The sequence below is a fragment of the Streptomyces sp. NPDC002787 genome, assembly GCF_053592095.1.
Window position 1 is genome coordinate 1 of the sequence record NZ_JBSFVC010000037.1, and the last position, 56431, is coordinate 56431.

Sequence of the window (56431 nt, forward strand, 5' to 3'; positions counted from 1 at the left end):
TTCCCCGCGCCCCTTGAGGGCCTGCGGCCACCCAGGGGCGAAAAGCACGGGGCGCAGCCCCTGCTTTTCAGGGGCGCGGGGAACTGCGCGACCAGCCCCCACCGGACCCGCACCCGGCAACGCACCCCCCTCAGGTCGACGGGGCGCAGTCCCTCACCCCGCCATAGGCTCCACCAGCACTGTTCCCGAGGTTCGGGCCACGATGAACGATTCTCCCTTCGCGGCCTTGGGGTCCAGCCCGATGCGGTGCCGGCCCGCGGGGAGGATCCCGTCGAAGAATCTGTAGGTGTGCGTGCGGTACAGCCGGTCGAGGCGGTACGCGGTCAGCTCCACCCGACAGGTGGAGGTGATCTCGATGCCGGCCTGGCCGTCGGCGGCGACGAGGCGGGTGAGGCGGCGCTGTTGCGCCGGGCTGCGGTCGAGGGCGTGTTCGATCTGGGCGACGAGGAGCGGGATGATCGGGGCGAGCCCGTCGACGTACGCGACCTGGACTCCCGCGCGGTCGAAGGCCAGCCGTACGGCAGCGCGGTCCGCCTCGCCGACGGCTCGCCCGAAGGCCACGGCACCGTACGTGCGCAGCTCCTCCGGGGGCACGCCGGTGGCGTCCTGCACTATGTCGGCGCCGATGCCGATGGCGCGCAGGGCCGCGGCGAGTTTGGCCAGGACGGCCACGCGGGCACCGATGAGGAGGACCCGACGGCGGGCGGACGGCTCGGCGGCGGACTTGCGCAGCAGGGACTGCAGCGCGCTGCGGTACTCGGCGCCGTGGAACCGGAAAGGACCGATGCCCGTGTAGCCGTTGAGCTTGAGGTCGGCCTCCTCCTCGGTCTGCCAGGCGAAGTCCCGCCATACGTAGTCGTCGCCGTCCCGCTCTATCACCGCGGTCACGGCTCCGCAGGCGAGGTCGGCGCATTCGGGGCAGCCGTAGATGACGTAACGGCCGCGGGTCAGGGGCGCTTCGGCTTCCAGGAGCAGGCTGCGCACCTGGGCGGTGAAGATCGAGGGAGGGACGTCGGAGGCGAGGGGGGAGACGGCATCGAGGTCGGACAGCTGGAACAGCAGCGGGCGTCCGTCGACGATGAAGTCCACGAAGTCCCGGTGCACTTGGTAGTCACCGTTGGCGAGGACGCCACCGGCTCGCATCGCCGGTGCCAGGCCGAAGGTCGCGTACTCGGCAGACATGTTGTGAGTATCCCCACAAAGGCAGACTTGTGAGCACGGCATGACATATTCCGTTAACGTCCCTACGTGACCAATGAATCGAACAGCGATGTGATCGTGGTCGGTGGCGGAGTCGTCGGTCTCACGACGGCCGTGGTTCTGGCGGAGAGCGGCAGACAGGTCCGGGTCTGGGCGCGGGAGCCCGGGGAGCGGACCACGTCCGCCGTAGCGGGCGGACTGTGGTGGCCGTACCGGATCGAACCGGAGGAACTCGTCGGCGAGTGGGCGCTCGAGTCCCTGGCCGTGTACGAGGAGTTGGCGGCCCGGCCGGACGAGACGGGCGTACGCATGGTCGAGGGCGTACAGGGCGGGACCGCGCTGGACGGGCTCGGGGCGTGGGCCACGCGGGTGGCGGAGCTGCGGGCGGCGACGGCCGAGGAGTTCCCGGGCGTCGGGGTGTGGGCACGGCTGCCGCTGATCGACATGCCGGTCCATCTGCGGTGGCTGCGCGAGCGGTTCGTCGCGGCGGGCGGGACGGTCGAGGAGCGTACGGTCACGGACCTCGCGGCGGTCGACGCGCGGGTCGTCGTCAACTGCACGGGGCTCGGTGCGCGGGAGCTGGTCCCGGACCCCTCCGTACGGCCGGTGCGGGGGCAGTTGGTCGTCGTGGAGAACCCCGGGGTCACCACCTGGCTGGGGTTGGTGGATCACGCCGGCTCGGAGAGCACGTACTTCCTCCCGCAGCCGGGCGGGTTGCTCCTCGGCGGTACGGCGGAGGAGGACGCGTGGTCCTTGACGCCGGACCCGGTGATCGCCGAGAGGATCGTGAAGCGGTGCGCGGCGGTCCGGCCGGAGATCGCCGGGGCGCGGATCATCGAGCACCGGGTGGGGTTGCGGCCGTCACGCCCGGCGGTTCGTCTGGAGCGGCAACCCCTGCCGGGCGGACGGGTGTTGGTGCACAACTACGGGCACGGCGGGGCGGGAGTCACGGTGGCGTGGGGCTGCGCACGGATCGCTGCGCGGCTGACGACCGAATAGCCGGTACGGGGCAGTCGGTCGGCTGCGCCGGTACGGGGCAGTCGGTCGGCTGCGGGCCGGTGGGGGCTGGTCGCGCGGTCCCCCGCGCGCCTTGAGGGACGCTGCACGCCAGCCTCCACCGCGTCCTCACTCGGCGCGATGGCCGATCGGATCCCCTTCGATCTCCGTTCCCTGGCCCGGTCCGACCCTGATCTCGAACTCGCCGTCGTAACGCTTGTGGCCCTCGATGACGGCGAGTTCGACCGCTTCGGAGGCCATCTCCTCGCGGACGATCACATGGTCCCGGCGCAGATCGCGCATGAGCGCCACGCACATGCCGATCATGACCAGGACGAACGGTGCGGCGGCCAGGATCGTGAGGTTCTGCAGGCCGGTCAGGGCGTCGCCCTGACCGCTGCCGACGAGGAGCATGATCGCGGCGACGGCCCCGGTGACGACGCCCCAGAAGACGACGACGAAGCGGCCGGGTTCGAGCGCGCCGCGCTGGGAGAGCGTGCCCATGACGATGGACGCGGCGTCGGCGCCCGAGACGAAGAAGATGCCGACGAGGATCATCACCAGCAGGCTGGACACCGTGGCGATGGGGAACTCGTGGAGGACGGCGAAGAGTTGCCCCTCCGGCGTCGCCTCCTCACCGAGCCGGCCCTGCTCCTGGAGCTTCATCGCCGTGCCGCCGAAGACCGCGAACCAGACGAGGCTGACGGAGCTGGGGACGAGGATGACGCCGCCGACGAACTGGCGGATGGTGCGTCCGCGGCTGATGCGGGCGATGAACATGCCGACGAAGGGCGTCCAGGAGATCCACCACGCCCAGTAGAAGACGGTCCAGCTGCCGAGCCAGTCGGCGACGCCCTCGCCGCCGGACGCCTCGGTGCGGCCCGCAAGCTGGGTCAGGTCGCCGAGGTAGGAGAAGGCCGAGGTGGGCAGCAGGTCGAGGACCAGGATGGTCGGGCCGGCGACGAAGACGAAGACCGCGAGCACCAGGGCCAGCACCATGTTGGTGTTGGAAAGCCACTGGATGCCCTTCTCCACACCGGAGACGGCGGAGGCGACGAAGGCCAGGGTCAGGACGGCGATGATGCCGACGAGAAGGCCGGTGCTCACCTTGTTCATCCAGTCCAGCTCCTGGAAGCCGGAGCCGATCTGGAGGGCGCCGAGGCCGAGGGAGGCCGCCGAGCCGAAGATCGTGGCGATGATCGCCAGGATGTCGATGGCCCGGCCCGCGGTGCCGTTCGCGTGTTTCTCGCCGATCAGCGGGGTGAAGACGGCGCTGATGGTCTGGCGGCGCTGCTTGCGGAACGTGCTGTAGGCGATGGCCAGGCCGACCACCGCGTAGATCGCCCAGGGGTGCAGCGTCCAGTGGAACAGGGTGGTCGCCATCGCCGTTTCCATGCGCTCGCCGGAACCCCCGGGGTTCGTGCCCGGCGGCGGCGAGGTGTAGTGGGCGAGGGGCTCGCTGACTCCGTAGAACATCAGGCCGATGCCCATGCCGGCGCTGAACATCATGGCGACCCAGGACACCGTGCGGAACTCGGGCTTCTCGCCCTCGACGCCGAGGTGGATACGGCCGTAGCGGCTGACCGCGAGCCAGAGGGCGAAGACGACGAAACAGGAGGCGGCCAGCATGAAGGCCCAGCCACCGTTGTGGATCAGGCCGTTCAGCATCTTGCCGGAGGCGGATTCGAGCGAGTCGGTCCAGATGGCGCCCCAGAGCACGAAGGCCAGGGTCAGCGCCGCCGTCACACCGAACACGACACGGTCCGTCCGGGGCCGCCCGCCGCCGGGGAGACCCGCCTCCGAGCCTGGAAGCGCGCCTCCCCCGTGGTGGGTGGTGCGATGATCGTGCGTCACAGGTGGAACCTTTCCGCGAGTGGCTGGAACTGACCTACTCCTGCCCAGGAACCCCTACCACATGTGACCTCGATCCTTTCTTGTTCAACAGGTGATGTCGGGCTCCCCGGCCGTCAGGCGGTAGGGCGCCCGCTCGTCGAGCAGCAGCGGGACGAGTGCGCGCATCCGCTGGCGCAGCGGTACGAGCACGCCGTCGCCGTCGCTCCCGTGCCGTACGCGGACACCGTGCAGGGTCAGCTCGTCCGCGAACTCCTCGTACTGCCGCATGGTGAGCCGGTAGCCGCAGGGCGGGTCCTGGATCACCTCGGCGGGTTCGGCGGGGTCGTTGTCGGCGCCGCCGACGTAGACCGGGCCGGTGTCGCGGAGTCCGGCGAGCCGGGCGGCGCCGGTCGCCCGGTCGACCTGTCGGCCGCGTTCGACGGCGAAGGCGAACAGGCCTTTCAGGGCGGCGAGCTGGGAGTTCACCCGTCGCAGGTTGTTGGCCGGTTCGGCGGTGCCGGGTGTCAGCGGTTCCACCCGGCTCTCGATCAGCAACCCAACAGAGTGCTTGATTCCGGACATGTTGCGCAGGATGCGTTCCTGGCCGAATCGCCCGCGACCTGGCGGATCGGATCGCCGGTGACCGGGTCGGTCCAGATCCCGTAGGTGCCGGTCGAGTAGCCGGCGGCCCCCGCGGTGGGCCGTACGTGGTTGAGGGACAGGTTCCGCGCCTCGGTGTGGACGGCCGCGTCGGTGTTGAGATTGCGCGGCCAGAGGTCGAACAGGTCCTTGTCGTAGTACTGGGGGGTGGCGCCGTACTCGTGCAGGTCGTAGACGACGTCGGGCTCGCGGTCGCGCAGGACGGCGGCGAGCGACCGCGCCTCGGCCGTCCGGAGCGCGAGGTGATCACGGTTGATGTCGATGCCGTCGCTGTTGCCCCGGGTGTCGGCGGCCCGGCCGTCGGGGTTGGCCGTGGGTACGACGAGCACGGTGGTGGATCTCAGCAGCCGTTTCGTCCGCTCGTCCTTGGCATGGGCGAGATCGCGGATCGTGGTGAGGCAGGCCTCGCGGCCGGAGGGCTCGTTGCCGTGCTGGCTGCAGATGAGCAGGACCGTGCGTGTGGTGGGGCGGGTGCCGATGCGGACGAGTTGGAGCGGGCGGTCCTGCTGGGTGGTTCCGATACGGGTCATCGACACTCGGTCGCTCGCCCGGTCGACGGCGGCGAGGAACTTCTGCTCCTCGGGCAGGGTGGTCCAGCGTGCGCCGCCCGACTGCTCGAATCCGGTGCGCGGCGGTGTGGTGTCCGTCGCGTACGCGGGCGTCGACAGCAGCGGCGCGGCGAGCGCGGTGGCGATCAGCGTCGCGATACGGGCCCTCATGCACCACCGTCCGGGATGCGGGCGGCGCGGCTCGGGTCGCGTACGCCGTCGAGGACGGACGTCTCCGGGGTGACGGTCACGCCCGAGGTGGCGTTCCGGAAGGCCGCGGCACCGCCGACCAGCGGGACCTTCGCGGAGGTGCGCTTGAGGTCGATGGTCAGCGTGGGTGTGCTCGACGGCGGGTCGATGAGATCCTCGTCGGTGCCCGCGATGATCAGCGCGAGCCGGTGGCCCGCCGGGACGACGTGGTCGCTCGCGTGCAGATCGAGCGTGATCGTGTACGGGGTGCCGGGCGTGAGCGGGGCTCCGGTGCCGGAGGAGTGGTTGCCGAGGTCGGCCCAGCCGCGGCTGAAGATCGTGTAGTCGACGTCGGCCGTCTTCGTCGCGGTCTCCCGGAAGCAGGAGCTGTCGCCGGTGGTGCTCGGGCCCCAGCAGGTGCGCTCGGTGAGGGTGGTGATGCCCTCGCCCGCGGTGGAGTAGTCGCGGATAATGTCCGGGCCGAGGTCCACGAGGACCGCCGAGAGGTGGGCGGTGGAGGTGGTGGACGTGGCGGTGACGGTCACCTGGGAGGAGCCGGACAGACGCAGGTCCTCGGTGAGCGGCCCGGTGACGAAGCCCGCCTTGTCGGGGGTGGACCGGTCGACGTACGCGGCCCAGTCGGTCTCGTTCAGCGACGGGTTGTCGGTGAAGGTCTCGGTGCCCGACCGCTTGCGCAGACCGAGGGTGCCGACGCCGGCCTGGGTGCCCTCGGCGGGGCGGAGGGTGGTGGCCTTCGTGGCGCGCGGCGGCCAGACCTTCGACGTCTGCCACTGGTCGGGGTGGCGTTCGATGTCGGCCATGGGCTCGTCGTCGATGCCGTTGTCGTAGCCGAGGAGTTCATGGTCGAACCAGCGGTGCAGGGTGTCGACCCACTCCGCGCGGCGGAAGTCGAACGGGTCGACGTGGCCGACCTGGGAGAGCCAGATCTTCCGCTCGACGCCGTGCTCGGCGAGGGCGTCCCACCACTGGCCGAAGTGCTTGGGGCGGACGTTCAGGTCCTGTTGGCCGTGGATGACGAAGACGCTGGCGTCGATCTTCCGGACGTCCTTGACGTAGTCGCGCTCGGTCCAGAGCGGGGTCCAGTCGCCGGTGCGCGGGGCGCCGTCGACGAGTTGTCGCTGGACGTGGCCGCACTTGGCGCGGGCGTCGGGGCTCTCGACGTAGTCGGAGAGCCATTCCGGGCCGGAGTTGTAGAGGGGGGCGCCCTTGGCGAAGTAGTAGTCGTACCAGGAGGAGATCGCGCCGATCGGGACGATGGTCTCCAGGCCCTCGACCCCGGTGGCGGCCACACCGTTGGCGATGGTGCCGTCGTAGCTCTTGCCGATCATGCCGGTCCTGCCGTTGGTCCAGTCGGCTTCGGCCTTCGTACGGCCCGTGCGGGTGGTGTATGCCTTGCCGCGTCCGTTGAGCCAGTCGACGACCGCCTTGGCGGACTGGATGTCGGAGCGGCCGCCGACGTCCACGCACCCGTCGGAGCGGTTGGTGCCGGCGAGGTCGACGGCGACGAAGGCGTAGCCGCGGGGCACGAAGTAGTTGTCGTAGAACAGCGGCATCTGGACGACGTTCCCGTTCGCGTCGTACGTCTTGCGCTGTCCCTCGTTGCCGCGTCCACAGCAGGAGTAGTACGGGCTGGCGTCCATGATCACGGGTATCTCGCGGCCCCGCCGGTCGGGTTCACTCGGGCGGACGATGTCGACGGCGACCCGGTCCGTCTTCCCGTCGCGGTCGCCGTCGAGCCCGGTGTCCACCCAGACGGCCTCACGGATGGCGTTGTCGTACGAGTAGACCGGCTCACTCTTGCGGGGGCTCGGGGTCGCGGCGACCGCCGGGGTGAGGAACGTGGCCGTGAGGGCGGCGGCCGTGGCCGCCGTCGCGAGCGATCTCCAGGTGGCGAAGGGCGTACGTCGCGCAGGTATCGGCATGCGCGGACGGTACTGCTGTCAACTCCCGTGCAAAAGAGGGCCTGTTGGGGTGTGCGAGGGTTCGGCCACGGTGTGGCTTGAAAGGGGCGTCGAAAGGGGTGCCGCAGGCCGGTCGGCGGCCTTGGCTTCGCCGGGCTGCACGAGCATGAGCATGGCCTGCGGCCCTTCAGGGGCGCGGGTTCTCAGCGGCAGTGGTGGTGGCCTTGGCCTCGATCGGTTCGCCGATGACCTTGCTCGCCAGGTTCGAGGCCAGTTCCGAGACATGGAGGCGGAGTTCGGCCTCGGCCGTGGCGCGGTCGGAGGCCAGGCGGGCGTGGCCCTCGGTGAGCACGGCGGTGTACTGGCGTTGGCCGTCGGCGCGGGCCTCGGCGATCAGGGCGGCGCCCTCCTCGAAGGCGTGCTGGCGGATGCGAGCGGCCTCGTGACGGGCGGCGGCCAAGGCCGCGGCCACCTCGGCCCGCTTGGCCTCCGCCTCCTCCCGCAGGGCTGCGGCCCGTGCCTCGGCTCCCTTGGTCGCGGCCTCACGTTCGTCCAGGACGCGCTGGAGCCGGGGCAGCAGCCGGACGAAGAAGAGGAACACGGACGCGAACAGCACCGACGCCACGACTAGTTCCCCGACGACGGGGTTCAACGGGCCGATGTCCATCGGGAGAAGATCCATACGGGTGCCTTACCCGCTCACACAGGCCAGGTACCGCACTTCGGTGCCGGATCAGTCGCCGTGGTCGTACACCGTCACCGCGATCCCGCGCTGGACCAGTCGGTCGGTTATCAGGGGCTCCACGCGGGACCACCTCCCGCCCGCGAGTCCGCAGCCGATGCGGGGCATGTGGACCGAGGCCCCCAGCTCCAGGGCCTTGTCGGCGAGCAGGGCGAGTGCCGTGTCGATGGCCTCGTAGCGGACGGGGACGCCCTTGCTGCCGGTGCGGGTGCCGCGCTGGCCTATCAGGTTGGCGACCCAGGTGTAGGGGCCGACCTGGACGAACTGGGCGGCGCCGAGTGCGAAGTCGTTGTGCGCGCGGTCGCGGTGCCAGGCACGGTAGGCGGCTTCCGGCTCCGGCCAGCGGCGCGACAGGGCGAGGACGAAGCCCTTGCCCCAGCCGCCGCTGTCGTTGCTGACATGGGCGATGACCTTGACGCCCTTGCCCAGCGGCACGGTGGCGTCACCCCGAACGTATGTGATCCCCGACATGACGCCACCGTACGGGGCGGCAGTGACAATCGCCCTCGCCCCAGGTGTCACGGCACTGGCGGGGCAGCGATACTGCTGTGCATGACGACCGACACCGGAGAGAGCACCGGCACGGGGTCCGGGCAGGGCGGCGGCACCGGCACGGGGTCCAGGCAGGGCGGCGGCACCGGCTTCGGGGAAGGCGCAGGCTCGGGGGAAGGTCGCGGCTCGGGGGAAGGCGGCGGAGAGATCGTCCTCACCGTCGACGAGCTGGCCGCGCGGGCGGGTGTCACGGTGCGTACGGTCCGCTTCTACGGCACCCGGGGTCTGCTGCCGCCGCCGGTGATCGGTCCGCGCCGGGTCGGGCACTACGGGCGCGACCACCTCGCGCGGCTGGCGCTGATCGAGGAACTACAGCGGCAGGGCATGACTCTCGCGGCCATCGAACGGTATCTGCGGCAGCTGCCGCCGGACCTCACCCCGCGCGATCTCGCACTCCAGCGCGCGGTCGTGGCCTCCTGGGCCCCGGACGCCGTGGAGACGGTGACACGGGACGAGCTCGACCGGCGGGCGGGGCGGGCCCTGGGCGAGGGGGAGCTGGAGCGGCTGGTGGCCATGGGTGTGGTCGAGCGGGACGGCGGCGGGTTCCGCCTGGATCCGGGTCTGCTCCGGCTCGGGGTGGAGCTGATCGACGTACCCCTGTCCGAGGAGTCGATCCTCGCCGCGCGGAACGTGTTGATCGAGCACTCTCGCGCGGCCGCCCACGAGTTGTCGCGGCTCTTCCGCGACGCGGTGGCCGAACGCGAGCCGCAGGCCGTGAAGGCCCTGTCCGCGCACATGCAACCGCTGGTCGTGCAGGCGTTGTTGACGACCTTTCAGCGGTCGCTGACGGGTGAGCTGCGGGAGTGGCTGGCGGAGTCCTGAGGGGCGGTCCCGGTACGCCTGTAGTCCGGCCGCGTTGAGGGTCTCGCCCCCGCCGCCCCTACCCGTCCCCTCCCAGGGGCTGCGCCCCTTCGACCCCCAGCCGCGGCCCGGTGGGGCTTCTCGCGCAGTTCCCCGCGCCCCTGAAAAGCAGGGGCTGCGCCCCTTGCTTTTCGGCCCGCAGGGCTGAGGTCTTTCAGGGCGCGGGGAACTGCGCGAACAACCCCCGCGCGCCCGGGCAGGGTCACGTGTCCGTGAAGCGTTCGCCCTTCTCCGCCTTCTCCACCAGGAGGGCCGGCGGTGTGAAGCGGTCGCCGTAGCGGGCGGCGAGTTCTCGGGCACGGGCCACGAAGCCGGGGAGGCCGCCCTCGTAGCCGTTGATGTACTGCAGGACGCCGCCGGTCCAGCCGGGGAAGCCGATGCCGAAGACAGAGCCGATGTTGGCGTCGGCGACCGAGGTCAGGACGCCCTCTTCCAGGAGGCGTACGGTGTCCAGGGCCTCCGAGAAGAGCATGCGTTCCCGCATGTCTTCGAAGGGGATCCGGTACCCGGGCTTGGTGAAGTGCTCGCGGAGCCCGGGCCAGAGTTTGCCGCGGCGGCCGTCGGGGCCGTAGTCGTAGAAGCCGGCGCCACCGCTGCGGCCCGGGCGGCCGAACTCGTCGACCATCCGGTCGATGACGGCCTCGGCGGGGTGGACCGTCCACGTGCCGCCCGCCTCCTCCACGGCCCGCCGGGACTCGGCGCGGATCTTGCGCGGCAGGGTGAGGGTCAGCTCGTCCATGAGGGAGAGGACCTTGGCGGGGTAGCCCGCCTGGGCCGCCGCCTGTTCGACGGACGCCGGCTCGATGCCCTCGCCGACCATCGCGACGCCCTCGTTGAGGAAGTGGCCGATGACACGGGAGGTGAAGAAGCCGCGTGAGTCGTTGACGACGATCGGGGTCTTCTTGATCTGCCGGACCAGGTCGAAGGCACGGGCGAGGGCCTCGTCGCCCGTCTGCTCGCCCTTGATGATCTCGACGAGCGGCATCTTGTCGACGGGCGAGAAGAAGTGCAGGCCGATGAAGTCGGACTGGCGGGCGACGCCCTTGGCGAGTTCGGTGATGGGGAGCGTGGAGGTGTTGCTGCACAGCAACGCGTCCGGTGCCACCACGTCCTCGATCTGCCGGAACACCTCGTGCTTGAGTTCGGTGTTCTCGAACACCGCTTCGATGACGGCGTCACAGCCCGCGAGGTCGGCCGCGTCGGCGGTGGGGGTGATGCGGGCGAGGAGGGCGTCGGCCTTCTCCCGGGTGGTACGGCCCTTGGACACCGCCTTGGCGCAGAGCTTCTCCGAGTAGCCCTTGCCCTTCGCGGCCGCTTCGAGGGACACGTCCTTCAGGACCACGTCGATGCCCGCGCGGGCGCAGGAGTACGCGATGCCGGCGCCCATCATCCCGGCGCCGAGGACGGCGACCCTGCGGACCTGGCGGGACTCGATGCCCTTGGGGCGGTTCGCGCCGGAGTTGACGGCCTGGAGGTCGAAGAAGAAGGCCTGGATCATGTTCTTCGAGGTCTGGCCGGCGGCCAGCTCCACGAAGTAGCGGGCCTCGATGACCTGGGCGGTCTCGAAGTCCACCTGGGCGCCCTCGACGGCGGCGGCGAGGATGCTGCGCGGGGCCGGGTAGGGCGCGCCGTTCGTCTGCTTGCGCAGGGTGGCGGGGAAGGCGGGCAGGTTCGCCGCGAACTTCGGGTGGGCGGGGGTGCCGCCGGGGATGCGGTAGCCGGGCTTGTCCCAGGGCTGCTGCGACTCGGGGTTGGCGTCGATGAAGGCGCGGGCCTTGGCCATCAACTCGTCCTGGGTGGCGGCCACTTCGTGGACGAGGCCGTTCTGCAGGGCGCGCTGCGGGGTGTACTGGGTGCCCTGAAGCAGCACCTTCAGGAGGGCGTCGGCGATGCCCATCAGCCGTACGGTGCGGGTGACGCCGCCCCCTCCGGGGAGCAGGCCGAGGGTGACCTCGGGGCAGCCGATCTTGGAGCCGGGGGCGTCGAGGGCGATCCGGTGGTGGCAGGCGAGGGCCAGCTCGTAACCGCCGCCGAGGGCCGCGCCGTTGATCGCCGCGACGACCGGCTTGCCGAGGGTCTCGATGCGGCGCAGATGGTGCTTGATCTCCAGGCCGCCGTCGAACAGCTCCCGCGCGGTCTCGGGGGTGACCCGGATGAGGTCGCGGAGGTCGCCGCCGGCGAAGAAGGTCTTCTTGGCGGAGGTGACGATGATGCCCCGGATGGTGTCCTTCTCGGCCTCCAGGCGGTCGGTGATCACCGCGAGGGAGTCGCGGAACGCCTGGTTCATGGTGTTCGCGGACTGGTCGGGGTCGTCGAGGACGAGGGTGACGAGGCCCGTGCGGTCCTGTTCCCAGCGGATGGTGGTGCTCTGTGTCATGACAGGGTCTCCGTAGAAGTCTCTTGGTCCGCCGGTCCTCAGACGCGTTCGACGATCGTCGCGATGCCCATGCCGCCGCCCACACACAGCGTGGCCAGCCCGTACCGCTTGTCCTGGCGCTCCAGTTCGTCGACCAGCGTGCCGAGGATCATCGCCCCCGTCGCGCCCAGCGGGTGGCCGAGTGCGATCGCGCCGCCGTTGACGTTGACCTTGTCGAGCGAGAGGCCCATGTCCTTCACGAAGCGCAGGACGACGGCCGCGAACGCCTCGTTGATCTCGACGAGGTCGATGTCGTCGATGGTCAGCCCGGCCCGGGCGAGTGCCTTGCGGGTGGCGGGCGCGGGGCCGGTGAGCATGATGGTGGGCTCGGAGCCGGAGACGGCGGCGGAGACGATCCGGGCCCGCGGGCGCAGGCCGTACCGCTCGCCGATCTCCTTGGTGCCGATGGCGACGAGCGACGCGCCGTCCACGATGCCGGAGGAGTTGCCCGCGTGGTGGACGTGGTCGATCTCCTCGACCCAGTGGTACTCCTGCAGCGCGACCGCGTCGAAGCCGCCGAGCTCGCCGATGTCCGCGAAGGACGGCTTGAGGCCCGCGAGTGATGCGGCGGTCGTGCCGGGCCGCATGTGCTCGTCGTGGTCGAGGATCACGAGGCCGGAGCGGTCCTTGACGGGGACGACGGACCTGTCGAACCGGCCGTCCTTCCAGGCGGCGGCCGCCCGCTCCTGGGACAGCGCCGCGTACTCGTCGACGTCACGCCGCGAGAACCCCTCGATCGTGGCGATGAGGTCGGCGCCGATGCCCTGCGGTACGAAGTTGACCGCCAGGTTGGTCATCGGGTCGTTGAACCAGGCGCCGCCGTCCGAGGCCATCGGCACCCGGGACATCGACTCGACGCCGCCCGCGAGCACCAGGTCCTCCCAGCCGGAACGGATCTTCGCGGCGGCCAGGTTGACGGCCTCCAGGCCCGAGGCACAGAAGCGGTTCTCCTGTACGCCGGCGACCGTGTCGGGCAGTCCGGCGGCGATGGCGGCGATCCGGGCGATGTCGGAGCCCTGGTCGCCCACCGGGCCGACCACACCGAGCACGATGTCGTCGACGGCGGCCGGGTCGAGGCCGGGGAAGCGGCGCCGGACCTCGTGGATCAGCCCGATGACGAGGTCGATGGGCTTGGTGCCGTGCAGGGCGCCGCTCGCCTTGCCGCGGCCGCGCGGGGTGCGGATCGCGTCGTACACGTACGCTTCGGTGCTCACGAGTCTGGCCTTTCCAGTGGCGGGAGGGTGCGGCCCGGGGGCCGGTGTCAGTCGGTGTCCTGCGCGCGGGCGTCCGGCAGGAGGCCTGCTATGCCCCAGTCGTGGGCCACGTCCGCCGTGTCGGCGCCCGGCTGGGCGGGGCCGCTGCGGACGGAGGCGGGGGTTGCCGAGAAGCGGGGCGCGGGCGCGGGCTGGGTGATGCCGCCATGGTCGGTGAAGGTGCCCCGGGCCGCGAGATGCGGGTGGTGCGGGGCCTCACGCAGCGACAGGACGGGGGCCACACAGGCGTCGGAGCCCTCGAAGACGGCCGTCCACTCGTCCCTCGTACGGGTTTTGAAGCGGGCCGCGACCGTCTCGCGCAGCTCGCCCCAGGCGGCCGTGTCCTTGCGGGCCGGGGCCCGGTCCTCGATGCCGAGGAGGGCGACGAACTCCGCGTAGAACTGCTGCTCCAGGGCGCCGACGGCGACGTACCGGCCGTCAGCCGTCTCGTACGTGCCGTAGAAGGGGCAGCCGCCGTCGAGGAGGTTGGCGGCGCGGCGGTCCTGCCAGCCGCCGGCGGCGAGCATGCCGTGGATCATCGAAGAGAGGTGCGCGGTGCCGTCGACGATGGCCGCGTCCACGACCTGGCCGGCGCCGGTCGCGCGGGCGTGGTGGAGGGCGGCGAGGACGCCGACGACGAGGTAGAGCGAGCCGCCCGCGTAGTCGCCGAGGAGGTTGGCGGGGGCCGGGGGCGGGGTGTCCGGGGCGCCGATCATGCCGAGGGTGCCGGTGAGGGCGATGTAGGCGATGTCGTGGCCGGCGCGCTGGGCGAGGGGGCCCTGCTGGCCCCAGCCGGTCATCCGGCCGTAGACCAGCTTCGGGTTGCGGGCGTGGCAGGTCTCGGGGCCGACGCCGAGGCGTTCGGCGACGCCCGGGCGGTAGCCCTCGATCAGGATGTCGGCGCGTGCGGCCAGGTCGAGGACGGTGTCGGGGCCTTCCGCGGACTTCAGGTCGACGATCACCGACCGCTTGTTGCGGTTGGTGACGTCGTACAGGGGGTTGACGGCGAGGCCCGTGCCGCCCGGCCGGTCGACGCGGACGACGTCGGCGCCGAGGTCACCGAGGAGCATGGTGGCGAACGGTCCGGGGCCGATGCCCGCGAGTTCGACCACGCGCACACCGGCGAGCGGTCCGTGCCCGGGCGTCTTCGCCACTGACATCGAGCCCCCAGCTCTGTGACCCAGCTCTATGACTCAGCTCTATGACACAAATGATGTAACACCAGTGATGCTAGGAACGCGTTCCACCGCACACAAGCCCCGAGTGAGCAAACGCTTAGTCATTGTGCCCAATGTCGCGGCGCACGTCAGCCTGCTGCACCGGGCCTTGGTGGTCAGCGGGCCTCCAGCTCGGCTATCAGCCTCTTCGGGGCGATCACCCGGTAGCTCTCCTCGACCCAGTCGCACAGCAGTTCGGCGCCCGGGGCGCCCTTCTCCTCGAGCGGGACGCGCACCCAGCCGGCCTTGCCCAGGCCGTATCCCGCGGGCTCGGCGCCGGGGCAGGTCAGCGCGTGGGCGTGGGTCTCCTCGTCCTTGAGCTTCACGGTGACGCCCAGCGGATAGCTGCCGTCGTCCACACCGAGGAACACGAACACCTTCCTGTTGACCTTCGCGACGCTCTCGCCCCACGGGAACTCCTCGACCGCGCCGGGCATCCCGAGGGCGAACTCGCGCACCTTCTCCCACTTTTTCAGGGCGTTCATCGGTACGGTCACGGCCACCTCCGGATCCCACGCACTCGGCTGCTCGTCCCTCACGCTAGCCTCAGCCACCGACAACGGCGCGTGGACGAGTGCTGAGGAGTTCCATGAGCAGTGGGCAGGGCAAGGCGGACCGGGCGTACGACATCGTGCTCTACGGGGCCACGGGGTTCGTCGGGGAGCTCACCGCGGAGTATCTCGTCGAGCACGCGCCCGAGGGGCTGCGCTGGGCGATCGCCGGGCGCAGCGCGGAGAAGCTCGCGGCGCTGCGCGAGCGGCTGCCCGGCGGCGCGGAGATCGGGGTGCTCCAGGCGGACGGGTCCGATCCGCAGGCCGTGCGCGAACTCGCCCGGCAGGCCCGGGTGGTGGCCACGACCGTCGGCCCGTACGTGATCCACGGCGAGGAGCTGGTGGCGGCCTGCGCCGACGAGGGCACCGACTACCTGGACCTGACCGGTGAGCCCGAGTTCGTGGACCTCACCTACGTGCGGCACGACGCACGCGCGCGTGAGACCGGCGCGCGGATCGTGCACGCGGCGGGCTTCGACTCGATACCGCACGACCTGGGCGCGTACTTCACCGTGCGGCAGCTCCCGAAGGACGTGCCGATCACCGTGGACGGCTTCGTGCGGGCCGAGGGGATGTTCTCAGGCGGTACGTTCAACTCCGCGCTCACCGGGTTCTCGCGCACCCGGCAGACGATGGCCGCGGCGCAGGAGCGCAAGCGACACGAGCCGCGCATGGTGGGGCGGCGGGCGTACGCGCCGGTGAGCGCGCCCCGCTACGCCAAGGAGGTCGACGCGTGGGCGCTGCCGCTGCCGACCATCGACGCGCAGGTGGTGCAGCGCTCGGCGCGCGCCCTACAAAGCTACGGGCCGGACTTCCGCTACCGGCACTACGCGGCGGTGAAGACCCTGCCGTTCGCGGTGGGCGGGGTGGTGTTCGTCGGTGCGGTCGTCGCCGCCGCCCAAGTGCCGCCCGTCCGGCGCTGGTTGGGCGACCGGCTGAAGCCGGGTGAGGGGCCGAGCGCGGAGAAGCGGGCGAAGAGCTGGTTCTCGGTGCGGTTCGTGGGCGAGGGCGGCGGGCGCCGTGTCTTCACGGAGGTCGCGGGCGGCGACCCCGGCTACGGCGAGACGGCGAAGATGTTCGCCGAGTCCGCGCTGTGCCTGGCCCTCGACGACCTCCCGGCCACGGCGGGGCAGGTCACCACGGCGGTCGCGATGGGTGACGCGCTGATCGAACGGCTGCGCGCGGCCGGGATCACGTTCCGGGTGGCGGCGTCCCGGTAGCGCGCCAGGGGTGGCTCGGCGCACGCGGGCGTGGGCCCTAGTGGGCCCATCCCGTCAGCGTGTAGACCATCCCGCCGATCCAGGCCAGTCCGGCGATCAAGGCGAGCAGCAGTCCGGCCGTCACGGCACGCTCGACGGGCTGGGTGGGGCTGGCGGCGGGCTTCGGGGCTCGGTGCGTCGTCATACGGCACAGCCTGCCGATCATGACGACGCACCGGTATCCGTACTCGTACTCAGGTCGTACTCACGTTCAGCACCCGTGCCTACTCACCCGGCGGACTTCAGGGCCCGTCGGCAGAGGGAGTCGGCGCGGCGGGTGGACTCCGGGAGGCGGTAGGCCGGGGTGAGGGCCAGGGTGTGCGCGCAGGCGTTGTCGAGGCTCACCCGGTGGCCGACGGAGACGAAGACCGGCTTGACGCCGTCGCGGGTGCGCAGGGCTCGGCCCACCTCCTCGGCGTCGGCGAGGAGCGGTGAGGCGCTGCCGCGCGGGGCGGCGGGGTCGTCGTACGTGAAGGTGAAGGGGTTCTTGGCGACGCCGATCGTGGGGAGGCCGGTGAGAACGCCGAGGTGGGCGGCGAGGCCGAAGCGGCGCGGATGGGCGAGGCCGTAGCCGTCGCAGACGACGAGACCGGGGTCGCACGGCAGCGCGTCGAGGGCGGCGAGCACGGTCGGGATCTCCCGGAAGGCGAGCAGTCCGGGGACGTACGGGAAGGAGACCTGCCCGATCGCCGTGGCCTCGGCGACCACGTCGAGGGTCGCCGCGTCCAGCACCACGGCCGCCGCCGCGACCACGTCCCGCTTGTCGTCGTACGCCACGTCGACTCCGGTGACGTGTCCGGCACCGGGCGGCGGCCCGGTCTCGTCGAAGACCACCTTCCCCCGCAACTCGTCCTGCACGGCGAGGGCTTGTTCTTCGGTGGCGGGCCAGCCCGCGGGGATGCGTACGGTCGTCATGGTGCTGACGAGCGTACGCATCCCGGCGCGGGGGCTCGGGCAGGGGGCACGTGTCGCTACTTGTTGCCGAGGGCACGCTTGAGCTGGCCCTTGTTCATGTCCGAACGGCCCTTGACGCCCCGCCGCTTGGCCTCTTCGTAGAGCTGGTCGTACGTGGGCCCCTCGGACCCCTTGTGCGAGCGCTGTCCGCCGCGCTTGCTCGACGACATGTCCTGGGTGGAGGAGCGGCTCGCGGTCTTGGACTCGCCGGACCGGGCGCGTTCCTTGTTGACGGTCCGGGCCGCGATCTCCTTGGCGCGCGACTCGCTCTCACCGCGGTCCTGGGCGCTCTCCTTGATGTGCTCGTACTGGCGTTCCCTCTTCGGGCTCGAACCGCGTGGCATGGCCGATCACTCCCTTCGTGATTCGAACACGCCACAAGTATCCCATTTCGCCTGGAACAACCCAGCGGAGCGGCCCGAGATCGGTCAGTTCTCCAGCCGGGCCACTCGCCCCTTCTCCCCCGCCGCCCAGCAGCCCCGGTCGGGGGTGCAGTCGACGGTGTCGTACGAGCCGGTGTCGACCGTGCGCCAGGTGCGTCCGCCGTCGGTGGTGAGGTCGGTGCCGGTGGGGCCGACGGCGAGGGCGGCCGTACGGCTGTACGGGAGCCAGGCGACGCCGGAGCGGTAGGCGGGCGGGGGCTGCGCGGCGGGCGTCCAGGTGCGGCCCGCGTCGCCGGTGGTGGCCGCCGCCTGCGGTGACGGCTGGTCGGCCCGGTAGTCGCCGCCTACGGCGATGCCGTGCGCCCGGTCGCGGAAGGCGAGCGCGAAGACGCCCCGGGCGGGGTCGCCGGCCGGGACGGAGGTGTCGGCGACCGTCCAGGTCAGCCCCCGGTCGGCGGAGTGCAGCACACGCGCGCGTGCGGCCCCTCCGGTGGCCAGCCACACATCGCGCGGGCCCGAGCCGACCAGGCACTGCCCGCTCGCCGCGAAGCCCGCCTCGCCCTCCAGGGCCGGGGGCATGCCCTCGTTCGGCAGGACCTTCCAGGAGCGGCCGCCGTCCTTCGTGGACAGGATGCGGAACTTCCCGTCCACCGGGTCGCTCATGGCGAGTCCGTGGCGGGGGTCGAAGAAGGTGAGGCAGTCGTAGAAGGCGCGCGGGTCGGTGTTACGGAACGACTCGGTCCACGTCGCACCGCCGTCGTCCGTGCGGTACACGCGGGAGGCCTCGCCCTCCCCGATGGCCAGGACGACCGCCCTGCGTGCGTCGAACGCCTCGATGTCGCGGAACTGCAGCTCCTGTGCGCCGGGCGGTGAGACGTTGCGCCAGTTCTTGCCCCCGTCGCCGGTGCGCAGCACGGTCCCGGCGGAGCCCGCCACCCACGCGCTGTTCCGGCTGACCGCGGCGAGCCCGCGAAAGCGCACGTCAGTGCCGGTCTCCTTCAGTTCCCAGTGGGGTGGACGACCATCCCCGTGTGCCTCCGCGGGCACCGCCAGGGCGGCGGCGAGCGCCGCCGCGGCCAGGCCCGTCGTCATCGTCCGACTCGTCCGACTCATCCGTCTCGACTGCCCCAAGCCACTCATGGCGGGCGAAGCTAGTGCACCGATCCGGTGCCGTCCAGATGCCCTCGGCCGGGAACCGCCGGGCGGCGTCCGGTGTCCTCTCCCATATCCCGGAACACGGGATGAGAAATGGATCACCTCAGTGATTGGGCTCGGTGACAGAGGTCACTCGACCCTCGTGTGCACGGATCGGCCCGATCCGGCGTCTCTTGAAATGCCCGGCCTCAGTCATCCGGAGTCCGTCCAGTCGTCACAAGGGAGCAAGGCGTTGTCCACCGTCATCGAGCAGCCCGTAGAGGCCCGTCTCGTCGCCGCCGCGCCGCGGATGCCGAGCATTCCCGCAACGCTCCACTACGACCGGCGCGATCCCTTCGCCGTCCGTATGACCTTCCCTGCCCCGGCCACGCTGGAGGGTGTCGACGTCTGCTGGACCTTCGCCCGCGAGCTCCTGGTCACCGGTATGGAGGAGTCGGTCGGCTACGGGGACGTACGGGTCCGCCCGTACGGCTACGAGCGGCTGGTCCTGGAGTTCCACGCCCCGGAGGGCACCGCCGTGGTGCATGTCCACGCCGGTGAGGTACGGGGCTTCCTCGAGCGGACGACCGAGGCCGTGCCGCTCGGCCTGGAGCACCACCAGGTCGACCTGGACCACGACTTGGCGGAACTGATGCGCGACGCCTGCTGAGGCCGCACTCCTGGACGCCGCCCCGCTCCGCCCGGGGGCGGCCCGGCCGGGCGCCCGCCCTCGCCCGCCCGTCCGACCGGGCGCCGCGTTAATCCGTTGACAGCCCTCTGCCCCCTCCGTACGTTGTTCCACGGTCCTGTTGCCGTCGATTGGAGAAGGACGTTGCTCGTCTGAGGTCCTGAGACACCGCGTCACACACCTTGCCGTGTCACGGCTTTTCTGTGTGCGTTGCGTGCGACCTCGGCGTCGAGCCGTCCCCCGGCAGCGGGCTTTTCTCTTGCCCCCGTCGTGTCGCCCCTCGCGGTGTTTCGAACGCGTAGCCCCTGGCCGCTTCCAGCACACTCGCGAGGTTCCTCATGTCTACTCCCCTGTCTCTCACCTGCACCTCCCTGTCTTTCGCCTGGCCCGACGGCACCCCCGTCTTCGACGACCTGCAGATCGCCTTCGGCCCCGGCCGGACCGGTCTTGTCGGGGTCAACGGGTCAGGGAAATCAACGTTGTTGAAGCTGATCGCCGGTGAACTCACCCCGGCCGACGGCACCGTCCGCGTGGCCGGTGAGGTCGGCTACCTCCCGCAGAACGTCACGCTCGACACCGGCCTGAAGGTCGACGAGGCGCTCGGCATCTCCGCCGCCCGCGCCGCGCTGCACGCCATCGAGGCCGGTGACGTGGCCGAGGAGCACTTCGCCGCGGTCGGTGACGACTGGGACGTCGAGGAGCGTGCGCTGGCGACGCTCGGTCAACTCGGCCTCGGCCACGTCGACTTGGACCGCACCATCGGCGAGGTCTCGGGCGGCGAGTCGGTACTGCTGCGCCTGGCCGCACTGCTGCTGCGCCGACCCGACGTCCTGCTCCTGGACGAGCCGACCAACAACCTCGACCTGTACGCGCGGCGCCGGCTGTACGAGGCCGTCGAAGCGTGGTCCGGAGTCATGGTCGTGGTGAGCCATGACCGTGAACTCCTCGAACTGGTCGACCAGATCGCCGATCTGCACTCCGGTGAGGTCACCTGGTACGGCGGCAACTACTCGGTGTACGAGGAAGCGCTCGCCACCGAACAGGAGGCGGCCGAGCGGATGGTGCGGGTCGCCGAGGCCGACCTGAAGAAGCAGAAGCGCGAACTCGTCGAAGCCCACACGAAGTTGGCCAAGCGCACGCGCTACGCCAACAAGATGTACGAGAACAAGCGTGAACCCCGGGCCGTGATGAAACTGAGGAAACGCACGGCCCAGGTGTCCGCGGGCAAGCACCGGATCATGCACGAGGAGAAACTCACCGAGGCCAAGGAGCGCCTCGACGAGGCGGTGGAGGCCGTACGGGACGAGGACGAGATCCGCGTCGAGCTGCCGTACACGGCCGTGCCCCCGGGCCGTACCGTGCTCACCCTGCTCGACCTGGAGCTGAAGTACGGCGCCCGGGTGAAGGGCGGCTTCGATCTGCGCGGCCCGGAGCGGATCGCGCTGATCGGCCGTAACGGCGCGGGCAAGACCACGCTGCTGCGGACGATCGCGGGCGAGCTGGAACCGGTGAGCGGCGAGACGACGGCGCATGTCCCGCTGCGCTTCCTGCCACAGCGGCTCGACGTCCTCGACGACGAGCTGACGGTCGCCGAGAACGTGGCCCGGTTCGCGCCGGACGCCACCAACAACCGGGTCCGTGCCCGGCTCGCCCGCTTCCTGTTCCGGGGCGCCCGCGCCGACCAGCCGGCGGCGACGCTGTCCGGCGGGGAACGCTTCCGGGCCACCCTCGCCGCCCTGATGCTCGCCGAGCCCGCCCCGCAGCTGCTGATGCTGGACGAGCCTACGAACAACCTCGACATGGCGAGCGTGCGGCAGCTGACGACCGCCCTGGAGTCGTACGAGGGCGCGCTGGTCGTGGCCAGCCACGACCTGCCGTTCCTGGAGTCGATCGGGATCACCCGGTGGCTGCTGCTGGAGGAGGGGCGACTGCGGGCGACCACACCGGAGGAGGTCGGAGTGACCGACTGACACGGCACTCGTCGGGGGCGTCCACCTCGGGGTTTGGCTACCGCCGAGTATCTCAGGAGGGCCACAGCCTGCCTGCGGGGGTTTTGTCCACGTGGACCGGGGTTGCATGATGGCGGACCGGCGTCGCTTCACGGGCGCCGGAAAACCCTCGTTCGATTCGGAGTCACCCACGTGCCCAGCAAGAAGGCCCTTGTCCGCCGTCCCAGCCCCCGCCTGGCCGAAGGCCTCGTCACGCACGTCGAACGCACGGAGGTGGACGTCGACCTCGCGGTCGAGCAGTGGGAGGCGTACGGGGAGGCCCTGCGCACCCACGGCTGGGAGACGATCGAGGTGGACCCGGCCGACGACTGCCCGGACTCGGTGTTCGTCGAGGACACCGTGGTCATGTACAAGAACGTGGCGCTGATCGCGCGCCCGGGCGCCGAGTCCCGGCGCGACGAGACCGCCGGGATCGAGGAGGCCGTGGCGGCGCTCGGCTGCTCGGTGAACTGGGTCTGGGAACCGGGCACGTTGGAGGGCGGTGACGTCCTCAAGGCCGGCGACACGGTGTTCGTGGGCCGGGGCGGGCGCACCAACGCGGCCGGCGTCCAGCAGTTGCGGGCCGCGTTCGAGCCGCTCGGGGCGCGGGTGGTCTCGGTACCCGTGAGCAAGGTGCTGCATCTGAAGTCGGCGGTCACCGCGCTGCCCGACGGCACGGTCGTCGGGCACATCCCGAAGATGGACACGCCGTCGCTGTTCGGGCGCTTCCTGCCGGTGCCGGAGGAGGCCGGGGCCCATGTGGTGCTGCTCGGCGGCGACAAGCTGCTGATGGCGGCGAGCGCGCCGAAGACCGCGGAGCTGTACTCCGACCTCGGCTACGAGCCCGTCGTGGTCGACATCAGCGAGTTCGAGAAGCTCGAGGGCTGTGTGACTTGCCTCTCGGTGCGACTGCGGGAGCTGTACTCCTGACCGGGTGACTCCTCGCCCTCGCGGCCCCGGGACCTGCGGGTCCACGGGGCCCTCGGCACGCCCGCGGACGCCTACCGGACCCCGCTGATCAGCGATCTTTACAGCACACTTAACCTACGGCATCGTAACCTACGGATTCGTAGCCTACGATGCCGTAGGTCCAGGTCGCCCGCCCGCGACCGACCACGGAAATCTTGTCTTGTCCCCTGTTCGTCCCCCTGGAGCGTCTGTGTCGATCACTTCTCCCCATCTCGGCAGCCCGTCCACCGAATGGACCGACGCGCGGCTGCTGTACGCGCTGGAGGAAGTCGTCGAGAAGGAACTCAACCGGCATCTGAAGGTCACCAAGGACTGGATGCCGCACGAGTACGTGCCGTGGAGCGACGGCCGCAACTTCCCCGGTTTCTTCGAGGACGGCGAGGCCTGGGAGAAGGGGCAGTCGAAGGTCACCGAGATCGGCCGGATCGCCCTGGTGGTGAACCTGCTGACCGAGGACAACCTGCCCAGCTACCACCACGAGATCGCCTCCCTCTTCGGCCGTGACGGTGCCTGGGGCACCTGGGTGCACCGCTGGACCGCGGAGGAGGGCCGGCACGGCATCGTGATGCGCGACTACCTGCTCGCCTCGCGCGCGGTGGACCCGGACAAGCTCGAACAGTTCCGTATGTCCCACATGAGCGAGGGCTTCGAGTCGGACAACCGGCACTCGATGCTCCACACGGTCGCGTACGTCGCCTTCCAGGAGCTCGCCACCCGTGTCTCGCACCGCAACACCGGCCACCACTCCGGTGATCCCGTGTGCGACCGCATGCTGGCGCGCATCGCGACCGACGAGAACCTGCACATGATCTTCTACCGGAACCTGCTGAAGGCCGCGTTCGAGTTCGCGCCCGACCTCACCATGCAGGCCGTCCGCGACGTCGTGGTCAACTTCCGTATGCCCGGCCACGGCATGCCCGGCTTCGAGCGCGCCGCCGCGCAGATGGCGATCGGCGAGGTCTACAACATGCGCATCCACCACGACGACGTCCTCGCGCCCGTCATCCGCTTCCTGAAGATCATGGAGATCGACGGTCTCGGCCCGGAGGGCATGAAGGCCCAGGAGGAACTCGGCCTCTACCTGGGCGGACTCGACGCGGAGGCCCGCAAGTTCGACGAGAAGCTCGCGGCGCGCAAGGCGCGCATGGCGGCGCGGGGCGCCGGGGCGTAACGACCCCTCACCGCCGACGCTGTGGCCGAGGGGGCGGGGCGGCTGGATTCGAACCAGCGTGTTCCGGTTTTGGAGACCAGCGCGCCTGCCTCTGCGCTACGGCCCCGCCCTTGGGGGCAAGCCTAGCCCCTCCCACTCACCACTCCGCCTCCCGGTAGTCCTTCAGGAACACCCCTGACACCGGGTCGCCCGCCTCACCCCGCACGATCGGGTCGTAGACACGGGCCGCGCCGTCCACGATGTCGAGCGGTGTACGGAAGCCGGCACCGGCCATGCGGTGCTTCTTCGGGGCAGGGTTCTCGTCGGTGATCCAGCCGGTGTCGACCGCGCACATGTGGACGCCCTGGGCGGCCAGTTCGGCGGCGCTGGTGCGGGTGAGCATGTTGAGCGCGGCCTTGGCCATGTTGGTGTGCGGGTGGCCGGCCGTCTTGTTGCGCACGGCGAACCTTCCCTCGACGGCGGTCACGTTGACGACGTAACGGCGGGGGTGCGGGGCGGCCAGCAGCAGCGGCAGCAACCGGTCGCACAGGAGCGCCGGGGCGAGGGCGTTGACCAGCTGGGTCTCCAGGACCTCCGCCGGGTCGAGTTCGCCGAGCCGTGCCGACCAGGAGTTCTCCGGGGAGGGGTCGGGCAGCAGCCCGGCCTCGTCGGCCTCGCGCAACGCGACGGGCAACGCCGCGGCCCCGTCCCCCAGCATCCGCATCGGCGTGAACCCCGGCGCCTGCCGCGCCCCTTCGGGCAGCGCCTCGTACTCCCCGGCGGCGAGCAGGGCGTACGACTCAGGTGGCCGCCGTACCGTCTGGGCCGCGTTGTTCACCAGGATGTCGAGCGGCTCGCCCTGCCGCCGCAACTGATCGCACAGACCCAGTACTTGACGCGGGTCCCGTAGGTCGACGGCGACGACGGTGAGCCGGTCGAGCCACTTCTCGCTACCGGGCTCGGCGCGGAACCGCCGCACGGTGTCGTGCGGGAAGCGGCTGGTGACGAGGAGTTCGACGCCGTCGCGCAGCATCATCAACGCCAGCTGGAAGCCGATCTTCACCCGACCGCCGGTGAGCAGGGCGCGGCGACCGCTCAGGTCGGTGCTCAGGGCGCGGCGGGCGGTGTTGTCGGCGGCGCAGTCCGGGCAGAGCCGGTGGTAGAAGGAGTCGACCTGTCGATAGGGCGTCTTGCAGACATAGCAGGCGCGCGGCTTCCGGAAGACTGCGCCGCCGCCCCTCGCGGATGCCTCCAACGGCGCGTCCTCGCGACGCTCCAGGGCCCCGGTGGCGGTCGCGGCCATCGCCGCGGCGTCCGCCGCCGACTTCTCGGCGCCGAGGGCCTTACGGCGATGCAGCCGGCCGTCGCGCGCGAAGGAGGCGGCGACCTGCTCGGCCCGCAGCCGCACGGGATCGTCGACGGGCAGCGCACGCAGCCTGCCGACCGTGCGGTGAAAGGCCGCCAGCTCTTCCTCGGTGATGCCGCCACCGTCGCCCATCGTGCGCCCCGCCCCGCGTGTCCCGTGCCGCGTTCCCTGTCACGGCCCACGCGGTGTGCGGTGCCACGGAACAGTCGAGCGCGGTCCGGACGACCGGATTCGAACCGGCGTTTCCGCCCTGACAAGGCGGTGCGCCTGCCTCTGCGCTACGTCCGGACCGCGTCCCCGGATCCTATGCGCCCGCCCGCGTCGGGGCCCACCGATTTACGACCGAACAGACTTACCCGGTGCGGCGGTTCGCGGCCGGGTCAGTTCTGGTCGCTGCGCCGGAGTCGTAGTCTCTCCTTCTCGGAGAGTCCGCCCCAGACGCCGAACCGTTCGTCGTTGGACAGCGCGTATTCAAGACATGCGGTACGCATCTCGCACATGCCGCAGATGCGCTTCGCCTCACGCACCGAGCTGCCGGGCTCGGGAAAGAAGAAGTCTGCCCCCGTCTGCGCACACAGCGCCCGCTCCTGCCAGGCACGGTCGATCGGGGTGATCGTGTCGTTGTGCATGCACAGCATCGTGCCGGGCGCCGAAAAACGTTCGATCAACGCGACATCAACACGGCTCCCCTGCCCTCCATGCTGCTCTCCCCCACCCGGACGACGCACGGCGGCGCGCGGAGCGTTCCGGCCCCCACGCGCCGGAGGCCGGCCACCCACCCCGGGCACCCCAATGGCTGAGCCCCAGCCACGGCATCCCGGCTACGCGCGAGCGCTTGTCGGTGCGCGGTGCCAGACTCGGCGTACAGGCAACGGGCCCCTCGGACCCTCTCAGAGGAGCGCAGCAATGCTCACCACCCGTTATGTCACCGGCGCCCCGAACTGGATCGACCTCGGCACCCCCGACATCGAAGGCGCCGCCTCCTTCTACGACCACCTCTTCGGCTGGCGGTTCCAGTCGGCCGGCCCCGAGATGGGCGGCTACGGCTTCTTCCGGCTCGACGACCGCACCGCCGCGGCCGGCATGCAGAACCCCCCGGAGCAGGGCCCACCGTCCTGGAACATCTACTTCCAGACCCCGGACGCCGACGCCACGGCCGAGGCCGCCGAGCAGGCCCACGGTTCGGTGCTGATGCGGCCCATGGACGTGGCGGACGAGGGCCGCATGGCCATCCTCGCCGACCGGGCGGGCGTGCCCTTCGGCATCTGGGAGCCCCGCCGCAACACGGGCCTCGATGTCGTCATGGACCCAGGCTCGCTGTGCTGGCTGGAGCTGTACACGCCGGATCTGCCCGCGGCCGCCGGGTTCTACAACTCCGTGTTCGGCTGGGAGACCTCCGCGATCGACATCGCCGGCGGCAGCTACACCTGCGTGAACCCGGCGGGCACGGGAGCGAAGTCCATGTTCGGCGGCATCGTCCCGCTCGACGAGGACCCGAGCGAGGCCGGGTCGGGGCCGTACTGGCTGCCGTACTTCGAGGTCCCGGACACGGACGCGGCGGTGAGCCGGGCGCGGGAGCGCGGTGGCACGGTCCGTATGCCCGCCACGGACCTGGCGGGCGCGGGGCGCTTCGCCAAGCTCACCGACCCGTACGGGGCGCGGTTCGCGGTGATCAAGAGCGAGCAGCCGGAGGGCTGAGAGCCGGGCCGCCCGGACGACGGCCGAGGACGGTGTCCTCGGCCGTCGTCAGCTCATGAACGCCGAACATTCCTGAGAGCGCTCTCAGTCATAAGTCTTGACGCCTCAACTCCCCCTGGGAACAGTGGGTGCACCACAGCAGGGGCCCCGTCCGCTGTGCCTCCAGTCCCCCACGTCCAGGAGGCCCACCGTGATTTCCCGCCGTATCTTCCTGTCCGGAACCGCCGCCGCCGTCGGCGTGCCCGCACTCGGGAGCGCTCTCGGCACGCCCGCCCGTGCCGAGAGCGCTCCCGCCACCTGCCAACTCATCCTGCGCAACGCCTCGTTGCCGGGCACGGTCCGGGCGTATGTCACCGGGCACGAGCAGTCGACGGGTGCCTGGGTACTGTTGCGGGCCGACGGCGGTGTGTACCGGCCGGCCTCGCCCTCGGCTCCGCAGACACCGCTGCCGGTGGACTGCGCCATCCCGCTCGGCCCGGCCGGCTCGGCGCCGACCGTGCTGACACTCCCTCAGATGTTCGGCGCTCGCGTCTACTTCGTGCGGGACAGCACCTTGGACTTCTTCCTCAATCCGGGCCCCGCGCTGGTCGAGCCCGCCTTCGCCACGCCCGCCGACCCCAACTACGGCAAGACGTGGTCGTTCTGCGAGTTCACCTTCAACCCGACGCAGCTGTTCGCCAACATCAGCTACGTCGACCTGGTGACGGCCCTGCCGATCGGTCTGACGCTGGAGGGTGACGCCACGCACACCGTCGCCCCGCTGCCCGACGGGGCGGTGGACCGGATCGCCGCGGATCTGGTGGCACAGTCGGCGCGGGACGGCCAGCCGTGGGACCAGCTCGTCATGCGGGGCGGCGACGGCAAGGTGCTGCGGGTCGTCTCACCGCAGAACCTGATGGCGCCGCACTTCGGCCAGCCCGACCGGATGCCGTTCCGCGCCTACTGGGACTCCTATGTCGGCCAGGTGTGGGAGAAGTACCGCACGACCGACCTGCGGATCGACCTCCAGGGCGGCCGGGGCGTCCTCACCGGGCGGGTCTCCGGCGACACCCTCACCTTCACCGGCGGCCACTCCTTCGCCAGGCCGACCTCGAAGGACGTCTTCACCTGCAACCACGGCCCGTTCGCCAACAACCCCGGCGACCCCGACGACAAGAAGGCCCTCCTCGCCCGGCTCGCCGCCGGCTTCAACCGCTCGATCATGCTCACCCATCCGACCCAGCCGAACGGGGCGACGGCGTCCGACTACTACCGGGGGGCCGTGACCAACCACTGGGCGCGCGTGGTGCACGCCAACTCGCCCATCGGGTACGCGTTTCCGTACGACGACGTACGCCCCGACGGTCAGCCGGACGTGTCGGGCGCGGCCCACGACGGCAATCCTCGCCGGTTCACGGTGACGGTCGGCGCGTAGGCGCTCCGCTGGGTGGGCCGTGATGTCCGTGCTCGTCTGCCGCGACGTCGTGGCTGGTCGCGCCCGCAGCACGGCGGAGCCGCACAGGGATGCGGCCCCGCGCCCCTTGCAGGGCGCTGGTGTCACGCGGAGGCGCGGCGTACCAGTGTCGTCGGCAGGACGACACTGGACAGTGCGCCGCCCAGGCCCTGGCCGGCCCCTTGCTCGCGCACGTCGGGTCCGCGTCGTTCGAGAGCCCGGAGCAGGAGCCTGGTCATCAACCGCCCCATCTCCTCTATGTCCTGACGGATCGTCGTCAACGGGGGCTCGGACCGCTCGGCCACCGGCAGCATGTCGTCGAAGCCGACCACGGCGACGTCCTCGGGAACCCTCCGCCCCTGTTCCCGCAGCACGCGCAGCGCGCCCGAGGCGGACACGTCGTTGGCGGCGAACACCCCGTCCAACTCGGGGCAGCGGTCGAGGAGTTCCCGCATGGCGCGCTCCCCGCCCGCCGGGGTGAAGTCCCCTTCCACGATCAGCCGGGGATCGGCGTCGACCATGACGTCCCGGAACCCGTCGAGCCGGTCCACGGCGGAGGTCTGGTCGAGGGGTCCGGTGATGTGGGCGATCCGGGTGCGGCCGAGGCCGACGAGATGACGTACGGCGTCCCGCGCGCCGCCCCGGTTGTCGCTGTCGACGTACACCGTGGGCGTGTCGCCACGCGTGCCGTCCGCCCAGCCGGGACGGCCGCCGAACACGGTGGGCACTCCGGCGCCCCGGATCAGCCCGGGCAGCGGGTCGTCCAGATGCAGCGAGAAGACGAGCGCCCCGTCGACATGCCCTCCGGCGAGATACCGGCCCACCCGCGCGTAGTCCTCGGGTCCTTCGGTGAGCAGCAGCACGAGCTGAGAGTCGTGTGCGGTCAACTCCTTGCTGATTCCCCGGAGTTGGAGCGCGAAGAAGGGGTCGGCGAAGACCCTCGTCTCGGGCTCGGCGATCACGACGGCCACGGCGTCGTGCCGCCGGGTGACGAGACTGCGGGCGGCCTGGTTCGGCACATACCCGAGTTCCTCGACCGCCCTGCGCACCCGCTCGACCAACGGCTCCCGGACGCCCTCGCCCCCGTTGACGACCCGCGACACCGTCGCCCGGGACACCCCGGCCCGCGCGGCCACGGCTTCCAACGTGGGGCGCGACGCAGTATCGGTCACTTCGGAACACTCCTCGGGGCGGCTGCGATCAGGATAGCCCTGTGGAGGACGCCGGTGAGAGCGCTCCCGAGGCGGCGGGGGACGGCCGGCCGTGTTGACCTTCGAGTGGGTTGAAGCCCAAGGATGGGCGGGTGCCACATTCCGATCCGCTGTCCTCGTCCGGTCCGCCGTCCCCTTCCGATCCGCTGCCCCCTTCCGGTCCGCCGTCCCCTCCCGCGCTGATGCCGATCGGTGTCTTCGCGAGACACAGCGGTCTGACTTCCAGCGCGTTGCGGTTCTACGCCGACTCCGGGCTGCTGCGGCCCGCCGAGGTCGATCCGGTCTCCGCCTACCGCTACTACACCGCCGACCAGATGGCACGGGCCACCGCGCTGCGCCGGCTCCGTGAGATCGGCATGCCGCTCACCGCGGTCGAGGCGGTCCTCGACACCGGGCCGGAAGAGGCGGGCCGGTTGATCGACGAGCACGTCGCGAGGGTCGTCGGGGACGCGGTGGCGGCGCAGCGGCAGGCCGTGCTCATCAAGTCGTCTCTGGGCGACGTGCCGAGCGTGCCGATCGCCACGCTGAAGGGGCCCGTGCTGGCCGACGCGGTCGAGCAGGTCCTGACCGCGACGGCGCGTGAGCCGGAGCTGCCGGTGCTGGGTGGTCTGCGGATCGAGGCGGACCAGGAGGCGCTCACGTTGACCGCGACCGACCGCTACCGGCTGTCGACGCGGACGCTGGTTCCGTCCGAGCCGCCGACGACGACGTGGGCGGCCACGGTCGGCGGCGACGAACTACGGGCCGCGGCCGCCGAGGCACGCCGCAGCGCGCTGGTGCGCGTCGAGGCGACCCCGCACGGGATCTGGCTGCGTATGGCGGACCGGGAGGACCTGGAGGACCGGTACTGCCGGGCGCTCGCCGAGGAGTTCCCCGACTTCCGGCTGATGCTCGCGTCGTTGCCGGAGGTCACCACCCGCGTGACCCTCGCGAAGGATCTGCTCCTGCGGGCCCTGGAGGAGCACCGCGGCGAGCGGGTCGCCCTGCACGTGCCCGAGGACGCCACGGCCCTCTCGGTGGCGGGTGACGAGCAGTCCGAGAGGCGGCTTCCGGCCGCGGTGACCGGACCGGAACTCGACATCTGGTTCGCGCTGACGACGCTCTATCCCGCCGTGAGCACCGCCGTCGGGCCCGACGTGATGCTCGACCTGCGCGGGGCCGACCAGCCGGTCACGATCCGCTCCGCCGATCGCGGTGACCTCACCACGGTGGCCATGCCCATCAAGCCCGACAGTTCCGTCCAGGGAAAGCGACGAGGAGCACACCCGTGACCGTCTCCGCCACCAGCACCGACCCGACCATGGAAGCCATCGGCCAAGCCGTCGCCGAAGGCCACGCCGGCGACACCGCCTCCGCCCGTCGGAAGCTCCTGGACCTCTGGTCCGAGATCGGAGTCACCGGCGACGCGCTGCACCGCTGCACCCTCGCGCACCACTTGGCGGACCTTTGTCCGGACCCCGTGCAGGCCCTGGTCTGGGACGTACGGGCCCTGGACGCCGCCGACGCCGTGACCGAGCGGCGCGTCCAGGAGCACGACGCCGGTCTGCACATCGCCGGCTTCTACCCGTCCCTGCACCTCAACCTCGCCGACAACCACCGTCGGCTCGCGTCCTTCCAAGCCGCCGCCGAACACATCCAGGCGGCGAGGGAGCACACCCCGAGTCTCCCCCGGGGCGCGTACGGCGACCTCATCCGCACCGCGATCGAGCAGGTGGCCGAGGCCATCGGCCGGCGGGACACGGCCGAGCGGACCTCCGCGCCCGGCACCACCGCATGACGCACGCTCACGGCCTGGCTCTCAGTGCTCGTGGGACGTCCCGGAGGTCCCGGACGACTCGGATGCCTCGGACCCACCGGACGCCCCAGACCCGTGCGGCTCATGGGGCTCGTATCCCGGGATCGTCCCGTCCGTCTTGCGTACCAGGAACAGGCCGACCATGCCCATGTCGGAGTGGCTCTGGACGTGGCAGTGGTACATCCAGGCGCCGGCTCCGACGCCTTCGCCCGCGATGACCTGGAAGCCGAAGGAGTCGGCCGGCCCGACGATCTTGTTGTCGATGACCTGGCTGGGGTCGTCGGGGCCGGTGAGCATGCCGGTGCGGTTGTCGGCCCAGCGGTGACCGTGCATATGGAACGTGTGGTAGTACTCGCCGTGCGTGATGACGACGAACTCGACGCGGTCGCCCACGGTCGCGTCGAAGTTGGGGCCGGAGTGGGCGGGCTTGTTGTTGATGAGCAGGTCGTTGAAGACGACGGTGACGGTCTTGTCGGGGAGGACGTCGCCCTTGCGGCGGACGATGACCGGGCCGTAGAGGCCCTTGCGGAGGCCGCCCGTGCCGTGTTCCGTGCCGACGACGTGGTCGTGGTAGTGCCAGTAACCGGCGCTGCCCGCACGCCAGGTGCCGTCCTTGCGGGCGCCGGGGGTATGGGTGCGCCAGGTGTAGGTGCGGGTGCCGCCGGGCTCGACGTCGCTCTTGTTCAGCTTGGTGCCGTCGCTGGAGATCTCGTAGTCGAGGCCGTGGACGTGCAGGCTCGCCGCCACGTCCATCGTGTTCTCGAACTCGATGTGCAGCGTGTCGCCCTCGTTGAGTTCGATCAGCGGACCCGGGATCGAGGCCTTGCCCTTCTCGAAGCCGTAGCCCATCTGCCCGTCGGGCAGCTTCTCGGCGTACATCTTGATGTGCCTGACCTCGCCACCGGCCGGGGCGGTCCTGGCCCGCGTGGCGGCGCTCGCGGTCTCGGAGGTACCGACGGTCTCGATGGCCACGGACAACGATGTCGCGGCGGCCGCGCCGCCCAGCAGCACCCGCCGGTTGAACCCTCGTCTGTCCATTCCGTCCATGCGGAACTCCCCACCCTGCTACGGAACTTGCGGAGACGCAGCTGTGATCAACCTGTGAGACGGTAGCGGCCGAGGGGCTGTTTATCCACACCCAGGACAAAGTTCGTGCCATTACGGTCATAGGTATTGGCGAGCCGCACAAAGGGGTCTAGCTTCCTTGGCGCTGTTGCTGTGACCGAGGAGGTGCCCATGTACTTACGAGGGTTGAGCGACGCCAAGAGACGGGCCTGGGCGGCCACCCTGACCGCCTCGGTCGTCACCGCGGGGCTCCTGTCGAGCCCCGCGGCACAGGCGCGCCCGGCGCCGGAGCCGCCGCTGACAACGATGTCGATCAAGTCGCCACCGGGCGGTTCGGGCCCTCAGGTGCTGATCTTCCACGGCTCCGCGGCGGCCGGGGAGGAGTCTCCGGTCGTGAACGCCGGGATCGAGGCGATCGAACGGATCGGGCTGTCCGGACCGGCCGCGGAGCGGTTCGGGGTCGTCGCCACCGACGACGCCTCCGTCTTCACCGACGAGACCCGGCTGAGCGGGTTCAACGCCGTCGTCTTCCTGACCGGCGGCGGTGACGTCCTGGATCCGGAGCAAGAGGCGGGCCTCGAAACCTATATGGAGGCGGGCGGTGGTTTCGTCGGCGTCCATGACGCGGCGCGTGCCGAGCCGTACTCGGACTGGTTCACGGGTCTGATCGGCGCCCGCCCGGCCGCGTCCAGCCCGACGACCGTACAGCGGGCGACCGTCGAGGTCGGTGACCGGAGGCATCCGGCCACCAAGGACCTGCCCGTGCAGTGGAAGCGGCCCGACAAGTGGTTCAACTGGACGAAGAACCCGTCCGGCACCGTGCACACCGTGGCCCGGGTGCGCGAGTCGACGTACCAGCCGGGTGCGAGCGCCAACGGCTGGGACCATCCGGTGAGTTGGTGCCGTGACTACGACGGCGGCCGTTCCTTCTACACGGGCATGGGCGGCACTGTCGCGGCGTACGACGAGACGGACTTCCGTACGCATCTGCGCGGCGCCCTGCTCTGGACCTCCCGCCTGACGCAGGCGGACTGCAAGGCGACGATCGACGCCAACTACAAGGCGGAGCGGCTGACGCAGCCCAACCAGCCCGGTCAGAACGACCAGATCGGCGAACCGCACGGCCTGGTCACCGCCCCCGACGGACGGGTCTTCTATATCGGGCGGGGTGGCGCCGACTCGTCGCAGCCCGTGGTCACCGACTGGAGCAACCCGGACATCGGCAAGGGCAAGGGCGAGATCCACGTCTACGACCCGAGGACCAAGAAGGTCACCCTCGCGGGCGCTCTCACCGTCTTCGGCAACAAGGGCGGCGGCGACGAGCTGATCAAGGTCGAAGAGGGCCTGCTGGGTATCGAGTTGGACCCGGCCTTCCAGCGGAACGGCTGGGTGTACCTGCACTACACGCCGCACTCCGAGATCAAACGCGACACCCGGATGGCGGAGCGCCGTGTCTCCCGCTTCACCCTCGACCTCGCGAGCAACAAGCTGGACCTGGGCAGCGAGAAGGTGCTGCTCAAGTGGCCGGTGCAGATCCACAGTTGCTGCCACGCGGGTGGCGGGATGACCTGGGATTCGAAGGGCAACCTCTACATCGCGACCGGCGACAACAACTCCAGTGGCTTCAGCGCCGGTTACTCGGGCAACAACCCCGAGCCGAACTACAAGGGCGTCTCCTTCGCGGACGCGCGCCGCACCGCCGGCAACACCAACAACCTCAACGGCAAGATCCTGCGCATCCACCCGGAGCCCGACGGCACGTACACCCTGCCCGACGGCAACCTCTTCACCGGGAAGGAGACCGACGAGGGCGGCGGCAAGACACGCGGCGAGATCTATGTGATGGGCGTCAGGAACCCCGCCCGTATCTTCGTCGACCAGCGGACGGACGTCCTCTACGCCGGCTGGGTCGGCCCGGACGCGAGCGCGCCGTCGACGACCTGGGGCCCGGCGAAGTACGACACCTTCGCCGCCATCACCGAGGCGGGCAACCGGGGCTGGCCGTACTGCATGGGCAACAAGCAGCCCTACCGGGACCGCAATCTGCCGGACCCGTCGAAGCCGCTCGGCTGGTACGACTGCGACCACCCGAAGAACGAGTCCCCGAACAACGACGGACTCGTCAACCTGCCACCGGTGACCGGCAACAACATCTGGTACTCACCGCAGGGCGGCGCCCCCGACTTCCCCCGGGACGCCGACGGCATCCCCTCGTACAGGAACGAAGAGGCGAAGTACCTCCTGCCGTGGCTGAAGGGCGGCGGACAGGCCACGATGAACGGGCCGGTGTACCGGTACGACGGTGCCGTCACCGGCTCCGGTCAGTGGCCGGCGTACTGGGACGGCAAGTGGTTCGTCGGCGACTTCTACGACGCCGACCAGCCGCGCCACGCGGTGCTCACCGACCCGAAGAACCAGGGCAGCGGCGGGCTCCCGATCCACGCGGAGTCGCTGAAGAAGATCGTGCCGGTCGGCAACAACGGCATCAGGAACCTGATGGACTGGAAGTTCGGGCCGGACGGCGCGCTGTACGTCCTCGACTACGGGCGCGGCTTCTTCACCTCGGACCCCAGGTCGGCACTGTGGCGCGTCACCTACACGGGCGGCGGCCCCACGCCGGCGGCCGACGAGCTGGCGAGGAAGGCGGAGTGATGCGGGAAAGACGCTTGTGGGCGGCCTTGTTGGCGGCCCTGCTGATGGTGCTCGGGCTCACGTCCACGCCCGCCTCCGGCCGTACGGAGGAGCCCAAGGAGCCGACCGCCGCCGCCCAGGTGCTCACCTGGACCGCCGGCGACGACATCACGAAGTACACGACCGCGCCGCGGACCGCGGTGGCCGGCCCGACCACCATCGTCTTCGAGAACAGCACGGCGACCGGCAACACCATGGGGATGCCGCACACGCTGACGTTCGACGTGTCCGACCCCGAGTACAACAACGACGTCCCGCTGAACATCCTGGCCAACCCCGGCGACGACCAGGGCGGCCGACACACGGCCGAGGTCACGCTCACCCCCGGCCGCTACCGCTACTACTGCACGATCCCCGGGCACGGTCAGATGCAGGGCATCCTCGTGGTGACGGAGGGCACCGGCGAGGACACCACCGCGCCCGAGACGTCCGCCTCCGTGAGCGGGACGCAGAACTCCCAGGGCGCGTACGTCGGTTCGGCGTCCGTGACGGTGAGCGCGACCGACACGGGCGGCACGGGTGTCGAGCGGATCGAGTACGCGATCGGCGACACCGGCGCCTGGCTGCCGTACACCACGCCCGTGGTGATCGACCAGGTCGGCGCCCACGAGGTCCGCTACCGGGCGGTCGACAGGGCGGGCAACACGGCGGACGAGAAGAGCGTCGAGTTCACCGTCGTGGCACCGCCGACGGACGACACGACCGCGCCCGAGACCTCGGCGACGGTGGCCGGTGAGAAGAACCCGCAGGGCGACTACGTCTCCATGGCGACGGTCACCGTCTCCGCGTCGGACACCGGATCGGGGGTCAACACCATCGAGTACGCGCTCGGTGACGCGGGGGCCTGGCAGCCGTACACCGCGCCCGTGATGGTGCACGAGATCGGCACGCACAAGGTGCGCTACCGGGCCACGGACAAGGCGGGGAACGTCGCGGCCGAGAAGAGCGTCGGCTTCACCGTCGTCGCCCCGCCCGCCGACGACACCACACCGCCGGTGACGGGCGTGACCGTCGAGGGCGACCGGAACTCCGCCGGGGCGTACCTCAAGAGCGCGAAGGTCACCGTCAGCGCCACCGACCACGGCGGCTCGGGTGTCGCCGCGATCGAGTACTCGCTGGACGGCGGCCCGTATCTCGCCTACACCGCACCGGTCCTGGTCGACCGCGCGGGCACGCACGCGGTCGCGTACCGGGCGAGCGACAAGGCGGGCAACACGGCCGCCGCCCGCTCGGTGAGCTTCACCGTGGTCTCGGGCGGCGGTGTTCCCGCGCCCAACTGCGCCGAGTATGACGAGAGGTTGACGGTCTTCGTCGGTACGGTCGACTCGGGTGTGCCGAACCGGGTCACCAACAACCGGTGCCGTATCAACGAGTTGATCGAGGACGAGAAGGAGTGGACCTCCCACGCGCTGTTCCTGAAGCACGTGGACACGGTCCTCGACAAGCTGTTCAGGGAAGGCGTCGTCGACCTGCGCGAGTACACGGCCGTGAAGGAGGCGGCGGAGGAGTCCGGCATCGGCAAGCCCGGCCAGACGGAGGGGTACCGGACGATCCTCGACGGCACGGCGGAGTCGTTCGCCAAGTGGCAGCAGGTGGGCGGCGGTTCGTTTGCGCTGAACGCCGACGGCTCGATCACCTCCGGGACGACGAAGGCCGGGCTCGGCATGCTGTGGTTCCCCGAGCGCAAGTACGGCGACTTCTCGCTGCGCCTCCAGTGGCGCGACGACGCGCCCGGCACGTCCAACGCCAACTCCGGTGTGTTCGTGCGGTTCCCGTGGGTCCACGAGCACCCCGAGGAGTCACGGCCGGAGTGGGTGGCCATCAAGTACGGCCATGAGGTGCAGGTCCTGGACCGGCCCGACGGCGACATGTACAAGACGGGCTCGGTCTACGGCTTCGACCGGGTGGGGCTCGCCGGTGCGGGCGTCACCCAGAAGGGCACCTGGAACGACTACGAGATCCGTGTGGTCGACCAGCACTACTCGGTCTACCGCAACGGCGTGCTGATCAACGAGTTCGACAACATCGGCGGCCAGGACTTCACCCCGCCCCGCTCGGACGACCCGGGCACGGACGGGCGGCGGTTCGCCTCCGGCTACCTCGGACTCCAGGTGCACGGCACGACGGATGTCGTCTCCTACCGGGACATCCGGATCAAGGAACTGTAGGGAACTCCGGTGCCCCGCGTCCCGCGAGGGGCGCGGGGCACTGTCATGTCTTCTTCGCCCTGCTCGGCTGCACCCTCTTCGGCTCCCCCGGCATCTTCGGGTACTCCGGCGGATACGGCAGATCCCCCAGCCCGTGATCGTGCTCGTCCCGCGCGGCCAGCTCCAGCAGCGCCTCCAGAGAGAACGCGTGGTCGTCCATGTCGGCGTGCACGTCACCGACCTCGGCGAAGCGCGCCGGCATGGTCGCCAGGTCGAAGTCCCGGGGAACGGCGACACCCACCTCGTCCCAGGTGAGGGGCGCGGACACGGGCGCGTGCGGTCGGGGTCGTACGGAGTACGCGGAGGCGATGGTGCGGTCGCGGGCGGTCTGGTTGTAGTCGACGAAGATCTTCTTTCCCCGTTCCTCCTTCCACCAGGCCGTGGTCACCTGCTCCGGCATCCGGCGCTCCAGCTCCCGGGCGACGGCGATGGCGGCGCGGCGCACCTGGGTGAAGGTCCAGTCGGGCCGGATCGGCACGAAGACGTGCAGGCCACGGCCGCCGGAGGTCTTGGGCCAGCCGCGCAGGCCGCCGTACTCGTGCAGGACCTCGCGCAGTTCATGGGCGGCGCGGACCGCGTCGGCGTAGTCGGTGCCGGGCTGCGGGTCGAGGTCGATGCGGAGTTCGTCGGGGTGGTCGACGTCGTCGCGGCGGACCGGCCACGGGTGGAAGGTGAGGGTGCCGAACTGGGCGGCCCACACGACGGCGGCGACCTCGGTGGGGCACATCTCGTCGGCGCTGCGGCCGCTGGGGAAGGTGATGTGGGCGGTGGGGATCCAGTCGGGCATGTTCTTGGGGGCCCGCTTCTGGAAGAAGTTCTCGCCCGTCACGCCCTCCGGGTAGCGCTCCAGGGTGGTGGGCCGGTCGCGCAGGGCCCGCAGGATGCCGGGGCCGACGGCGATGTAGTACCGGGCGAGGTCCAGCTTGGTGAAGCCCCGCTCCGGGAAGAAGATCCTGTCCGGGCTGGACAGCCGTACCGTCCGCCCCGCCGCCTCCAGTTCCACCGCTTCACCCATGCGAGCCACGGTAGGCGGAAGGGCAGGATGCCGCATACCGGGCGAATCTCACCGCGCGGCAGTGGAATCACGATCGCAGAATCGGAGCATGGAGCTCCCGGTGATGCCGCCCGTGAAACCGATGCTCGCCAAGTCCGTGGCGACGATCCCGCCGGGCATGCACTACGAGGCCAAGTGGGACGGGTTCCGGGCGATCGTGTTCCGCGACGGGCACGAGGTGGAGATCGGCAGCCGGACCGGGAAGACGCTGACCAGGTACTTCCCCGAGCTGGCGCAGGCTCTGCGGGAGCGGTTGCCGGACCGCTGTGTGATGGACGGCGAGGTCGTGATCGTCCGGGAGGGGCGGCTGGACTTCGACGCCCTGACCGAGCGCATCCATCCGGCGGACTCCCGCGTCCGGATGCTGGCCGAGACGACCCCGGCGTCCTTCGTGGCCTTCGACATGCTCGCCCTGAACGACGAGTCACTGCTCGCCGTCCCGCTCACCGATCGGCGCGCGCTCCTCGAACTGGCCCTGTCCGAGGTCACCGCCCCCGTCCATCTCGCCCCGGCGACCACGGACCGTGAGCTGGCCGAGCAGTGGTTCGACCAGTACGAGGGAGCGGGCCTGGACGGCGTGATCGCCAAGCCGCTCAACCTGCTCTACCGGCAGGACGAGCGGGCCATGTTCAAGATCAAGCACGAGCGCACGGCCGATGTGGTGGTCGCCGGCTACCGCCTCCACAAGAGCGGGCCGGTGGTCGGCTCACTGCTGCTGGGCCTCTACGACGCCGGGGGCACCCTGCAGCACGTGGGGGTGTGCGCCGCGTTCCCCATGAGGCGGCGCGCGGAGCTGGTGGAGGAGTTGGAGCCGCTGCTGATGGAGGACGTCGGGGCGCACCCCTGGGCGGCCTGGGCCGAGGAGGCGGCGCACGACACGGCACGGCTGCCGGGCGCGCCGAGCCGCTGGTCGGCGAAGAAGGACTTCTCCTGGGTGCCGCTGCGGCCCGAGCGGGTCGCCGAGGTGGCGTACGACCACATGGAGAACGGCGTCCGCTTCCGCCACACGGCCCGTTTCCGCCGCTGGCGCCCGGACCGCACGGCCGAGAGCTGCACCTACGCGCAGCTGGAGGAGCCGGTGACCTACGACCTGGCGGAGATCCTGGGCGCCTGAGACCGAGGTGCCGGTCGCCGGGCGATACAGGCCTAGTCAGGGCTCCATGATCAGGATCAGGGCGATACAGGCCTAGTCAGGGCTCCATGATCACCTTCACCGCCCCGTCCTCCTTGCGCTGGAACATCTCGTAGGCGTGCGCGGCCTCGGTGAGCGGCACCCGGTGGGTGGCGAAGGAGTCGACGCCGAGGGGGTCGTCGTCGGTGAGGAGGGGCAGGATGTCGTCGGTCCAGGTGCGGACGTTGGCCTGGCCCATGCGCAGCCGGATCTGCTTGTCGAACATGGTGAGCAGGGGCAGCGGGTCGACCTTGCCGCCGTAGACGCCGGACAGGGAGATCGTGCCGCCGCGCCGGACGAGGTCGATGGCCGTGTAGAGGGCGGCCAGCCGGTCCACGCCGAGGCGTTCGGTGAGCCGTGAGCCGATGGCCCGGGGCAGCAGTCCGGTCGCGTTCTGGGCGAGCCGGGCGGCCGCGCTGCCATGGGCCTCGGTGCCGACGGCGTCGATCACCGAGTCGGGGCCGCGTCCGGCGGTCCGGTCCTGGACCGCGCCGACCAGGTCCTTCTCGCTGTCGAAGTCCCTGAGGTCGAAGGTCTCGACGCCCCGTTCGCGCGCCCGGCGCAGCCGCTCGGGCACCAGGTCGACCCCGATCACCTGCTCGGCTCCGCGCTGCAGGGCCACCCGGCAGGCCATGTCCCCGATGGGGCCGAGGCCGAGCACGGCGACGCTGCCGCCGGGCGGGACGTGCGCGTACTCGACCGCCTGCCAGGCGGTGGGCAGGACGTCGGAGAGATAGAGGAACCGGTCGTCGGGCGGGCCCTCCGGGACCTTGATCGGCCCGAACTGCGCCTGGGGGACGCGCAGATACTCGGCCTGGGCGCCCGGGACCGCGCCGTACAGCCGGGTGTAGCCGAAGAGGGCCGCGCCCATGCCCTCGCCGGTGCACTGGGTGGTCTCGCACTGGGTGGGCAGTCCGGTCAGACACATCCAGCAGGAGCCGCAGGCGATCTGGAACGGTACGACGACCCGGTCGCCGGCCGCCAGGTCGGGCACCCCGGCGCCGACCTCCTCGACGATGCCCATGGGTTCGTGGCCGAGGATGTCGCCCGGCGTCATGAACGGGGTGAGGACCTCGTACAGGTGCAGGTCGGAGCCGCACAGCCCGCTGGAGGTGATCCTGATGATCGCGTCCGTCGGCTCCTGGAGCACCGGATCGGGCACGGTCTCCACGCGCACGTCCCGCTTGCCCTGCCATGTCACTGCCTTCATCGCGCCCACGCTCCGTCCGTCGCCTCGGCCAGCAGGTGGCGCACGAGTACCCGGCACCCCACCCCCGAACCGCCGGATCGGGGCCCGCCTCCGGCCGCCCAGCCCGCCCGTCCAACAGGACGCGCACGGTCAGAAAGAATCAGGTATGGCCATCTATGGACTTATAAGCGCACAATCAAAGGCAACATGGACGGGATGGGCACAGTGGGCATGGGTGTGAAGGCGCGGAGGCGGCGACGCCGTGGGACGACGGGGGCACTGCTGGCCGCCGTGACCGCGGGCATCGTGCTGGCGGGCTGCACCTCGGGCGGCGGACCGGACGACGACGGTCGCGGGAACGAGCGCCGGGACACCCCGACCAGCACCGCGCCGGCGGGCTCCGTACTCGCCGTCAAGATCGACAACGTCCGCGCCGCCCGCCCCCAGACCGGCCTCGACGCCGCCGACATCGTCTACGCCGAACAGGTCGAGGGCGGCCTGAGCCGTCTGATGGCCGTGTACGCGACGAAGTTCCCGGAGGACGTCGGCCCGGTGCGCAGCGCCCGCGAATCCGATCTGGAACTCCTGCGCCAGTTCGACGAGCCGACCCTCGCCTTCTCCGGCGCCCAGAGCAAGCTGCTCCCCCTCATCGACCAAGCGCCCCTGCACGCACGGAGCCCCAAGGACGCGACCGACGCGTACTTCCGCGGAGAGGACCAACCCGCCCCGCACAACCTCTACGTGCGCCCCGAGAGACTGATCGGCTCCCCGCCCGGCGACGCCGCCCTCACCACCGGCTTCCGCTACGGCCCCGCACCCGCCGGCGGCACCCCCGAAGACTCCCGCACGATCCGTTACCCGGCGGCCCGCTTCACCTTCACCTGGTCCGACGACCAGCGACGCTGGCTCGTCTCCATGGACGGCACCCCCACGGTCACCACCGACGACACCCGGGTCGCCCCGGCCACGGTGGTGGTGCAGTACGTCAAGATCCGCGAGTCGCGGTTCCAGGACTACCTGGGCAACAACACCCCCTACACGGAGACGGTGGGCTCGGGCCGCGCGGAGATCCTGCGGGACGGCCGGGCCTTCGAGGCCGACTGGGAGCGCGCGACGCCCACGGACGGCACGACCTTCACCACGCCGGACGGCAAACCGCTGAACCTCGCGAAGGGCCAGGTGTGGGTGGTGTACACCAGCGCCCCGTGACGGGCACGGAACCGCGCGATGTGTGGCCACAGCCGGATGACGGCTCGCCTAGCGGAGCGCCTCCGCAGGGCTGCGCAGCTCCTCCGCCGCGTCGGCGACCCGCCGTATCAGCTCGAAGAAGACCCCCTGCTCCTCCGCCGACAACGGCGCCAGGAACACCTGGTTCATCCGGGCCGTCCGCACCGTGAGCTTGCGATGGGTGCGCAGCCCCTCGTCGGTGAGCCGCAGCAGGAACCGTCGCCCGTCCTGCGGATCGCGCACCTTGTCGAGGAGCCCCCGCCGCCCGAGCCGGCTGATGACCTCGGACATCGTGGACCGGTCGAGCCCCACCCGCTCCCCGACCGTGCGCTGGTCGAGCCCCGGCTCGGCGACGAGCGTGTTGAGGACCGCGAACTGCGGCGAGGTGATCTCCTCGGAGACCATCACGTTCCACAGCAGGTAGTGGGCCTGCTGCAGCCGTCGGGCCAGGTGCCCGGGGTGGGTGGAGAGGTCCACCGCGGCCATGTTCGCTCCTCGGCTCGGCTTGGTGTCGGACGTGGTCGGCATTTCGTTCGTGCACTGAACGATACCCACCGCCCACCGGAACGTGTCCAGAACCAGGTAAGCAAGTGACCTCGTGGTTCCCTCGCCCCTTGACGAGGGAGCCGACGAGTGGCAGCGTGAAGGAAACTTCACCGAAATACTCAGTGCCCTGATTAACCGGTCACCGGGCGCTCGGACGAGATGGGGCCTCACGGATGGACAAGGTGGTCGCCACAGCCCTTGAGGCAGTGGCCGATGTGCCGGACGGCGCGACCCTCGCCGTCGGCGGATTCGGGCTGAGCGGTGTGCCGAACGTACTGATCCAGGCGCTGTACGAGCGCGGGGTCTCGGGTCTCGGAGTGGTGTCGAACAACTGCGGGGCCATGGAGTCCGGCCTCGCTGTCCTCCTCGCGGCGGGCCGCATCGCCCGGGTGACCGGTTCGTACATCGGAGCGAACAAGGAGTTCGCGCGACAGTACCTCGCCGGTGAGCTGGAGGTCGAGATGATCCCGCAGGGCACGCTCGCCGAACGGCTGCGCGCGGGCGGCGCGGGCATCCCGGCGTTCTTCACCCCGGCCGGTGTGGGCACCCAGGTCGCCGAGGGTGGCCTCCCCTGGCGCTACGACGGCAACGGCGGCGTGGCGCTGGCCTCGCCGCCGAAGGAGGTCCGGGAGTTCGACGGCGTCGAGTACGTGCTGGAGCGCGGCATCCGCACCGACTACGCCCTCGTGCGGGCGGCCAAGGGTGACCGGCACGGCAACCTGGTCTTCAACAAGTCCTCCCGCAACTTCAACCCCCTCTCCGCGATGGCCGGCAAGGTGACGATCGCCGAGGTCGAGGAGCTGGTGGAGCCCGGCGAGATCGACCCGGACGCCGTGCACCTGCCCGGCATCTTCGTCCAGCGGGTCATCGCCCTCACCCCCGAGCAGGCGGCCGACAAGAAGATCGAGAAGCGGACGGTCTCCGCCTCCGCGGCAGAGGGAGCGGTGAGCGAGTGATGGCCTGGACCCGCGAAGAGATGGCCGCCCGAGCCGCACGTGAGCTGGAGGACGGTCAGTACGTCAACCTCGGCATCGGTCTGCCGACACTGATCCCGAACTACCTTCCCGCCGACGTCGAGGTGATCCTGGAGTCGGAGAACGGAATCTTGGGCACCGGCCCCTACCCGACCGACGACCAGGTCGACCCCGATCTGATCAACGCGGGCAAGGAGACCGTCACGGTCCTGCCCGGGGCCTCGTACTTCGACTCGGCACTGTCGTTCTCGATGATCCGCGGCGGCCACATCGACGTCGCCGTCCTCGGCGCGATGCAGGTCTCCGCCGGCGGCGACCTGGCCAACTGGGCCATCCCCGGCAAGATGATCACCGGTATCGGCGGTGCCATGGACCTGGTCCACGGCGCCCGTACGGTCATCGTGGTCATGACCCACACCGCCAAGGACGGCTCGGCGAAGATCCTCTCGGAGTGCGCGCTGCCACTGACCGGCAAGGCGTGCGTGAACCGGATCATCACCGACCTGGGCGTGCTCGACGTGACCGACGAGGGCCTGGTGCTGGTGGAGACCGCGCCCGGTGTCACCGTCGAGGAGATCGTCGCGAAGACCGCAGCCAAGGTGCGCATCCCCGAGGAGATCCAGTCATGAGCAACGGTCCGAGCAACGGTCCGAGCAACGGTATGAGGGACGGCTTGAAGGACGTCTACATCGTCGACGCGGTCCGCACCCCGATCGGCCGCTACAACGGCTCCCTGGCGGGCGTGCGCCCCGACGACCTGGCCGCGCACGCCATCCGTGAGCTGCTCGCCCGTACGCCCGACCTCGACCCGGCACGGATCGAGGACGTGTACTTCGGCAACGCCAACGGCGCCGGCGAGGAGAACCGCAACGTCGGCCGCATGGCCGCGCTGCTGGCCGGTCTGCCCACCTCCGTTCCGGGCGTCACGGTCAACCGCCTGTGCGCCTCCGGCCTGGAGGCCGTGATCCAGGCGGCCCGCGCCATCGCCCTCGGCGACGCCTCGATCGCCGTCGCCGGCGGTGTCGAGTCCATGACCCGCGCCCCGTACGTGCTGCCCAAGAGCGAGAGGCCCTTCCCCGCCGGGCACACCGAGCTGTACTCGACCACACTCGGCTGGCGCATGGTCAACCCGAGGATGGCCCCGCAGTGGACCATCCCGCTGGGCGAGTCGGCCGAGCTCATCGCCGACAAGCACAAGATCAGCCGGGAGCAGCAGGACGAGTTCGCCCTCTCCTCCCACCGCAAGGCCGCCGCGGCGCAGGCCGGGGGTCTGTTCGACGGCGAGATCGCGCCCGTCTCCCTTCCGCAGCGCAAGGGCGACCCGGTCGTCTTCGGCGCCGACGAGTGCGTACGGGCCGACGCCTCACTCGCCGCGACGGCGAAGCTGAAGCCGTCGTTCCGCATGGCCGACGGGACGGTCACCGCCGGCAACGCCTCACCGCTCAACGACGGTGCCGCCGCCCTGCTGCTGGTGGACGAGGAGGGCCTGGCGGCCACCGGTCGCGAGCCGCTCGCCCGCGTGTCGGCGTCCGGGGTCTCCGCGATCGACCCGCACTACTTCGGACTCGCCCCCGTCGAAGCGGTTACGCGTGCGCTGGCCAAGGCGGGCAAGGGATTTGGTGATCTGTCGGTCCTGGAGCTGAACGAGGCGTTCGCCGCGCAGGTGCTCGGCTGTGTCGCCGAGTGGCCCGAGTTCGATCCGGCGATCCTCAACCCGCAAGGTGGTGCGATCGCTCTTGGCCATCCGCTGGGTGCGTCGGGTGCCCGGCTCGCCGGCACGGTCGCCCACCAGTTGGCCCGCAAGGGCAGCGGTGTCGGCGTCGCCACGCTGTGCATCGGGGTGGGACAGGGAGTCGCCCTCGTCCTGGAACGTTGAGCACCGTTCGTGACCGCAGGCCGTCTGTGGCTGGTCGCGCAGTTCCCCGCGCCCCTTAGGGGGCGCGATCCGAGCCCTGACTTCGACGAGACCGACAAAAAAACTTCAGGAACCCCCATGACTCTCACCCAAGCGGACATCGACCAGGAAATCGCGGCCGAGCACGCCGCCTACGAGAAGCGGGTCGCCGACGGTGCCCCCGTCGAGCACCAGCCGCGCCGGGACTACGCCCCGTACCGGTCCTCGGTGCTGCGGCACCCGAAGCAGCCGCCGATCTCCATCGACGTCTCCAAGGACCCGGAGCTGGTGGAACTGTCCTCCCCCGCCTTCGGCGAGCGGGACATCACCGAGATCGACAACGACCTGACCCGGCAGCACAACGGCGAGCCGATCGGTGAGCGCATCACCGTCTCCGGCCGGCTGCTCGACCGCGACGGGCGCCCGCTGCGCGGCCAGCTGGTGGAGATCTGGCAGTCCAACTCGGCCGGCCGCTACGCCCACCAGCGCGAGCAGCACGACGCCCCGCTGGACCCGAACTTCACGGGCGTCGGCCGCACGCTGACCGACGGCGACGGGCACTACCACTTCACGACGATCCAGCCGGGCCCGTACCCGTGGCGCCAGCACCTCAACGCCTGGCGGCCGGCCCACATCCACTTCTCGCTCTTCGGCTCGGCGTTCACCCAGCGGCTCGTGACACAGATGTACTTCCCGAACGACCCGCTGTTCCCGTACGACCCGATCATCCAGTCGGTGACGGACGACGCGGCCCGGCAGCGGCTGGTCGCCACCTACGACCACAACCTGTCGGTGCCGGAGTTCTCGATGGGCTACCACTGGGACATCGTGCTCGACGGGCCGCAGGCCACCTGGATCGAAGAAGGGCGCTGACCTGCCATGACGAAGATCGACACAAGCCGTCCCGAGACGGTCCTCCCGACCCCGTCCCACACGGTGGGCCCCTTCTACGGCCACGCCCTGCCCTTCCCCGGCGGCGGCGACATCGCCCCGGTCGGCCACCCGGACACCGTCTCGCTGCAGGGCTACATCCTCGACGGCGAGGGCAACCCGCTGCCGGACGCCTTCCTCGAACTGTGGGGCCCGGACCCGGACGGCAACGTCTCCCAGGTCGACGGCTCCATGCGGCGCGACCCGGCGAGCGGCGGCTTCCTGGGCCGCAACGGCGTGGAGTTCACCGGCTGGGGCCGCGTCCAGACCGACGCCAACGGGCACTGGACCGCGCGTACGCTGCGGCCCGGGGCGCGCGGGAGGAACGCGCCGTACCTCAGCGTGTGCGTCTTCGCGCGCGGTCTGCTGGTCCATCTGTACACCCGGATCTATCTGCCGGGCGACGAGGCCGCGCTGGCCTCCGACCCGCTGCTGGCCCAGGTGCACGAGGCGCGCCGGGGCACGCTGATCGCCGAGGACCAGGGCAACGGCACCTACCGTTTCGACATCCGCCTTCAGGGCGAAGGCGAGACGGTCTTCCTGGAGTTCCAGTGACTTCTGCTGACGCCGACACCGGTCTGCTCGCCCCCGGGTGGGCCGGTTCCCCGGCAGCGGCCTCGACGAGCGACACCGCCTACCTCCAGGCGCTCCTCGACGCCGAGGCCGCGCTGACCCGCGCCCAGGCCGCGCTGGGGCTTGTCCCCGCGGCGGCCGGGGCCGCGGTGACCTCGGCCGCGGACGCCGCCGGCTTCGACGTGCGCTCGCTCACGGAGCGCGCCCGCGGTGGCGGGAACCCGGTGATCCCGCTGGTCGCCGACCTCACGAAGGCGGTCGGCACGGAGTACGGCCCGTACGTCCACCGGGGCGCCACCAGCCAGGACATCATGGACACGGCGACGATGCTGATCGCCGCACGCACCCTCGACCTCGTGCTGGCCGACCTCGGCGGTACGGAGTCCGCGCTGGCCGCGCTCGCCGCCGCGCACCGGGACACCCCGATGCCCGGGCGGACACTCACCCAGCACGCGGTGCCCACCACCTTCGGCCTGAAGGCGGCGGGCTGGCGCTCGCTCGTCCTCGACGCCAGGGACCGGCTCGCGGTTGTACGGGCGAGTCTGCCCGCGCAACTCGGGGGCGCTGCGGGCACGTTGGCGGCCTTCACCGTCTTCGGGGCGACCGACACCCGCGCGCTGAGCGCGGCCTACGCCCGCGAACTCGGCCTGTGTGAACCCGCGTTGCCCTGGCACACCCTGCGCACCCCGATCGCGGATCTCGCCGGAGCACTGGCCTTCGCCGCGGGCGCCCTGGGGAAGATCGCGGTGGACGTCCTCACCCTGGCCCGTACGGAGATCGCGGAGGTCGCCGAGGGCAGTGGAGGCGGTTCGTCGGCGATGCCGCACAAGGCGAACCCCGTGCGGTCCACGCTGATCGCGGCGGCGGCCCGGCGGGCGCCCCAGCTGGCGGCGACGTTGTACGGGGCGCTGGCCGCCGAGGACGAGCGGCCGGCCGGGGCCTGGCACGGCGAGTGGGAGCCGTTGCGCGACCTGCTGCGGCTGGTCGGGGGCGCCGCCCGGGAGGCGGTGGAGCTCACGCGGGAACTCCGGGTGGACGCCGGCACCATGCGCCGGCACCTGGACCTCACCCATGGGTTGATCGTGTCCGAGCGGATCGCCGCCGAGCTGGCGCCGGTGCTCGGACGGGCCCGCGCCAAGGAACTGCTCACCCAGGCCGCCAGGCGGGTCTATACCGAGGGGCGGCCGCTGGGCGAACTGCTCGCACAGGAGCCGGAGTTGAAGGACATCGACCTCGCGGACCTCACCGATCCGGCCCGCTACACCGGCTCCGCCGGAGCCCTCACCGACCGTGCCCTGGAGCGACGTTGACCGACAAGCTGCTCAACCACCGTGCGGAGGGCCCGACTTCCGCTCCCCCGCTGCTGCTCGGCCCCTCCCTCGGCACCTCCACCAAGTTGTGGGACAAGGTGGCCCCCGAGCTGTCGATCACCCACCGGGTCATCCGCTGGGACCTGCCGGGGCACGGCGACTCCCCCGCCGACCTGATCGGCCCGGGTGCGACGGTCGCCGACCTGGCCGGACTCGTGCTGGCCCTGGCGGACTCACTGGGTGTCGAGCGGTTCGCGTACGCGGGTGTGTCACTCGGCGGCGCGGTCGGTCTGCGGCTCGCCGCGCACCACCCGGAGCGGGTCTCCTCCCTCGCCGTGATCTGCTCCTCGGCCCACTTCAACGGTGCCAAGCCGTGGCGGGAGCGGGCGGAGCTGGTGCGCCGGGAGGGCCTGGGCGGCCTCGCCTCGACGGCCGACTCCCGTTGGTTCACCTCCGGTTTCACCGTCCCCGAGCTGGTCGACGACCACCGGAACGCCGACCCGGAGGCGTACGCCGCCTGCTGCGACGCGCTCGGCGCGTTCGACATCCGCGGGGACCTCCCGAAGATCTCCGTGCCCACGCTCCTCGTCGCCGGCCGCCAGGACCCGGCGACACCGCCCGCGCATCTGCGGGAGATCGCGGACGCGGTGCCGGGGTCGTCGCTCACGGAAATCCCCGGCGCGTCCCATCTCGCTCCCGCCGAGCGTCCGGAGGCCGTACTGGCCGCGCTGCGCGGGCACTTCGACGGATACGCCAAGCGCGGTATGGAGGTGCGCCGCCAGGTCCTCGGCGACACACACGTGGACCGCGCCCAGTCCCGCCAGACGCCTTTCACCGCCCGCTTCCAGGACTTCATCTCCCGCTACGCCTGGGGAGAGATCTGGACCGACCCGACGCTGTCCCGCCGCGAACGCAGCATGATCACGCTGACGGCGCTGATCGCCCACGGCCACTACGACGAGCTGGCCATGCACGTCCGGGCGGCCCGCCGCAACGGCCTCACCCCGGAGGAGATCGGCGCCGTACTCCTGCAGACCGCCGTGTACTGCGGTGTCCCCGCGGCCAACTCCGCGTTCGCCAGCGCCCAGCGGGTGCTCGCCGAGGAGGACGAGCAGCAGGGCTGACACCCGGCCGAAGCCCTAGCCGATCCGGGCGAGTGCCTCCCGCGCCTGCCGGACCAGGCCGTCCGCGCCGCAGGATTCGGCCAGGGTCAGGCCCCGGGTCAGTTCGGAGGTCGAGCGGGTGGCGATGCCGTATTCGACGCGGGCCGCGGCGTGCTCGTAGGCGGCGGGTGAGGCCGCCAGGAACGTGACCGCCTTGGCGTACAGGGAGGCGGCCTGTTTGCCGGTGGCGAGGTGGGCCTCGACACGGAGGGCCTCACCGATGGCGGTGTCCGTGCCGAAGCGTTCGGCGCGGCGGCGGAGCGTGGCGGCGAGTTCGGCGGCACGGCGCGGGTCCTCGGTGGCGAGGGCACGGGCGAGGGCGCCGCCCCAGGTGGCGGAGACCGGGTTGTGGTGGCATCGGGCGGCCGTCGCCTTCTCGGCCGCCTCCAGTTCGTTGATGCCTTCCTTGGTCCGGCCCACCGCGAGCAGCAGCCGTCCCCGTACGGAGCGGGGTTCGGGCATCACGATGGTGGACGGGTACGGCGGCGCGAAGTTGTACTGCTCGGCCACCTCCCAGGCCTCCTCGACGTGCCCGCGCACGAGCAGCGTGTCGACGAGGTTGCAGGTCGCGCTCCAGTACAGGGGCAGTCCGCGGCCGACCCGCTCGGCGAGCGCCAGCGACTTGCGCAGCGAGGCCTCCGCGTCCTTGAGCCGGCCCCGCATACGGTGGACGAGCCCGACATGGGCGTGGGCCAGCGCGAGGTGGCCGCCGCTCCACCCGGCGCACTCGTAGGTGCGCAGGGCCTCCGTGCACAGGCCCTCCGCCCGGTCGAGCCGGTCCGCGTAGGCGTACGCGACGGCCAGCAACAGCAGCAGTTCGATGCCCCACTCGGTGTCGGTCCAGCCGAGCCCGGGCGCGAGGCGGCCGTTGACGAGGGCGCGGTCGCAGAACTCGACGACCTCCTCGGCGTTCTCGCCCCGTGTCATGGCGTCGTAGCCGCGCAGGATGAGCAGGGCGCGTTCGGAGTTGTCCCTGCCCGTGCAGCTCGCCGTGAGGGCGGCGAGCTCCTGGGAATGCGCCGGCGGGAGCTCCTCGCCCACGTGGATGGTGTCCCACATGTAGCGCACGGCCTGGAGCCGCATCCGGGCGGGGCCCGGTTCCTGCCGGGCGAGTTCCGCGTCGACCGTGCGGACGGCCTCGTCCGGCTGGTTGTCGTGGATGAGTACCTGGGAGAGGCGGAAGACCGCGTTGATTCGCTCGGCGCTGCTGAGGCCCGGTTCGGCGAGCGCCGAGCGGAGGTGGTCGACGGTGGTGGCGGGTGAGGTGAGGAGGGTGGCGCAGCCCAGTTCGTACAGGACGCGGGCCCGGACGTCCGGCAGCGGCGGCTCCTTCAGGGCCCGCTCCAGACAGCGGCGGGCGGCTTCGGGGGCGCCCACGGCGAGGTGTTCGGTCGCGGCGGCCCGCAACTGCTCGACCAGATCGGCCTCGCCGTCCGGGTGCACTTCGATGAGGTGGCGGGAGGCCGCGGCGGCACCGCGTCCGGATTCGGTGACGGCCGTCGCGGCGACGCCGTGGAACGCGGTGCGGATACCGGGCGGGATCGAGTCGTAGACGGCGGTGGCGATCAGCGGGTGCACGAACTCCAGGTCCCCGTCGTCGGCCTGACGGTTGGCCGGATCGGGCTGGGTGAGGATTCGGGCCGCGGTCAGCAGCTCGGCGCAGAGCACGGCCTTGTCCCGGTCCAGGCGGGCGAGGCGGGCGACGAGGTCCACGGTGATGCCGGTGTGGAGGATGGCCGCCGCCCAGGCGAAGCGGGTGGCCTCGACACCGAGGTCTTCGAGGCGGGCGACGAGTCCGGTGCCGCGTGCCGAGCGGTTCAGGTCGCGCAGTTCGGCGGCCCGGTCCTCGACCGGGTCCATCGCGCTGTCCCTCACCTTGGCGAGGAGTTCGACGGTGTTGTAGGCGTTGCCACCGGTCACCGCCCACACCTCGCGGCAGAACGGGTCGTCGGCGTGCCGGCCGACCGTGGCCCGGGTGAGCCCGGCGGTGGCCTCGGGGGTGAGCGCGCGGAGCGTGGAGACCGGGCGGGCCTTGGCGGCGATCTGGGTGAGGTGGCGGGCCCGCTCGCCTGTGGCCTCGCCGGGGCGGCGGGCCAGCACGACCAGTACGCACATCTCGCTCAGGCGGTCGGTCAGGGCGGACAGCCAGTGCAGGGTCTCCTGGTCGGCCCAGTGGACGTCGTCGATCAGCAGGACGAGCGGCCAGGCGCGGCGCACGAGCCGGTTCACCGCGGCGACGATTCCGTCGCACACGCCCTGCGGGTCGGCCTGGCCCTCGCCTGGTTCCGCGAGTCCGAGGGCGGGTCCTGCGATGTCGTACCAGTCGCCCAGGTACTCGCGGGTCTCCTCCTCCATCAGACCGAGGAGCGCGGGCTGCAGCAACTGCCGTACGACGTTGAAGGGAACGGAGGTGACGGTCTCGCCGCCGCGTGCGTACCATGCGGTGCAGCCGCGTTCCTCGGCGATACGGCGGGCCTCGGTGAGGAGGGCGGTCTTGCCGACGCCCGCCTCGCCGCTGAAGACCAGGACGCTGCCCGGGGATGCCTTGTCGACGCGCAGTTCGTCGATCGCCTCCGTGATGGCGGTGATCTCCGCGTCGCGCTCCCACAGGGAGGCCGAGGCCGCCGCATCGGGCCGTGCCTCCGTCATCCCGCTACCTCCCCAGGTCGCCCGAATGATGTACCGGTCATTGAGCGTAGCCCCACGGCTGCCGAAGTGGAGGCTGGTCCGGGCACCTATTGCCGTGTCGGGTGACATCGGGCGGCCGACGGGCGACGCATCCGGCCGCCCACCTGTGGAGTTGAAGGTGATGGACAGTCAACTGCCCGTGCTTCGAGGCCGGTTTTCCGGTTTCCGGCGTCGGCCGGTCCATGAGGACGTACACCTCGTTCGCGCCGGCGTTCTTCTTCGGCCGGTGGGCGCCGCGTCGTTCGGGCGGCTCGGTGACCGGATCGGGCGCCGGGGATCGGTGCCCTCGCCCCCCTTGGCTGCTGACCTTCCTCCGGATGCTCCAAGATCTGTCCACGGACGGGGCGTTCGGGGGCGCGGTGTCAGTGATGACGGAGTTCGCGCCACCGGGCCGACGGGGGCTGTACGGGTCGTGGCGGTCGTTGACGGTGGCGCCGGGGCTGTTGGGCGCCGCGAAGGAGACGTACGCGTTCACGGTGCTGGACTTTCCGACCGCACAGGGCCTCCCGGGCACCGAGCCGCTGAGCACGCCGGGGGTTGCCCGCGCGGGGGGGGTGCGGTGCGGTCGCCGGTGCGGCTGGTCGTCGTGGAGCCGTCCGGGGGGCGGTTCCCGGGTGGCCGCCGGGGAAATCAGGCGGCGAACACGCCAATACCGGTCCCCTCTCATCCGGTTTTCACTCCGGCCTCATACGGTTGCCCCATGACGCAGGTGACTCCTCCCGGCTGGTACCCCGACCCCGGGCAGACAAGTGACGCGCCCGCCACCGAGCGCTGGTGGGACGGCAAGGCGTGGACGGACCAGGTCCGCCCCGCCGGTTCGGCCCCCACGGGGTTCGGTCCGCCGGCCTATCCGCCGGGCGCCGCACCGTATCCGCCGGGGCCCGGGGCCCACCCCGGGTACCCGGGGTACCCGGTCGCCGCTCCGAAGCGCGGCCTGCGCACCGGGATAGCCGTCGCCGTGGCGGCGGCGGTCCTGGCCAGCATCGGGGTCGGCGTGTACGCCCTGACCAGCAACGACGGCGGCAGCGGCGGCAGTACGACATCCCAGGGCCCCGGCGGGCAGAACGGCCAGGGCGGTGCCGACGGCGGCCGGGGCGGGTCGGGTGGATCCGGTGGGTCCGGTGGATCGGGTGGTTCCGGCGGCCAGAGCCCGGCGCCCGGCGAGTCCGCGCTGCCGCCGCAGGAGGAGGGGTACGCCACCGACGCGGCCAGCGGCATCAGCATCCCGGTGCCCGACGGCTGGGTCACCTCACCCCTGCGGATCGGCGCACAGGTGACGACGGAGGCGTCGTACGAGTGCCCGGCCGACCCCTCGAAGACGTGCACGCGCGGCGGCGCGTACTCGATGCCCGCCGAGCTGCTGGAGCTGAAGGCGACCACGGCGGAGGCGGCGGCGAAGGAGGACATCTCCAAGAACGCCGAGGACGCCTACGGCAGCGAGGGCTACGGAAAGATCACCTCGCACGAGGAGCTGGCCTCCAAGGCGGTGACCGTGGCCGGCGAGAAGGGCTACTACGTCCGCTGGAAGGTGATCACGGGCAAGGGCGACGACGGTTATGTCGAGTCGCTGGCCTTCCCGTCCCCGGCCGACTCCTCGCAGCTCGTCGTGGTCCGCTTCGGTATCGACGTCAGCGACGAGGCGCCCGGACAGTCGGTCATCGACACGATCACCAAGGGCATCAAGGAGGCGCCGATCAGCGGGGGCGGCAGCGGTCAGGACGTGTGACTCCGCACGCCCCGGACGACCCTCGCACCTGCCGGAACAGACCGGAAAAGCCGGCCGGGCGGGGTTCCTCTCCGCTCCAGAGGAACCCCACCCGGCCGGGGTTGCGCGCCGCCCCCGTCCCCACGGTGCGGCGCGACCAGGTCGTCGTCCGGTCAGTTGACGGACGGCGGCCTGAGTCTCACGCGAGGCCGAGCGTCGGGAGCACGGCCGCCTCCATGAACTTGGTGATGTACGTCTCGTCCGCGTCCTGCCCCTCCAGGACCGGGCGGGCCCGCAGGACGCCGAAGATCTGCGCCGGGATGAACTCCAGCGCCGGGTGGTCCGCGGGGACTTCGCCCCGGGCCACCGCGCGGTCGACCAACGCCCTGAGCGCGTCGATCTCCGGCTCGACCAGCGCGTCCCGCAGGGCCGCCAGCAGTTCCTCGTCCTGGACGACGGCGTGGCCGAGGGCCTGGAACAGCCGACCCTCAAGAACGTAGCCCTCGCCGGCCCGCCGGGCCACTTCGCGCAGGTCACCGGCGAGCGTGCCGGTGTCGATCCCGGCGAAGCGGACGCTGCGGCGGGCGCGCAGCGCCGCCGCCACGAACTGCGGCTTGGTCTTCCACTGCCGGTAGAGCGTCGACTTGCTGCACCGCGTGCTGGTGGCGACGCCTTCCATGGTCACCGAGTCGTAACCGCACTCACGGATCTGTTCGAGTACGGCGTCGAAGAACTCCTGCTCGCGCTCGGGCGTGAGCTTGGAGCGGCGCGAGGCGACTGCCGTCTCCGGCCCGTCCGCTGCCTGCGACGTCATGACTCGTGTCTCCTTCGGTCGTCCCCATGCCGAAAGGCCTGTCGAAACGCCACTGTACCGGAACGCCTCCGTATCGGTACAGTGACGTATCGATACCCACCCGTTTCGGTACGAGGGCGTATCGGTACACTCACGTATCGGTACTACCTCGTATCGGTACGTCTGCGTATTGATCGCCAGTACCTCCATGGGAACCAGCGCCACCGGCGCCGTCAGCGAAAGGGCCGGGGATGGAATGCCGCACCGAGCCTGCGGAAGAGCCGGCCGCCGCCGTATCGCGGCCGCCCCTCGTCCGTGAGTTCCTGCTCGTCGCAGGGCTCTTCCTCGTCTACAAGTTCGGCCGGGCGCTGGCCAACGGCCATACCGCCGAGGCCTTCCGCAACGCCCAGGACGTGTGGGACCGGGAGCGCGCCCTGGGTCTGCCGGGCGAGGGCTCCGTGCAGGCCGCGCTGCTGCACAGCGACACGCTGGTCCACACCGCGAACGTCTACTACGCGACCGTCCACTTCCCGGCCACCGCGGCCTTCCTGGTCTGGCTCTATCTGCGGCGCCCGGCGCACTACGTCTGGGCGCGCCGTGTCCTCGCCGCCCTCACCGCCGCCGCCCTGTTGCTGCACCTCGCCTTTCCGCTCGCCCCGCCACGGATGCTGGACACCGCGGGCCTCGTCGACACCGGGCAGGCGTACGGGCCGACGGTCTACTCGGCGACCCCGGCGACCGACTCCATGGCGAACCAGTTCGCGGCGATGCCCTCGCTGCACTTCGGCTGGGCCCTGATGGTCGCGATCGGTCTGATCGCCGCGACCCGCTCCCGGTGGCGCCTGCTCTGGCTGCTGCACCCGCTGGTGACTCTGCTGGTGATCGTCGGCACGGCGAACCACTACTGGCTGGACGCGATCGTGGCGGGCACCCTGCTGGCCGTCGCCCTGGCCGTCATCCAGCTCCCGCACCGGACGGTCACGACCGCCGGGCAGCGCTCCAAGACCCTCGCACCGGCCGAGGAGCCCGTCCTGGTCGGAGCGGGCCGATGAACGCCACCCTCGTCGCCGTCGCCCTCTCCCTGGTCTCCGCCGCCGCCTACGCGGCCGCCGCCGTGGCCCAGGAGCGGCTCGCCTCCCGCAGCGCCGGCACGGGCGTACGGCGGATGCTGGCCACCGGCGCCTGGTGGAGCTCGGTCGCGCTGAACGCCGGCGCCGCGCTGCTGCACGTCGTGGCCCTCAAGTACGGCCCCCTCACCGTCGTGCAGCCCCTCGGCGCGCTCACCCTCGTGGCCGCGGTGCCGCTCGGGGCGCGGGTGGCCGGGCGGCGGGTCACCGCGACGGAGTGGCGGGGCACCGCACTCACGCTCGCGGGCCTCGCCGCGATCCTGGTCGTCGCCTCGGGGCCCGCCCCTGACGATGTGCTCAGCGTGCCGGAGGCGCTCGCCGTGGCCGGTGCCACCGCCGCCCTGATCGGGTTTCTCTCCCGTCCCGGCAGCAAGCCCGGGCTGCGCCACGCCACCGCCTCCGGCATGGCCTCGGGCGTCGCCTCCGCGCTCACCCAGACGGTGACGGTCGCCGCGACCGACCGCTCGGGGTCCCTCCTCAGCGTCCAGGTCGTCGGCGTGACCCTCCTGGTCGCCGCGTTCGCCGTCGGCGGGCTCCTCCTGTCCCAGACGGCCTACCGCAGGGGCCTGGGCGCGCCCCTCGCGGTCGTGACCCTCACCAACCCCCTGGCCGCCGCCGTGATCGGCGTCTCCCTCCTCGGCGAGGGCCTTCGGGGCGGTGTCGCGGGGGTCCTGCTGGCCGTGGCGGGAGCGGCGGTGGCGGCGCGGGGTGTGGTGCTGCTGACCCGGGTGACACCGGTCGAGCACCGGCCACCGGAGCACGCCTTGGTGGACGAGGACCACCCGGTGGCGGCCGTCCTGGCCCTGGAACCCCACGACGCCCCGGCAGAACCGTCCCTGCTCCCCCGCCGGCCGCGGCCACCGGCGGCGGGACACCTCACTCCCCTCTGAAGCCGGGGGGATCGGCGACTACCGGCACTGACACGGTGCCGGCCCCCCTTCGGCGCCCCTCGGCGCCCCTTGAGGCTGTAGGCCCCAAGGGGCGCGGGGGAACCGCGCGATCAGCCACGTACGGCCCGCGGCCGCCCGACCACAGCTCCCCCGGACTCTCGGGCTCTACGGCTCCATGGCTCTACGGCTCTATGGCTCTACGGCTCTACGGCTCTCGGGCGTCCTTACCGCCACCCCAGCGCCGGATCACTCACCCCGGCCCGCCCG

At 71.2% G+C, this 56431-nt stretch carries 48 protein-coding genes, 2 tRNA genes and 2 pseudogenes (1 of these 52 cut by a window edge); 26 read left to right on the forward strand and 26 right to left on the reverse strand.

Annotated features, from left to right (window positions below; all coding sequences use genetic code 11):
* Nucleotides 1-153: 153 nt before the first annotated feature.
* The gene (locus ACWD26_RS37065) at nt 154-1182 is read right to left on the reverse strand and encodes an oxidoreductase (protein WP_451276931.1); all 1029 of its coding nucleotides are present in this window, start codon (nt 1180-1182) and stop codon (nt 154-156) included.
* Nucleotides 1183-1248: 66 nt separating this feature from the next.
* On the opposite strand from ACWD26_RS37065, the gene ACWD26_RS37070 reads away from it, so the two are divergent.
* Nucleotides 1249-2199 (forward strand): FAD-dependent oxidoreductase, encoded by a 951-nt coding sequence (locus ACWD26_RS37070; protein WP_451276933.1) that lies wholly within the window; start codon nt 1249-1251, stop codon nt 2197-2199.
* Nucleotides 2200-2325: 126 nt separating this feature from the next.
* Here the strand turns inward: ACWD26_RS37070 and ACWD26_RS37075 are convergent, their stop codons facing one another.
* The 5 genes and pseudogenes from ACWD26_RS37075 to ACWD26_RS37095 all read right to left on the reverse strand — a co-directional run bounded on the left by ACWD26_RS37075 (nt 2326) and on the right by ACWD26_RS37095 (nt 8561).
* Nucleotides 2326-4050: a BCCT family transporter gene (locus tag ACWD26_RS37075; protein WP_451276935.1), complete on the reverse strand. Its 1725-nt coding sequence runs from the start codon at nt 4048-4050 to the stop codon at nt 2326-2328.
* 84 nt (nt 4051-4134) lie between these two features.
* Nucleotides 4135-5408, reverse strand: a pseudogene (locus ACWD26_RS37080) (M14 family metallopeptidase).
* Entirely contained in the window at nt 5405-7369 is a 1965-nt protein-coding gene (locus tag ACWD26_RS37085; RefSeq protein WP_451276937.1) for a Xaa-Pro dipeptidyl-peptidase, read from the reverse strand. The pseudogene ACWD26_RS37080 and the gene ACWD26_RS37085 overlap by 4 nt, the downstream one beginning before the upstream one ends.
* A gap of 166 nt (nt 7370-7535) precedes the next feature.
* Nucleotides 7536-8030, reverse strand: a complete 495-nt coding sequence (locus ACWD26_RS37090; protein WP_451276939.1) for a F0F1 ATP synthase subunit B family protein — start codon at nt 8028-8030, stop codon at nt 7536-7538.
* Between the two features lie 51 nt (nt 8031-8081).
* Nucleotides 8082-8561 carry an Appr-1-p processing protein gene (locus ACWD26_RS37095; RefSeq protein ID WP_451276940.1) on the reverse strand — a complete coding sequence of 160 codons (480 nt, stop codon included), beginning with the start codon at nt 8559-8561 and terminating at the stop codon, nt 8082-8084.
* An 81-nt stretch (nt 8562-8642) separates the two neighbouring features.
* On the opposite strand from ACWD26_RS37095, the gene ACWD26_RS37100 reads away from it, so the two are divergent.
* Nucleotides 8643-9464 carry a MerR family transcriptional regulator gene (locus ACWD26_RS37100; protein ID WP_451276942.1) on the forward strand — a complete coding sequence of 274 codons (822 nt, stop codon included), beginning with the start codon at nt 8643-8645 and terminating at the stop codon, nt 9462-9464.
* A gap of 241 nt (nt 9465-9705) precedes the next feature.
* Here ACWD26_RS37100 and ACWD26_RS37105 read toward each other — a convergent pair whose 3' ends face one another.
* From ACWD26_RS37105 to ACWD26_RS37120, 4 genes are all read right to left on the reverse strand, one after another.
* Nucleotides 9706-11880 carry a 3-hydroxyacyl-CoA dehydrogenase NAD-binding domain-containing protein gene (locus ACWD26_RS37105; protein WP_451276944.1) on the reverse strand — a complete coding sequence of 725 codons (2175 nt, stop codon included), beginning with the start codon at nt 11878-11880 and terminating at the stop codon, nt 9706-9708.
* 38 nt (nt 11881-11918) lie between these two features.
* A complete protein-coding gene (locus ACWD26_RS37110) occupies nt 11919-13133 on the reverse strand; it encodes an acetyl-CoA C-acetyltransferase (RefSeq protein ID WP_451276946.1) in 1215 nt (404 codons plus the stop codon).
* Between the two features lie 47 nt (nt 13134-13180).
* Nucleotides 13181-14332, reverse strand: coding sequence for a CaiB/BaiF CoA transferase family protein (locus tag ACWD26_RS37115; protein ID WP_451276948.1), 1152 nt, complete (start codon nt 14330-14332; stop codon nt 13181-13183).
* A 173-nt stretch (nt 14333-14505) separates the two neighbouring features.
* Nucleotides 14506-14886: an MmcQ/YjbR family DNA-binding protein gene (locus ACWD26_RS37120; protein ID WP_451276949.1), complete on the reverse strand. Its 381-nt coding sequence runs from the start codon at nt 14884-14886 to the stop codon at nt 14506-14508.
* Nucleotides 14887-14978: 92 nt separating this feature from the next.
* Between ACWD26_RS37120 and ACWD26_RS37125 the strand changes: the two genes are divergently transcribed.
* Nucleotides 14979-16160: a saccharopine dehydrogenase family protein gene (locus ACWD26_RS37125; RefSeq protein WP_451276951.1), complete on the forward strand. Its 1182-nt coding sequence runs from the start codon at nt 14979-14981 to the stop codon at nt 16158-16160.
* Between the two features lie 37 nt (nt 16161-16197).
* Here the strand turns inward: ACWD26_RS37125 and mmpA are convergent, their stop codons facing one another.
* The 4 genes from mmpA to ACWD26_RS37145 form a co-directional block, all read right to left on the reverse strand.
* Nucleotides 16198-16344 carry a morphogenic membrane protein MmpA gene (mmpA, locus tag ACWD26_RS37130; protein WP_451276953.1) on the reverse strand — a complete coding sequence of 49 codons (147 nt, stop codon included), beginning with the start codon at nt 16342-16344 and terminating at the stop codon, nt 16198-16200.
* An 83-nt stretch (nt 16345-16427) separates the two neighbouring features.
* Nucleotides 16428-17114, reverse strand: coding sequence for an endonuclease V (locus tag ACWD26_RS37135; RefSeq protein WP_451276955.1), 687 nt, complete (start codon nt 17112-17114; stop codon nt 16428-16430).
* A gap of 56 nt (nt 17115-17170) precedes the next feature.
* Nucleotides 17171-17497, reverse strand: a complete 327-nt coding sequence (locus ACWD26_RS37140) for a plasmid stabilization protein (RefSeq protein ID WP_451276957.1) — start codon at nt 17495-17497, stop codon at nt 17171-17173.
* 84 nt (nt 17498-17581) lie between these two features.
* The gene (locus ACWD26_RS37145) at nt 17582-18628 is read right to left on the reverse strand and encodes a WD40/YVTN/BNR-like repeat-containing protein (protein WP_451276958.1); all 1047 of its coding nucleotides are present in this window, start codon (nt 18626-18628) and stop codon (nt 17582-17584) included.
* A gap of 295 nt (nt 18629-18923) precedes the next feature.
* On the opposite strand from ACWD26_RS37145, the gene ACWD26_RS37150 reads away from it, so the two are divergent.
* The 4 genes from ACWD26_RS37150 (at nt 18924) to ACWD26_RS37165 (ending at nt 23486) form a co-directional block, all read left to right on the forward strand.
* Entirely contained in the window at nt 18924-19340 is a 417-nt protein-coding gene (locus tag ACWD26_RS37150) for an SsgA family sporulation/cell division regulator (RefSeq protein WP_451276960.1), read from the forward strand.
* Nucleotides 19341-19696: 356 nt separating this feature from the next.
* A complete protein-coding gene (locus tag ACWD26_RS37155; RefSeq protein ID WP_451276962.1) occupies nt 19697-21328 on the forward strand; it encodes an ABC-F family ATP-binding cassette domain-containing protein in 1632 nt (543 codons plus the stop codon).
* A gap of 171 nt (nt 21329-21499) precedes the next feature.
* Nucleotides 21500-22276, forward strand: coding sequence for a dimethylargininase (gene ddaH / locus ACWD26_RS37160; RefSeq protein WP_451276964.1), 777 nt, complete (start codon nt 21500-21502; stop codon nt 22274-22276).
* 229 nt (nt 22277-22505) lie between these two features.
* A complete protein-coding gene (locus tag ACWD26_RS37165) occupies nt 22506-23486 on the forward strand; it encodes an acyl-ACP desaturase (protein ID WP_451276966.1) in 981 nt (326 codons plus the stop codon).
* Nucleotides 23487-23518: 32 nt separating this feature from the next.
* On the opposite strand, the gene ACWD26_RS37170 is transcribed toward ACWD26_RS37165, so the two are convergent.
* The 4 genes from ACWD26_RS37170 to ACWD26_RS37185 all read right to left on the reverse strand — a co-directional run bounded on the left by ACWD26_RS37170 (nt 23519) and on the right by ACWD26_RS37185 (nt 25460).
* A tRNA-Trp gene (locus tag ACWD26_RS37170) sits at nt 23519-23594 on the reverse strand.
* 28 nt (nt 23595-23622) lie between these two features.
* The gene (locus tag ACWD26_RS37175; RefSeq protein ID WP_451276968.1) at nt 23623-24963 is read right to left on the reverse strand and encodes an SDR family NAD(P)-dependent oxidoreductase; all 1341 of its coding nucleotides are present in this window, start codon (nt 24961-24963) and stop codon (nt 23623-23625) included.
* Between the two features lie 84 nt (nt 24964-25047).
* Nucleotides 25048-25119, reverse strand: a tRNA-Asp gene (locus ACWD26_RS37180).
* 92 nt (nt 25120-25211) lie between these two features.
* A complete protein-coding gene (locus ACWD26_RS37185) occupies nt 25212-25460 on the reverse strand; it encodes a WhiB family transcriptional regulator (RefSeq protein WP_451276970.1) in 249 nt (82 codons plus the stop codon).
* 277 nt (nt 25461-25737) lie between these two features.
* Here ACWD26_RS37185 and ACWD26_RS37190 point away from each other — a divergent pair, with 277 nt between their 5' ends.
* Together ACWD26_RS37190 and ACWD26_RS37195 are read left to right on the forward strand one after the other, a co-directional pair.
* Entirely contained in the window at nt 25738-26529 is a 792-nt protein-coding gene (locus ACWD26_RS37190; RefSeq protein ID WP_451276972.1) for a VOC family protein, read from the forward strand.
* Nucleotides 26530-26719: 190 nt separating this feature from the next.
* Complete coding sequence (locus tag ACWD26_RS37195; RefSeq protein WP_451276974.1) at nt 26720-27943, forward strand: glycoside hydrolase family 64 protein; 1224 nt, start codon at nt 26720-26722, stop codon at nt 27941-27943.
* Nucleotides 27944-28065: 122 nt separating this feature from the next.
* Here the strand turns inward: ACWD26_RS37195 and ACWD26_RS37200 are convergent, their stop codons facing one another.
* Nucleotides 28066-29133: a LacI family DNA-binding transcriptional regulator gene (locus ACWD26_RS37200; protein ID WP_451276976.1), complete on the reverse strand. Its 1068-nt coding sequence runs from the start codon at nt 29131-29133 to the stop codon at nt 28066-28068.
* Nucleotides 29134-29354: 221 nt separating this feature from the next.
* Between ACWD26_RS37200 and ACWD26_RS37205 the strand changes: the two genes are divergently transcribed.
* Both ACWD26_RS37205 and ACWD26_RS37210 read left to right on the forward strand, forming a co-directional pair.
* Nucleotides 29355-30443: a DNA polymerase III subunit beta family protein gene (locus ACWD26_RS37205; RefSeq protein ID WP_451277035.1), complete on the forward strand. Its 1089-nt coding sequence runs from the start codon at nt 29355-29357 to the stop codon at nt 30441-30443.
* 29 nt (nt 30444-30472) lie between these two features.
* Nucleotides 30473-30949 (forward strand): hypothetical protein, encoded by a 477-nt coding sequence (locus tag ACWD26_RS37210; RefSeq protein ID WP_451277037.1) that lies wholly within the window; start codon nt 30473-30475, stop codon nt 30947-30949.
* Nucleotides 30950-30970: 21 nt separating this feature from the next.
* Here ACWD26_RS37210 and ACWD26_RS37215 read toward each other — a convergent pair whose 3' ends face one another.
* On the reverse strand, nt 30971-32005 hold the full coding sequence (locus ACWD26_RS37215) for a multicopper oxidase domain-containing protein (protein ID WP_451277039.1): 1035 nt from the start codon (nt 32003-32005) through the stop codon (nt 30971-30973).
* A gap of 198 nt (nt 32006-32203) precedes the next feature.
* On the opposite strand from ACWD26_RS37215, the gene ACWD26_RS37220 reads away from it, so the two are divergent.
* Complete coding sequence (locus ACWD26_RS37220) at nt 32204-34684, forward strand: ThuA domain-containing protein (protein ID WP_451276977.1); 2481 nt, start codon at nt 32204-32206, stop codon at nt 34682-34684.
* A complete protein-coding gene (locus ACWD26_RS37225; RefSeq protein ID WP_451276979.1) occupies nt 34684-36891 on the forward strand; it encodes an OmpL47-type beta-barrel domain-containing protein in 2208 nt (735 codons plus the stop codon). The genes ACWD26_RS37220 and ACWD26_RS37225 overlap by 1 nt, the downstream gene beginning before the upstream one ends.
* 43 nt (nt 36892-36934) lie before the next feature.
* On the opposite strand, the gene ligD is transcribed toward ACWD26_RS37225, so the two are convergent.
* The gene (ligD, locus tag ACWD26_RS37230) at nt 36935-37945 is read right to left on the reverse strand and encodes a non-homologous end-joining DNA ligase (protein ID WP_451276981.1); all 1011 of its coding nucleotides are present in this window, start codon (nt 37943-37945) and stop codon (nt 36935-36937) included.
* Nucleotides 37946-38033: 88 nt separating this feature from the next.
* Between ligD and ACWD26_RS37235 the strand changes: the two genes are divergently transcribed.
* A complete protein-coding gene (locus ACWD26_RS37235; RefSeq protein WP_451276983.1) occupies nt 38034-39098 on the forward strand; it encodes an ATP-dependent DNA ligase in 1065 nt (354 codons plus the stop codon).
* 76 nt (nt 39099-39174) lie between these two features.
* On the opposite strand, the gene ACWD26_RS37240 is transcribed toward ACWD26_RS37235, so the two are convergent.
* The gene (locus ACWD26_RS37240) at nt 39175-40365 is read right to left on the reverse strand and encodes a zinc-dependent alcohol dehydrogenase (RefSeq protein ID WP_451276985.1); all 1191 of its coding nucleotides are present in this window, start codon (nt 40363-40365) and stop codon (nt 39175-39177) included.
* Between the two features lie 186 nt (nt 40366-40551).
* Here ACWD26_RS37240 and ACWD26_RS37245 point away from each other — a divergent pair, with 186 nt between their 5' ends.
* Nucleotides 40552-41553 carry a DUF3048 domain-containing protein gene (locus ACWD26_RS37245; protein ID WP_451276987.1) on the forward strand — a complete coding sequence of 334 codons (1002 nt, stop codon included), beginning with the start codon at nt 40552-40554 and terminating at the stop codon, nt 41551-41553.
* A 48-nt stretch (nt 41554-41601) separates the two neighbouring features.
* Here the strand turns inward: ACWD26_RS37245 and ACWD26_RS37250 are convergent, their stop codons facing one another.
* Complete coding sequence (locus tag ACWD26_RS37250) at nt 41602-42057, reverse strand: MarR family winged helix-turn-helix transcriptional regulator (RefSeq protein WP_451276989.1); 456 nt, start codon at nt 42055-42057, stop codon at nt 41602-41604.
* A 233-nt stretch (nt 42058-42290) separates the two neighbouring features.
* On the opposite strand from ACWD26_RS37250, the gene ACWD26_RS37255 reads away from it, so the two are divergent.
* The 7 genes from ACWD26_RS37255 (at nt 42291) to pcaDC (ending at nt 48922) form a co-directional block, all read left to right on the forward strand.
* Entirely contained in the window at nt 42291-43073 is a 783-nt protein-coding gene (locus tag ACWD26_RS37255; protein ID WP_451276991.1) for a CoA transferase subunit A, read from the forward strand.
* Nucleotides 43073-43720, forward strand: coding sequence for a CoA transferase subunit B (locus ACWD26_RS37260; RefSeq protein ID WP_451276993.1), 648 nt, complete (start codon nt 43073-43075; stop codon nt 43718-43720). Before ACWD26_RS37255 ends, ACWD26_RS37260 begins: the two co-directional genes overlap by 1 nt.
* A gap of 44 nt (nt 43721-43764) precedes the next feature.
* Nucleotides 43765-44967, forward strand: coding sequence for a thiolase family protein (locus tag ACWD26_RS37265; protein WP_451277040.1), 1203 nt, complete (start codon nt 43765-43767; stop codon nt 44965-44967).
* 117 nt (nt 44968-45084) lie between these two features.
* Entirely contained in the window at nt 45085-45858 is a 774-nt protein-coding gene (gene pcaH, locus ACWD26_RS37270) for a protocatechuate 3,4-dioxygenase subunit beta (protein WP_451276995.1), read from the forward strand.
* Nucleotides 45859-45864: 6 nt separating this feature from the next.
* Entirely contained in the window at nt 45865-46470 is a 606-nt protein-coding gene (gene pcaG / locus ACWD26_RS37275; protein WP_451276997.1) for a protocatechuate 3,4-dioxygenase subunit alpha, read from the forward strand.
* The gene (gene pcaB, locus ACWD26_RS37280; protein ID WP_451276998.1) at nt 46467-47798 is read left to right on the forward strand and encodes a 3-carboxy-cis,cis-muconate cycloisomerase; all 1332 of its coding nucleotides are present in this window, start codon (nt 46467-46469) and stop codon (nt 47796-47798) included. The genes pcaG and pcaB overlap by 4 nt, the downstream gene beginning before the upstream one ends.
* Nucleotides 47795-48922 (forward strand): bifunctional 3-oxoadipate enol-lactonase/4-carboxymuconolactone decarboxylase PcaDC, encoded by a 1128-nt coding sequence (gene pcaDC, locus ACWD26_RS37285; protein WP_451277000.1) that lies wholly within the window; start codon nt 47795-47797, stop codon nt 48920-48922. Before pcaB ends, pcaDC begins: the two co-directional genes overlap by 4 nt.
* A gap of 15 nt (nt 48923-48937) precedes the next feature.
* On the opposite strand, the gene ACWD26_RS37290 is transcribed toward pcaDC, so the two are convergent.
* Complete coding sequence (locus ACWD26_RS37290; RefSeq protein WP_451277002.1) at nt 48938-51610, reverse strand: ATP-binding protein; 2673 nt, start codon at nt 51608-51610, stop codon at nt 48938-48940.
* A 221-nt stretch (nt 51611-51831) separates the two neighbouring features.
* Here ACWD26_RS37290 and ACWD26_RS37295 point away from each other — a divergent pair.
* Together ACWD26_RS37295 and ACWD26_RS37300 are read left to right on the forward strand one after the other, a co-directional pair.
* A pseudogene (locus tag ACWD26_RS37295) lies at nt 51832-52104 on the forward strand (MFS transporter); the annotation flags it as partial.
* A 245-nt stretch (nt 52105-52349) separates the two neighbouring features.
* Nucleotides 52350-53375: a DUF2510 domain-containing protein gene (locus tag ACWD26_RS37300; protein ID WP_451277004.1), complete on the forward strand. Its 1026-nt coding sequence runs from the start codon at nt 52350-52352 to the stop codon at nt 53373-53375.
* Between the two features lie 178 nt (nt 53376-53553).
* Here ACWD26_RS37300 and ACWD26_RS37305 read toward each other — a convergent pair whose 3' ends face one another.
* Nucleotides 53554-54168, reverse strand: coding sequence for a TetR/AcrR family transcriptional regulator C-terminal ligand-binding domain-containing protein (locus ACWD26_RS37305; protein WP_451277006.1), 615 nt, complete (start codon nt 54166-54168; stop codon nt 53554-53556).
* Between the two features lie 230 nt (nt 54169-54398).
* On the opposite strand from ACWD26_RS37305, the gene ACWD26_RS37310 reads away from it, so the two are divergent.
* Together ACWD26_RS37310 and ACWD26_RS37315 are read left to right on the forward strand one after the other, a co-directional pair.
* Complete coding sequence (locus ACWD26_RS37310) at nt 54399-55199, forward strand: phosphatase PAP2 family protein (protein ID WP_451277008.1); 801 nt, start codon at nt 54399-54401, stop codon at nt 55197-55199.
* A complete protein-coding gene (locus tag ACWD26_RS37315) occupies nt 55196-56164 on the forward strand; it encodes a hypothetical protein (RefSeq protein ID WP_451277010.1) in 969 nt (322 codons plus the stop codon). Before ACWD26_RS37310 ends, ACWD26_RS37315 begins: the two co-directional genes overlap by 4 nt.
* Nucleotides 56165-56388: 224 nt before the next feature.
* On the opposite strand, the gene ACWD26_RS37320 is transcribed toward ACWD26_RS37315, so the two are convergent.
* Nucleotides 56389-56431, reverse strand: partial view of a phosphocholine-specific phospholipase C gene (locus ACWD26_RS37320; protein ID WP_451277012.1) — the 3' end only. Its footprint extends 2003 nt past the window's final position; the window shows 43 of its 2046 coding nt (coding positions 2004-2046); its start codon lies beyond the right edge, outside the window; its stop codon occupies nt 56389-56391.

Bases quoted from the DNA above. Each gene is read 5' to 3' on its own strand.
- pcaH (WP_451276995.1), top strand. From the start codon at position 45,085: ATGACTCTCACCCAAGCGGACATCGACCAGGAAATCGCGGCCGAGCAC.
- ACWD26_RS37255 (WP_451276991.1), top strand. From the start codon at position 42,291: ATGGACAAGGTGGTCGCCACAGCCCTTGAGGCAGTGGCCGATGTGCCG.
- ACWD26_RS37215 (WP_451277039.1), bottom strand. From the start codon at position 32,005: ATGGACAGACGAGGGTTCAACCGGCGGGTGCTGCTGGGCGGCGCGGCC.
- ACWD26_RS37260 (WP_451276993.1), top strand. From the start codon at position 43,073: ATGGCCTGGACCCGCGAAGAGATGGCCGCCCGAGCCGCACGTGAGCTG.
- ACWD26_RS37090 (WP_451276939.1), bottom strand. From the start codon at position 8,030: ATGGATCTTCTCCCGATGGACATCGGCCCGTTGAACCCCGTCGTCGGG.
- ACWD26_RS37300 (WP_451277004.1), top strand. From the start codon at position 52,350: ATGACGCAGGTGACTCCTCCCGGCTGGTACCCCGACCCCGGGCAGACA.
- ACWD26_RS37240 (WP_451276985.1), bottom strand. From the start codon at position 40,365: ATGAAGGCAGTGACATGGCAGGGCAAGCGGGACGTGCGCGTGGAGACC.
- ACWD26_RS37205 (WP_451277035.1), top strand. From the start codon at position 29,355: ATGCCGATCGGTGTCTTCGCGAGACACAGCGGTCTGACTTCCAGCGCG.
- ACWD26_RS37305 (WP_451277006.1), bottom strand. From the start codon at position 54,168: ATGACGTCGCAGGCAGCGGACGGGCCGGAGACGGCAGTCGCCTCGCGC.
- ACWD26_RS37225 (WP_451276979.1), top strand. From the start codon at position 34,684: ATGCGGGAAAGACGCTTGTGGGCGGCCTTGTTGGCGGCCCTGCTGATG.
- ACWD26_RS37250 (WP_451276989.1), bottom strand. From the start codon at position 42,057: ATGGCCGCGGTGGACCTCTCCACCCACCCCGGGCACCTGGCCCGACGG.
- ACWD26_RS37245 (WP_451276987.1), top strand. From the start codon at position 40,552: ATGGACGGGATGGGCACAGTGGGCATGGGTGTGAAGGCGCGGAGGCGG.
- mmpA (WP_451276953.1), bottom strand. From the start codon at position 16,344: ATGACGACGCACCGAGCCCCGAAGCCCGCCGCCAGCCCCACCCAGCCC.
- ACWD26_RS37085 (WP_451276937.1), bottom strand. From the start codon at position 7,369: ATGCCGATACCTGCGCGACGTACGCCCTTCGCCACCTGGAGATCGCTC.
- ligD (WP_451276981.1), bottom strand. From the start codon at position 37,945: ATGGGTGAAGCGGTGGAACTGGAGGCGGCGGGGCGGACGGTACGGCTG.
- ACWD26_RS37100 (WP_451276942.1), top strand. From the start codon at position 8,643: ATGACGACCGACACCGGAGAGAGCACCGGCACGGGGTCCGGGCAGGGC.
- ACWD26_RS37105 (WP_451276944.1), bottom strand. From the start codon at position 11,880: ATGACACAGAGCACCACCATCCGCTGGGAACAGGACCGCACGGGCCTC.
- ACWD26_RS37155 (WP_451276962.1), top strand. From the start codon at position 19,697: ATGTCTACTCCCCTGTCTCTCACCTGCACCTCCCTGTCTTTCGCCTGG.
- ACWD26_RS37095 (WP_451276940.1), bottom strand. From the start codon at position 8,561: ATGTCGGGGATCACATACGTTCGGGGTGACGCCACCGTGCCGCTGGGC.
- ACWD26_RS37290 (WP_451277002.1), bottom strand. From the start codon at position 51,610: ATGACGGAGGCACGGCCCGATGCGGCGGCCTCGGCCTCCCTGTGGGAG.
- ACWD26_RS37140 (WP_451276957.1), bottom strand. From the start codon at position 17,497: ATGCCACGCGGTTCGAGCCCGAAGAGGGAACGCCAGTACGAGCACATC.
- ACWD26_RS37125 (WP_451276951.1), top strand. From the start codon at position 14,979: ATGAGCAGTGGGCAGGGCAAGGCGGACCGGGCGTACGACATCGTGCTC.
- ACWD26_RS37310 (WP_451277008.1), top strand. From the start codon at position 54,399: ATGGAATGCCGCACCGAGCCTGCGGAAGAGCCGGCCGCCGCCGTATCG.
- ACWD26_RS37175 (WP_451276968.1), bottom strand. From the start codon at position 24,963: ATGGGCGACGGTGGCGGCATCACCGAGGAAGAGCTGGCGGCCTTTCAC.
- ACWD26_RS37065 (WP_451276931.1), bottom strand. From the start codon at position 1,182: ATGTCTGCCGAGTACGCGACCTTCGGCCTGGCACCGGCGATGCGAGCC.
- ACWD26_RS37115 (WP_451276948.1), bottom strand. From the start codon at position 14,332: ATGTCAGTGGCGAAGACGCCCGGGCACGGACCGCTCGCCGGTGTGCGC.
- ACWD26_RS37190 (WP_451276972.1), top strand. From the start codon at position 25,738: ATGCTCACCACCCGTTATGTCACCGGCGCCCCGAACTGGATCGACCTC.
- ACWD26_RS37135 (WP_451276955.1), bottom strand. From the start codon at position 17,114: ATGACGACCGTACGCATCCCCGCGGGCTGGCCCGCCACCGAAGAACAA.
- ACWD26_RS37210 (WP_451277037.1), top strand. From the start codon at position 30,473: ATGGAAGCCATCGGCCAAGCCGTCGCCGAAGGCCACGCCGGCGACACC.
- pcaG (WP_451276997.1), top strand. From the start codon at position 45,865: ATGACGAAGATCGACACAAGCCGTCCCGAGACGGTCCTCCCGACCCCG.
- ACWD26_RS37235 (WP_451276983.1), top strand. From the start codon at position 38,034: ATGGAGCTCCCGGTGATGCCGCCCGTGAAACCGATGCTCGCCAAGTCC.
- ACWD26_RS37220 (WP_451276977.1), top strand. From the start codon at position 32,204: ATGTACTTACGAGGGTTGAGCGACGCCAAGAGACGGGCCTGGGCGGCC.
- ACWD26_RS37315 (WP_451277010.1), top strand. From the start codon at position 55,196: ATGAACGCCACCCTCGTCGCCGTCGCCCTCTCCCTGGTCTCCGCCGCC.
- ACWD26_RS37185 (WP_451276970.1), bottom strand. From the start codon at position 25,460: ATGCACAACGACACGATCACCCCGATCGACCGTGCCTGGCAGGAGCGG.
- ACWD26_RS37145 (WP_451276958.1), bottom strand. From the start codon at position 18,628: ATGACGACGGGCCTGGCCGCGGCGGCGCTCGCCGCCGCCCTGGCGGTG.